General features: G+C 36.4%; 50 protein-coding genes, 1 tRNA gene, 1 other RNA gene, 7 pseudogenes and 1 riboswitch (2 of these 60 running past the window's edge). Of the genes and pseudogenes, 43 read left to right on the top strand and 16 right to left on the bottom strand.

Annotated features, from left to right (window positions below; genetic code table 11):
* On the bottom strand, positions 1-138 hold the beginning of the coding sequence (safA, locus tag OTJ99_RS10620; RefSeq protein WP_045166263.1) for a SafA/ExsA family spore coat assembly protein. Its footprint begins 447 nt before the window's first position; the window shows 138 of its 585 coding nt (coding positions 1-138); its start codon is at positions 136-138; its stop codon lies off the left edge, out of view.
* 235 nt (positions 139-373) lie between these two features.
* Between safA and OTJ99_RS10615 the strand changes: the two genes are divergently transcribed.
* From OTJ99_RS10615 to OTJ99_RS10570, 10 genes are all read left to right on the top strand, one after another.
* Positions 374-619, top strand: coding sequence for an indolepyruvate ferredoxin oxidoreductase subunit alpha (locus OTJ99_RS10615; protein WP_268748537.1), 246 nt, complete (start codon positions 374-376; stop codon positions 617-619).
* Between the two features lie 124 nt (positions 620-743).
* On the top strand, positions 744-1,301 hold the full coding sequence (locus tag OTJ99_RS10610) for a FumA C-terminus/TtdB family hydratase beta subunit (protein WP_045166265.1): 558 nt from the start codon (positions 744-746) through the stop codon (positions 1,299-1,301).
* Positions 1,261-2,646 (top strand): aminotransferase class I/II-fold pyridoxal phosphate-dependent enzyme, encoded by a 1,386-nt coding sequence (locus OTJ99_RS10605; protein WP_456298827.1) that lies wholly within the window; start codon positions 1,261-1,263, stop codon positions 2,644-2,646. Before OTJ99_RS10610 ends, OTJ99_RS10605 begins: the two co-directional genes overlap by 41 nt.
* Positions 2,633-3,250, top strand: coding sequence for a dTMP kinase (tmk, locus tag OTJ99_RS10600; RefSeq protein WP_083943582.1), 618 nt, complete (start codon positions 2,633-2,635; stop codon positions 3,248-3,250). Before OTJ99_RS10605 ends, tmk begins: the two co-directional genes overlap by 14 nt.
* A gap of 37 nt (positions 3,251-3,287) precedes the next feature.
* A complete protein-coding gene (locus tag OTJ99_RS10595; RefSeq protein ID WP_045166419.1) occupies positions 3,288-3,617 on the top strand; it encodes a cyclic-di-AMP receptor in 330 nt (109 codons plus the stop codon).
* Between the two features lie 40 nt (positions 3,618-3,657).
* Positions 3,658-4,104, top strand: coding sequence for a YaaR family protein (locus OTJ99_RS10590; RefSeq protein WP_045166267.1), 447 nt, complete (start codon positions 3,658-3,660; stop codon positions 4,102-4,104).
* Between the two features lie 16 nt (positions 4,105-4,120).
* Positions 4,121-5,083, top strand: a complete 963-nt coding sequence (locus tag OTJ99_RS10585) for a DNA polymerase III subunit (protein ID WP_045166268.1) — start codon at positions 4,121-4,123, stop codon at positions 5,081-5,083.
* Between the two features lie 4 nt (positions 5,084-5,087).
* Positions 5,088-5,975, top strand: a complete 888-nt coding sequence (locus OTJ99_RS10580) for a PSP1 domain-containing protein (protein WP_045166269.1) — start codon at positions 5,088-5,090, stop codon at positions 5,973-5,975.
* A gap of 90 nt (positions 5,976-6,065) precedes the next feature.
* Complete coding sequence (locus tag OTJ99_RS10575) at positions 6,066-7,358, top strand: DNA recombination protein RmuC (RefSeq protein WP_045166270.1); 1,293 nt, start codon at positions 6,066-6,068, stop codon at positions 7,356-7,358.
* A 183-nt stretch (positions 7,359-7,541) separates the two neighbouring features.
* Positions 7,542-8,939 carry a beta/alpha barrel domain-containing protein gene (locus tag OTJ99_RS10570; RefSeq protein ID WP_045166271.1) on the top strand — a complete coding sequence of 466 codons (1,398 nt, stop codon included), beginning with the start codon at positions 7,542-7,544 and terminating at the stop codon, positions 8,937-8,939.
* A gap of 614 nt (positions 8,940-9,553) precedes the next feature.
* On the opposite strand, the pseudogene OTJ99_RS10565 reads toward OTJ99_RS10570, so the two are convergent.
* A pseudogene (locus OTJ99_RS10565) lies at positions 9,554-10,567 on the bottom strand (IS481 family transposase).
* A gap of 234 nt (positions 10,568-10,801) precedes the next feature.
* On the opposite strand from OTJ99_RS10565, the pseudogene OTJ99_RS10555 reads away from it, so the two are divergent.
* The 11 genes and pseudogenes from OTJ99_RS10555 (at position 10,802) to OTJ99_RS10505 (ending at position 23,018) form a co-directional block, all read left to right on the top strand.
* Positions 10,802-11,974, top strand: a pseudogene (locus OTJ99_RS10555) (ABC transporter substrate-binding protein).
* Positions 11,975-12,119: 145 nt separating this feature from the next.
* Positions 12,120-14,051 carry an aconitate hydratase gene (locus OTJ99_RS10550; protein WP_045166272.1) on the top strand — a complete coding sequence of 644 codons (1,932 nt, stop codon included), beginning with the start codon at positions 12,120-12,122 and terminating at the stop codon, positions 14,049-14,051.
* An 80-nt stretch (positions 14,052-14,131) separates the two neighbouring features.
* Positions 14,132-15,139, top strand: coding sequence for an isocitrate/isopropylmalate dehydrogenase family protein (locus OTJ99_RS10545; protein ID WP_045166273.1), 1,008 nt, complete (start codon positions 14,132-14,134; stop codon positions 15,137-15,139).
* 31 nt (positions 15,140-15,170) lie between these two features.
* Positions 15,171-15,866 (top strand): GntR family transcriptional regulator, encoded by a 696-nt coding sequence (locus tag OTJ99_RS10540; RefSeq protein WP_045166274.1) that lies wholly within the window; start codon positions 15,171-15,173, stop codon positions 15,864-15,866.
* Between the two features lie 110 nt (positions 15,867-15,976).
* Entirely contained in the window at positions 15,977-17,119 is a 1,143-nt protein-coding gene (locus OTJ99_RS10535; RefSeq protein ID WP_235374977.1) for a hypothetical protein, read from the top strand.
* Positions 17,049-18,194, top strand: coding sequence for a hypothetical protein (locus tag OTJ99_RS10530; RefSeq protein WP_235374978.1), 1,146 nt, complete (start codon positions 17,049-17,051; stop codon positions 18,192-18,194). The genes OTJ99_RS10535 and OTJ99_RS10530 overlap by 71 nt, the downstream gene beginning before the upstream one ends.
* A gap of 52 nt (positions 18,195-18,246) precedes the next feature.
* Positions 18,247-18,567 (top strand): hypothetical protein, encoded by a 321-nt coding sequence (locus tag OTJ99_RS10525; RefSeq protein ID WP_235374979.1) that lies wholly within the window; start codon positions 18,247-18,249, stop codon positions 18,565-18,567.
* A gap of 85 nt (positions 18,568-18,652) precedes the next feature.
* Positions 18,653-18,925: signal recognition particle sRNA large type (gene ffs / locus OTJ99_RS10520), an RNA gene on the top strand.
* A gap of 127 nt (positions 18,926-19,052) precedes the next feature.
* A complete protein-coding gene (locus OTJ99_RS12575; RefSeq protein WP_307188770.1) occupies positions 19,053-19,289 on the top strand; it encodes a hypothetical protein in 237 nt (78 codons plus the stop codon).
* A gap of 322 nt (positions 19,290-19,611) precedes the next feature.
* Positions 19,612-21,354 (top strand): GGDEF domain-containing protein, encoded by a 1,743-nt coding sequence (locus tag OTJ99_RS10510; RefSeq protein ID WP_083943588.1) that lies wholly within the window; start codon positions 19,612-19,614, stop codon positions 21,352-21,354.
* Positions 21,351-23,018, top strand: a complete 1,668-nt coding sequence (locus tag OTJ99_RS10505; RefSeq protein ID WP_235374980.1) for a nucleoside kinase — start codon at positions 21,351-21,353, stop codon at positions 23,016-23,018. Before OTJ99_RS10510 ends, OTJ99_RS10505 begins: the two co-directional genes overlap by 4 nt.
* A 56-nt stretch (positions 23,019-23,074) precedes the next feature.
* Here the strand turns inward: OTJ99_RS10505 and OTJ99_RS10500 are convergent, their stop codons facing one another.
* Positions 23,075-23,947 carry a hypothetical protein gene (locus OTJ99_RS10500; protein WP_045166275.1) on the bottom strand — a complete coding sequence of 291 codons (873 nt, stop codon included), beginning with the start codon at positions 23,945-23,947 and terminating at the stop codon, positions 23,075-23,077.
* Between the two features lie 196 nt (positions 23,948-24,143).
* On the opposite strand from OTJ99_RS10500, the pseudogene OTJ99_RS12570 reads away from it, so the two are divergent.
* Positions 24,144-25,806 (top strand): annotated as a pseudogene (locus OTJ99_RS12570) (FAD-dependent oxidoreductase).
* 22 nt (positions 25,807-25,828) lie between these two features.
* Here the strand turns inward: OTJ99_RS12570 and OTJ99_RS10485 are convergent.
* Complete coding sequence (locus tag OTJ99_RS10485) at positions 25,829-26,434, bottom strand: DedA family protein (protein WP_045166276.1); 606 nt, start codon at positions 26,432-26,434, stop codon at positions 25,829-25,831.
* A 298-nt stretch (positions 26,435-26,732) separates the two neighbouring features.
* Between OTJ99_RS10485 and OTJ99_RS10480 the strand changes: the two genes are divergently transcribed.
* The 4 genes from OTJ99_RS10480 to OTJ99_RS10465 all read left to right on the top strand — a co-directional run bounded on the left by OTJ99_RS10480 (position 26,733) and on the right by OTJ99_RS10465 (position 30,046).
* Complete coding sequence (locus OTJ99_RS10480) at positions 26,733-27,761, top strand: ubiquitin-like domain-containing protein (protein WP_045166277.1); 1,029 nt, start codon at positions 26,733-26,735, stop codon at positions 27,759-27,761.
* 206 nt (positions 27,762-27,967) lie between these two features.
* A complete protein-coding gene (locus OTJ99_RS10475) occupies positions 27,968-28,861 on the top strand; it encodes a glycoside hydrolase family 130 protein (RefSeq protein ID WP_045166423.1) in 894 nt (297 codons plus the stop codon).
* 70 nt (positions 28,862-28,931) lie between these two features.
* On the top strand, positions 28,932-29,906 hold the full coding sequence (locus OTJ99_RS10470; protein WP_045166424.1) for a zinc-dependent alcohol dehydrogenase family protein: 975 nt from the start codon (positions 28,932-28,934) through the stop codon (positions 29,904-29,906).
* 48 nt (positions 29,907-29,954) lie between these two features.
* Positions 29,955-30,046, top strand: a tRNA-Ser gene (locus tag OTJ99_RS10465).
* 61 nt (positions 30,047-30,107) lie between these two features.
* Here the strand turns inward: OTJ99_RS10465 and OTJ99_RS10460 are convergent.
* On the bottom strand, positions 30,108-30,983 hold the full coding sequence (locus OTJ99_RS10460; RefSeq protein ID WP_045166278.1) for a sensor histidine kinase: 876 nt from the start codon (positions 30,981-30,983) through the stop codon (positions 30,108-30,110).
* Positions 30,970-31,476: a hypothetical protein gene (locus OTJ99_RS10455; RefSeq protein WP_045166279.1), complete on the bottom strand. Its 507-nt coding sequence runs from the start codon at positions 31,474-31,476 to the stop codon at positions 30,970-30,972. Before OTJ99_RS10455 ends, OTJ99_RS10460 begins: the two co-directional genes overlap by 14 nt.
* A gap of 97 nt (positions 31,477-31,573) precedes the next feature.
* On the opposite strand from OTJ99_RS10455, the gene OTJ99_RS10450 reads away from it, so the two are divergent.
* The 7 genes from OTJ99_RS10450 to OTJ99_RS10430 all read left to right on the top strand — a co-directional run bounded on the left by OTJ99_RS10450 (position 31,574) and on the right by OTJ99_RS10430 (position 35,535).
* Positions 31,574-32,470 carry a DUF2156 domain-containing protein gene (locus OTJ99_RS10450; protein WP_045166280.1) on the top strand — a complete coding sequence of 299 codons (897 nt, stop codon included), beginning with the start codon at positions 31,574-31,576 and terminating at the stop codon, positions 32,468-32,470.
* Positions 32,471-32,859: 389 nt separating this feature from the next.
* Positions 32,860-33,099, top strand: coding sequence for a hypothetical protein (locus tag OTJ99_RS12565; protein WP_307188771.1), 240 nt, complete (start codon positions 32,860-32,862; stop codon positions 33,097-33,099).
* On the top strand, positions 33,096-33,365 hold the full coding sequence (locus tag OTJ99_RS12560; RefSeq protein ID WP_307188772.1) for a hypothetical protein: 270 nt from the start codon (positions 33,096-33,098) through the stop codon (positions 33,363-33,365). The genes OTJ99_RS12565 and OTJ99_RS12560 overlap by 4 nt, the downstream gene beginning before the upstream one ends.
* A 6-nt stretch (positions 33,366-33,371) precedes the next feature.
* The gene (locus OTJ99_RS12555) at positions 33,372-33,539 is read left to right on the top strand and encodes a hypothetical protein (protein ID WP_307735182.1); all 168 of its coding nucleotides are present in this window, start codon (positions 33,372-33,374) and stop codon (positions 33,537-33,539) included.
* Positions 33,530-34,258: a protein kinase family protein gene (locus OTJ99_RS10440; protein ID WP_235374981.1), complete on the top strand. Its 729-nt coding sequence runs from the start codon at positions 33,530-33,532 to the stop codon at positions 34,256-34,258. Before OTJ99_RS12555 ends, OTJ99_RS10440 begins: the two co-directional genes overlap by 10 nt.
* A 285-nt stretch (positions 34,259-34,543) precedes the next feature.
* Positions 34,544-34,783 (top strand): protein kinase family protein, encoded by a 240-nt coding sequence (locus OTJ99_RS10435; protein WP_235374982.1) that lies wholly within the window; start codon positions 34,544-34,546, stop codon positions 34,781-34,783.
* Complete coding sequence (locus OTJ99_RS10430) at positions 34,777-35,535, top strand: CotS family spore coat protein (protein WP_307735274.1); 759 nt, start codon at positions 34,777-34,779, stop codon at positions 35,533-35,535. The genes OTJ99_RS10435 and OTJ99_RS10430 overlap by 7 nt, the downstream gene beginning before the upstream one ends.
* 57 nt (positions 35,536-35,592) lie before the next feature.
* Here the strand turns inward: OTJ99_RS10430 and OTJ99_RS10425 are convergent, their stop codons facing one another.
* The 6 genes from OTJ99_RS10425 to OTJ99_RS10400 form a co-directional block, all read right to left on the bottom strand.
* Entirely contained in the window at positions 35,593-36,384 is a 792-nt protein-coding gene (locus tag OTJ99_RS10425) for a type III pantothenate kinase (RefSeq protein WP_045166281.1), read from the bottom strand.
* A gap of 24 nt (positions 36,385-36,408) precedes the next feature.
* Complete coding sequence (locus tag OTJ99_RS10420; RefSeq protein ID WP_045166282.1) at positions 36,409-36,729, bottom strand: heavy metal-binding domain-containing protein; 321 nt, start codon at positions 36,727-36,729, stop codon at positions 36,409-36,411.
* Between the two features lie 12 nt (positions 36,730-36,741).
* Positions 36,742-37,977: an LL-diaminopimelate aminotransferase gene (locus tag OTJ99_RS10415; protein ID WP_045166283.1), complete on the bottom strand. Its 1,236-nt coding sequence runs from the start codon at positions 37,975-37,977 to the stop codon at positions 36,742-36,744.
* Between the two features lie 253 nt (positions 37,978-38,230).
* Entirely contained in the window at positions 38,231-38,875 is a 645-nt protein-coding gene (locus OTJ99_RS10410; protein WP_235374983.1) for an apurinic/apyrimidinic endonuclease family protein, read from the bottom strand.
* 2 nt (positions 38,876-38,877) lie between these two features.
* Entirely contained in the window at positions 38,878-39,372 is a 495-nt protein-coding gene (locus OTJ99_RS10405) for a hypothetical protein (RefSeq protein WP_235374984.1), read from the bottom strand.
* Positions 39,373-39,421: 49 nt separating this feature from the next.
* Positions 39,422-40,219: an alpha/beta hydrolase gene (locus tag OTJ99_RS10400; RefSeq protein WP_045166284.1), complete on the bottom strand. Its 798-nt coding sequence runs from the start codon at positions 40,217-40,219 to the stop codon at positions 39,422-39,424.
* A gap of 312 nt (positions 40,220-40,531) precedes the next feature.
* Between OTJ99_RS10400 and OTJ99_RS10395 the strand changes: the two genes are divergently transcribed.
* The 3 genes and pseudogenes from OTJ99_RS10395 (at position 40,532) to eutH (ending at position 46,830) form a co-directional block, all read left to right on the top strand.
* Positions 40,532-44,854 (top strand): endo-1,4-beta-xylanase, encoded by a 4,323-nt coding sequence (locus tag OTJ99_RS10395; protein ID WP_052671531.1) that lies wholly within the window; start codon positions 40,532-40,534, stop codon positions 44,852-44,854.
* A 182-nt stretch (positions 44,855-45,036) separates the two neighbouring features.
* Positions 45,037-45,699, top strand: a pseudogene (locus tag OTJ99_RS10390) (beta-L-arabinofuranosidase domain-containing protein); the annotation flags it as partial.
* Positions 45,700-45,753: 54 nt separating this feature from the next.
* On the top strand, positions 45,754-46,830 hold the full coding sequence (gene eutH, locus OTJ99_RS10385) for an ethanolamine utilization protein EutH (protein WP_045166287.1): 1,077 nt from the start codon (positions 45,754-45,756) through the stop codon (positions 46,828-46,830).
* A gap of 13 nt (positions 46,831-46,843) precedes the next feature.
* Here eutH and OTJ99_RS10380 read toward each other — a convergent pair whose 3' ends face one another.
* From OTJ99_RS10380 to OTJ99_RS10370, 3 genes are all read right to left on the bottom strand, one after another.
* A complete protein-coding gene (locus OTJ99_RS10380; RefSeq protein ID WP_045166288.1) occupies positions 46,844-47,740 on the bottom strand; it encodes a polysaccharide deacetylase family protein in 897 nt (298 codons plus the stop codon).
* Positions 47,741-47,948: 208 nt separating this feature from the next.
* The gene (locus tag OTJ99_RS10375; RefSeq protein WP_045166289.1) at positions 47,949-49,001 is read right to left on the bottom strand and encodes a DUF2092 domain-containing protein; all 1,053 of its coding nucleotides are present in this window, start codon (positions 48,999-49,001) and stop codon (positions 47,949-47,951) included.
* Positions 49,002-49,072: 71 nt separating this feature from the next.
* Positions 49,073-49,195 carry a hypothetical protein gene (locus OTJ99_RS10370; protein WP_268748529.1) on the bottom strand — a complete coding sequence of 41 codons (123 nt, stop codon included), beginning with the start codon at positions 49,193-49,195 and terminating at the stop codon, positions 49,073-49,075.
* 265 nt (positions 49,196-49,460) lie between these two features.
* On the opposite strand from OTJ99_RS10370, the gene OTJ99_RS10365 reads away from it, so the two are divergent.
* From OTJ99_RS10365 to OTJ99_RS10345, 5 genes and pseudogenes are all read left to right on the top strand, one after another.
* Entirely contained in the window at positions 49,461-49,766 is a 306-nt protein-coding gene (locus tag OTJ99_RS10365) for a hypothetical protein (RefSeq protein ID WP_235374985.1), read from the top strand.
* Positions 49,767-49,817: 51 nt separating this feature from the next.
* Positions 49,818-51,194 (top strand): putative bifunctional diguanylate cyclase/phosphodiesterase, encoded by a 1,377-nt coding sequence (locus OTJ99_RS10360; RefSeq protein WP_235374986.1) that lies wholly within the window; start codon positions 49,818-49,820, stop codon positions 51,192-51,194.
* 157 nt (positions 51,195-51,351) lie between these two features.
* Positions 51,352-53,035, top strand: a pseudogene (locus OTJ99_RS10355) (ribulokinase).
* A gap of 120 nt (positions 53,036-53,155) precedes the next feature.
* Positions 53,156-54,250: a GntR family transcriptional regulator gene (locus tag OTJ99_RS10350; protein WP_045166290.1), complete on the top strand. Its 1,095-nt coding sequence runs from the start codon at positions 53,156-53,158 to the stop codon at positions 54,248-54,250.
* 2 nt (positions 54,251-54,252) lie between these two features.
* Positions 54,253-54,896, top strand: a pseudogene (locus tag OTJ99_RS10345) (L-ribulose-5-phosphate 4-epimerase).
* A gap of 84 nt (positions 54,897-54,980) precedes the next feature.
* On the opposite strand, the gene OTJ99_RS10340 reads toward OTJ99_RS10345, so the two are convergent.
* Positions 54,981-56,339 carry a beta/alpha barrel domain-containing protein gene (locus OTJ99_RS10340; RefSeq protein WP_045166291.1) on the bottom strand — a complete coding sequence of 453 codons (1,359 nt, stop codon included), beginning with the start codon at positions 56,337-56,339 and terminating at the stop codon, positions 54,981-54,983.
* Positions 56,340-56,344: 5 nt separating this feature from the next.
* Positions 56,345-56,496: riboswitch (cyclic di-AMP (ydaO/yuaA leader) on the bottom strand.
* 42 nt (positions 56,497-56,538) lie between these two features.
* Here OTJ99_RS10340 and OTJ99_RS10335 point away from each other — a divergent pair.
* Both OTJ99_RS10335 and OTJ99_RS10330 read left to right on the top strand, forming a co-directional pair.
* On the top strand, positions 56,539-56,739 hold the full coding sequence (locus tag OTJ99_RS10335) for a hypothetical protein (RefSeq protein ID WP_157841376.1): 201 nt from the start codon (positions 56,539-56,541) through the stop codon (positions 56,737-56,739).
* Positions 56,736-57,671: pseudogene (locus OTJ99_RS10330) on the top strand (IS481 family transposase); it runs 268 nt beyond the window's last position. Before OTJ99_RS10335 ends, OTJ99_RS10330 begins: the two are co-directional and overlap by 4 nt.

Here is a 57,671-nt window from a genome sequence, read left to right as displayed (position 1 = left end):
ACTTATTCCAATTTGTTTTTTGATAGCAATGCTCCAAAAAGTATCTCCTGCCTGAACTGTATAAATTTTTGTTTGGGCAAATGCTGTTGAAAAAATCATGAAAAATAATGTGGTTATAACTGCTATTGTCTTTTTCATATTTATTTAAAAAGTTTTAACCAATAATTTATAGAAAGTAAACAACTTTCCATATACTTTTATTTTGACAATTTAAAATTAAAGTTGCATCATAAGCCAACAGTTACAAGAAAAGGCTTAAAAGATCAAATTTTCTGTATACTTTACAACCTTAAAATCAGTTAGAAACCTTCCATAACCGAGTTACTAAGAGTATCTATAAAAATTACAAACTTGGGATTTATTCAAAAAATCTATTTTAAAAACTCCAAAATCGTGGTATTATTATAGAAGTAAATTTAATTTCAAAAAAGGAGGCAAAGATAAGATGGCATATTACATCACAAACGATTGTATTTCATGCGGCGCATGCGAGAGTGAATGCCCTGTTCAGTGTATATCCCCTGGCGAGGGGAAATATGTTATTAATGAAGAGCAGTGCATATCTTGTGGTGCATGCGCAAATGTATGCCCTGTTGATGCTCCAAAGCCAAGAGAGTAGCTCTAAATATTTTTGCAAGATAGCTTAGGACCGGGTAGAAAAATCAAGCACCCGGTCTTTAAATTATAAAATGAACCAAAATTTAGATAGATCTTCGCAGTTGAAAGGAAGTGCGAAAAAGAAATTGAACAGAATTTATGTTCCGGTTCAAAATCCTGAGGAGATACAAAAGCTAAAATGTGGTCAAGAAGTTTTAGTGTGCGGCAAACTTTTTGTTGCAAGAGACGCTGCTCACAAAAGGCTTTTTGAGATGATTCAAAACGGTAGTAAAATTCCAATAGATTTTAAAAACGGTGCGATATATTACATGGGGCCCTGTCCAGAAAAGCCGGGTGAAATAATAGGACCATGTGGACCGACAACAGCAGGCAGGATGGATATATTTACTCCTATGATGCTTGAGTTTGGGATAAAAGTTTTAATTGGGAAGGGTAAAAGAAGTGAGGCTGTAAAAGAGGCAATTAAAAAACACGGTAGCATTTATCTTGCTACTTTTGGCGGTGCTGCAGTTTTGGTTCAAAGCTGTGTCAGATCTCAAAAGATTGTTATGTTTGAAGACCTTGGTGCAGAGGCAGTAAGAGAGATTGAGGTTGAGGATTTGCCATGTATTGTTGCAATAGATTCACTGGGAGAAGATGTATATGAGATTGGACCAAGAAAGTATGCAAGAAATTTTGAATAGCCTGAAGATTTTTAACAGCCTCAAAAATTACAATTATCAGCGTTTTCATATGCCGGGGCATAAAGGTATAGAAAAAATCTTTCCCAATAGTATTAAAAATGCCTATCCATATTTTGATGTGACAGAGACAATCTACACAGATGACCTTTTGAATCCTACAAGTTTTCTTAAAGAGTTTTTAGAAAACATAAATAGCTTTTTTAACTCAAGGTACTCTTTTTTATCTCTTCAGGGTTCAACACACCTTCTACAATCTTGTATAGCAACATTTTCAAAGCCATTTGGAAGTATACTTATAAACAGGGATGCACACAAAAGTATTTACAATATTGCAAGGATTTTGAAGCTTGATATAGAGTATATTTACCCTGAATATGATTCGCTACTTGGAGTTTACACATATATTGACAAGAAAGAATTTGAAAAGACTTTGAAAAAAACAAAATCAGAGGTTGTAATAATAACCTCACCCTCATATTATGGGATAAATCAGGATATAAAAACTATTTCTGCACTCACTAAAAAGTACAACAAAAAACTAATAGTAGACCAAGCGCATGGTGGATATTATAAATTTGTTGGAAAAGAAACAGCTTTAGATGAAGGTGCAGATATATGTATTATGAGTCTTCACAAAACCTTGCCTTGCCCAAATCAGTCAGCTTTGCTTTTGTCGAATTTAAATGACAATAGTAAACTAAATGACATTCTCATAAGCCTTCACACATCAAGCCCGTCATATGTGCTTTTGCTTTGGAGCGAGTATGGTATAGAGTTTTCAAAAAGATTTGGGGAAGATCTATACTATAGCCTTGAAAAGAAGTTAAGAGAACTTTCTTTGCCAGTTTTAGAGTATACAAACTACCACTTCAAAAATATAGATATATTAAAGCTTCTTTTTAACTTTGACAAGTTAGGATTTGAGATTGAAGATATAAAAGTGCTTCTTTCAAAGTATTCCATTGTACCTGAGGCAATTGACAGAAGAAGAATTTTGTTTTATTTTTCCTTCATCGATAGCCTTTCTAACTTTGAAAATTTAAAAAGCTTCTTTTGTGATATAATAAAGAGAAAAGAGAAGATAGAGAGAAAAAGATTTTCTCTGCCGCCAAGACCAAAAAAGATTTTTAGGATTTATGAGGTAGATGATTATAAAAAGACAAAGGTAAAGCTAAAGGACGCAGTTGGGCTTATATCTGCAAAGGCGATCATTCCTTATCCACCAGGCTGTCCTGTGGTGGTTGAGGGTGAGATTATAGATAAAGACACAATAGAATACTTAGCGGAAATCTTGGGTAATCACTTTATAGAAGAAAATGAGGTTGATGTAATTGATGAAAGGTAGGTTTATTGTATTTGAAGGAAACGACGGTTCAGGCAAGAGCACTCAGATTTTGAAAGTGGAAAAATACCTAAAAGAAAAGGGCTATAAGGTTGTCACAACGAGAGAGCCAGGTGGAACAGAGATAGGATACAGAATAAGAAAACTCCTTTTAGACCCTGCGTACAAAATGGATGGTCTGACAGAAGCTTTGCTTCTTGCAGCAGACAGAAACGAACATGTAAAAAATGTTTTGATTCCTGCCATTGAAGAGGGGTATATTGTCCTTTGTGACAGGTACATTCTAAGTAGTGTTGTCTATCAAGGTATTGTCCGAGGAATTGGTATTGATAATATCTTGAAACTTAACTCTATCTTTGAAGAAAAGGTAAAACCTGATTTATACATTGTCTTGACAGTAAGACCGGAGGTTGCAATAAATAGACTCAAAATGGCAGGCAAAACTGATAGGCTTGACATTGAAGATGTAGACTTTCATACGAAAGTCTACAATGGTTTTAAAGAGGTTTCAAAGAGGTTTGAAAGGTGTGTAAACATTGAAACAGAGGGTACAGTTGATGAGGTATTTGAAAAGGTTTGTAAGGTGATAGATGACCTTTTGGAATAAAGGGATAAAATGGTTTGAGAGGAGAGTAAGAAAGAGTATGAAGCTGGTTGTTGCGATAGTCCAGAATGAGGATGTGGGAAGACTTTTGGATAGTCTTCAGAAAGAAGGAATAATGGCAACAAAACTTTCAACGTCAGGGGGATTTTTGCGCTCTGGGAACACCACATTGCTAATTGGTGTTGAAGATGACAGGGTTGGCGAGGTAATTGACATAATATCTCAAAAGTGCAAAACGAGAAAACAGATTGTCTCCTCTCCTGTTACAAATAATCCTTCAATGGGTGCGTACATTCCATATCCGATAGAGATTACAATAGGTGGTGCGACGATTTTTGTCCTCAACATTGAGAGGTTTGAAAAGGTTTAGGAATTTCAAAAATATAGTTTTAAAGAAGTGAGAGAAAAAGATGAGAATAGAGGATGTAAAAAGAAACAATATCTCTAATGTAACGCTTTTTCAAGACTCTAAAAAGGTTGAAAAAAAGCAAGAGTCTTTTTCAGGGTATGTTAAACAACTTGAAAGGCAGCAAATAATCAATAGAATAAAAGAACTTATAGAAAAAATAGATTCACTTGGAAAGTCTCTTGCACAGAAGATGGATTTGTTAACTTTAAAAGAGTACAAAAAATCCATCAAAGAACTTTTGTCATATACAGTCTTTTCTTCTCATGAGTATTTTAAAGAAAGCCTTTTTGCGAGAAAAGGCAGGCACAAGGTATTTGGGATTGTAAAAAAGATTGATGAAAAAATGGATTTGCTGACTCAGGAGATTATCAAAAAAGAAACTGATAATATAAAGGTTTTATCATATATTGGCGAAATAAAAGGACTTTTGATAGATTTATTTATGTAGAAGGTGAAGGCAAAAGATGAACTTGGATACGTTTGTGGGTCAAAAAGAGATTGTATTTACACTTAAAAAAGCACTTAAAAACCCTTTTCATGCTTATATATTTGAAGGTGAAAAAGGTCTTGGCAAAAAGCTTTTGGCAAGGATATTTTCAAAGCACATTCTTTGCGAGAGTAAATCTTCATGTAGGATTTGTAAATCCTGCCATCTTTTTGAGGCTTCTTCACACCCAGATTTCAATATTATAAGAAGACAGGAAGATAAGAAAGAGATTTCGGTTGAGAGCATTCGAGAGATTATAAAGGACTTATCAAGAGGTCCTGTTTTTTCTGATAAGAAGATATTTATAATTGAAGAAGGCGAAGAACTTTCGATAAGTGCTCAGAATGCTCTTTTAAAAACATTAGAAGAACCTCCACCTTATGCGCTTTTTATAATCACATGTAACAATATAGAAAGACTTTTACCAACAGTCCTGTCACGGTCTATTGTGCTTTCTTTTAAAAGATATTCTGCCTCTGAAATAGCAAAGATTTTAGAGCAAAATAATCTTGAGCCAAAGGATTATATACTCAAGCTTTGCAAAGGTAATCCTAAAATTGCTCTTGATTTTTACAACAAAGAAGTTCAAAATAAAAGAGACTATATTTTTGATAAGATCCTTTCGTATGATGGAGCAAGTTTTAATTTGATAAAAGAATTTGAAAGTGACTTTGAAAAGTTTAAAAACGATTTTGAATTTTTATTTGAAAACGTCATATACTTTTTGAGAGATGCACTTTTGTATAAAAAGACAAAGAGCATTGAACTTATTACAAATACAGACAAATTAGAGAAGATCATAGAATTTTCAAATAAACATACAATAACTCATATATACAAACTTTTACAAGATTTCATGATTTTAGATAAATATCCAGATGCAAATGTTATTTCAGACAATGTGCTTGATATGATTTTCTTAAAACTATCAGGGGGCTAAAATAATGGCAGAAGTTGTCGGAGTAAGATTTAAAAAAGCCGGCAAGATATACTGGTTTGACCCAAATGACATAGATTTAAAAGCAGGGGATGATGTGATTGTCGAGACTGTCCGTGGGATTGAGATGGGCAAAGTTATGATTGAGAAAAGAGAAGTGCCTGATGAAGAGATAGTCCAGCCTCTAAAAAAAGTTGTGCGAAAGGCAACTGAAGAGGACTATAAAAAGGCTCAGGAAAATATTGAAAAGGCTGCAAGGGCTCTTGAGATTTGCAAAGAGAAGGTCAAAAAACACGGCCTTCCTATGAAACTACTTCATGCAGAGTATACGTTTGACAACAACAAGCTACTTTTCTATTTCACTGCAGAGGGAAGGGTTGATTTTAGGGAGCTTGTAAAAGACCTTGCAGCAGTTTTTAGGACAAGAATTGAACTGAGGCAGATTGGTGTCAGAGACGACACTAAATTCAGAGGCGGTTTGGGGCCGTGCGGGCGAGAGGTGTGCTGTGCAACGCACCTTTGCGAATTTCAGCCAATTTCAATTAAGATGGCAAAACAGCAGGGACTTGTGTTAAACCCTGCGAAGATTTCTGGACTTTGTGGAAGGCTTATGTGTTGCCTGACATATGAGCAAAAATTCTATGAAGAAGCTATGCTAAAGCTTCCTGGTATTGGTGCGATTGTAAGAACTGCTGATGGCGAGGGTGAGGTTGTTGAGGTAAATGTCTTAAAAGAGAAAATTAAAGTGAAATTTGAGGACAATCAGCAAAATGTTGAGGTAAAAGAGTATTCTGTTGGCGAATTTGAGATTATAAAGGACACCAAAAAGATTCAACAACCGCAGGTTGCGCTTGATGACGATGAACTGAAGGAGCTTTTGGATTTAGAAGAGTAAATTTTTAAGGGTTTGTGCAAAAGAGTGGGCTGCTATGAAGTTTTAAAAAAGCAGCCCGTTTTTTAAATTTGGTTTGAGGGGGATTTTGAAGTGGAAATTGTTCTTTTGGCGTTGGTGGTAATTTTGCTTATTGTCAATATTCTACTTATCCTAAGTCTCAAAAACTCACCTATTCAAACAAAACTTGAAAACAAGTTTGAAAATATAGAAAGAATGCTTGACAGGCTACAAAGCCTTACTTTAGACCAGATTTCTCAAAATAGAAACGATGTGCAAAGCACTATAAGCTCATTTGGAAATCTTTTGATGAGCAGGTTTTCTGACTTTTCAGCATTTCAAAAGTCTCAGTTTGATTCATTCTCAAACCAAATTTTAAACCTTACAACCACAAGCCAGGAAAAACTTGAAGCGATAAGAAAAGAAGTAGATTTTAAACTTTCCCAAATCCAAGAACAAAACGAAAAAAAGCTTGAACAGATTCGCCAAACAGTAGATAATCATCTACAGCAGACGTTGGAAGCAAAGCTTGGTGAATCTTTTAAACTTGTATCAGAGCGACTTGAGCTTGTCCACAGAGGACTTGGCGAGATGCAAGCATTAGCAAATGGTGTTGGAGACCTCAAGAGGATTTTGGGCAATGTAAAGGTACGAGGCGTTTTAGGTGAGATTCAACTTGGAAACATTATAGACCAAATTTTAGATACTTCCCAGTATGAGAGAAATGTTAGAATAAAACCTCATACCCAGGAACAGGTTGAGTTTGCCATAAAAATTCCGTCTAAAAATACAAAAGAAGATGAATTTATATACCTTCCTATAGACTCCAAATTCCCCATTGAAAGTTATGAGCGGCTACTTGAGGCACAGGAGAGAAACAATATTGAGGAGATTTTGAAGTTTTCAAAAGAACTTGAAAACAGCATAAAGCAAAATGCAAAGACAATTAAAGAAAAATACATAGACCCGCCAAAGACAACCGACTTTGCAATCATGTTTTTGCCAACAGAAGGGCTTTATGCAGAGGTTTTGCGAATTCCTGGACTTTTTGAATATGTGCAAAGAGAATACAAAGTGATAATTGCAGGTCCTACAACAATTTCTGCAATTTTGAATAGTCTTGCACTTGGATTCAGGACCCTTGCTATTGAAAAAAGAACAAGTGAGGTATGGGAACTTCTGTCGGCTGTCAAGACCGAGTTTTCAAAGTTTGGAGAGGTCTTGGAAAAGGTCAAAAAGAAACTCATTGAAGCGCAGGATACAATAGACACTGCTGCAAAGAAGACAAGGACCATTGAAAAGAAGCTCAAAAGCGTCGAAAACCTTTCTTCTGATGAGGCTGCTCAGAAAATATTGTATTCTGACGAAGTTGAGGAAGAGATATAAGAAAATAATTCCATTCGTGAAGACTCTAAATTGACGTCTTGCAAAATTCAGATTCATATCTTAAAATATACTCTTGCGTGTAATAAAGTTTTGCAGCATGGTATTGTCAAAGATGCAAAAGTAGAATATAATATATCTCATAAACTGAATTGTATACATATATACAATGTGGAGGGTTAATATATGGCGAAAGTAGAATTTAACCCCAGGACAAATCTGATTGAGCAGGCAGCGTATAAATATACACTCCAGGATGTGTCAGAACCGAACCTTTACAGAGAGATATTCCCGTATACAGAAATTCCCAAAATAGCATTCAACCACAGGCATGTTCCTATGTTTGTGCCTGATGAGATATGGATAACAGATACAACCTTCAGAGATGGTCAGCAGGCAAGATCACCTTATACAGTTGAGCAGATTGTGAGGCTTTATGACTATCTACATGAGCTTGACAATGAGTCTGGTGTCATTAGGCAGACAGAGTTTTTCCTGTACTCTAAAAAAGACAGAGAAGCAGTTGTCAAGTGTATGGAAAGAGGATATCGCTATCCAGAGGTTACTGCATGGATTAGAGCACGCAAAGAGGATTTCCAGCTTGTAAAGGAAATGGGTATCAAAGAAACAGGTATTCTTGTTTCATGCTCTGACTATCACATATTCAAAAAGCTCAACATGACAAGAAAACAGGCAATGGAGATGTATCTTTCAATAGTTGAAACAGCACTTGAACATGGAATTATTCCGCGCTGCCACTTTGAAGATATCACAAGAGCAGACTTTTATGGCTTTGTTGTTCCGTTTGCAAATGAGCTTATGAAACTTGCCAAACAGGCAAACATGCCGGTTAAAATAAGAGCATGCGATACCCTCGGGCTTGGTGTGTCTTACCCGGGAGTTGCTCTGCCAAGAAGTGTTCAAGGAATAATTTACGGGCTAAGACATTACGCAGAGGTACCGTCTGAATGGCTTGAGTGGCATGGTCACAACGATTTTTACAAGGCTGTTGTCAACTCAGGCACTGCATGGCTTTATGGTGCATCTGCGGTCAACTGTTCGCTCTTGGGTATTGGTGAAAGGACTGGCAATACTCCTTTGGAGGCTATGGTAATTGAATATGCTCAGCTTAGAGGTACAACAAAGAATATGAGGCTTGAGGTAATCACTGAGATTGCAGATTACTTTGAAAAAGAGCTTGACTATGAGATTCCACCAAGGACGCCGTTTGTAGGAAGAGCATTTAATGCAACAAGGGCAGGAATTCATGCTGATGGTATCTTGAAGGATGAGGAGATCTACAACATCTTTGATACAAAGAAGATTTTAAACAGGCCAATTGTCATCGCAGTTGATGCACACTCTGGGCTTGCTGGTATTGCAGCATGGATTAACACCTACTTTAGGCTTGAGGGCGACCAGAGGATCGACAAGCGCGACCCAAGAGTTGCTAAAATAAAAGAGTGGGTTGACAAGGAGTACGAAAATGGAAGAACAACTGTTATTGGCGACGATGAGCTTGAAATGATTGTAAGAGAAGTCATGCCAGAGCTTTTCAAGATGCATGAAAGCAGGGTAAAATAGTTTTTCTCAACATAAAAAGAGCCAGTCCTAAAAGGTTGGGCTGGCTTTTGACTTGTGTATCTTTCTTGTCTGTTTCCACTTTTCTACTAAGTTCATCTTACTTCTCATATTTCTATATTCCCAATACTCTTTTTCATCAAGAAATACACTTCCCCAATCTATTTCACCTACTTTTGGTGACTAATGGCTCAATCAAAGGGAAAGGATATGCAATAAAGCTTACCTTTACTCCACATCTAGTAGAAGTCATTTGGTCAACTTGCTTTATAATAATATTTACATCCTTTTTAGAAAACAACTTGGTTAAGATATTGTAAATATATTCAAATTCTATCTTTCGCCAACTTCTTTTTGAAAAAAATCCAGTCATATGATTTTCTGTGCTAAAGTTGTAATACTAATGCAGTGCCACCTGCAAGGTAAAATTTTTTTGCAAATTGCTTTTAGCGATATTTCTACATATTTCATATCCTGCTGAGGCTAATGCTTCTATATCCATCACAGTTAACTCCTTTTTATTTTCCTCCTATTAGCAATTATAACCAACTAAATATAAATAATACAAATTATGTCTTGCTTTTTATATACTAAATCTAAAACAGCTACGAATTACCTTAATATAAAATAAAATACAAATTTTGACACGTGGTAAAGACACATTTACAACCTAGTTCATTACAAAACAGAGAGTAAAAGGTCCCAAACTTTTTCAGTATGTCCTCAAGAAATAAAGTAGGAAACTGAAACACATGGTAGGAGACCAAAGTCTTAGAGTCTGTGAACTTTTCTAATGGTACCCTACCATTCATTCCTTTACCATTATGAGGTCTAAAAAAATTCCATGTGTCCTGCCATTTTTGAGATCTTTGAATGAAATTATCTTTATTTTTGCATGTATCAAGCATAAATCATTAAAAAAATACTCATCATCTGCTTCTTGAGTGAGTTTTCAATTACCCCCATAAGGTGCTTTGCTTTTGGTGGAATAGGATTTAGCTCTACTCCTAAAAGTGTGAAAACATCTCATTCTATTCCTTAAGCTTTTTCTCGCTTCCTCTGCAAAATTCTTCTTCATTGTCTAATCTAACTTTTATTAGATTTCTCACATTATGTGTCCTAAGCCATAAAGCTACTAAGGATATAAGCATGAATCCAAAAGTAGATGAAAGTTCATATGAGTAAGCTGTAAATTTTGTTCTTGTAGCAACATCTATCATATTTCCATTTATAACATGGTAGATTGTATTTTATCATGTGTTCATATACTTCTTTAGGAAGACTATCTTTGTTCTTTTAGATGTTTTGTATCAAGTTGAAACTCGGAAAATTAATACCATATTTTCTAAGCAAATAGAGTAAAAGACGTCCATATTCTCCTCCTGTTTTTTTGGGTCTCCAGAATAATAAGATTTTCGAGCTTATAAAAAAAGTTTTTTAGAACAAGTCTTGGGTCTTCTGGATTTATCCTCAAGAGGACCATGTATTGCTCTTCTGACTGTATGTCTTGATACACCTAACATTTTGGCAGTTTTTGATACGTCTTTGTTATTATTTTTAAATACTTTCCGAATTAATTCTATAGCTTTTTCAGGCAGATTCTTGAGTTCATGATACGATATAATATTCATATTTATGTCAGGATAGAGGCAGCCTCAATTCTTTTTATAAGTTTTTTCCCACTATTTTCGCACATTCTTTCGTTGTGGAAAATATCTCTACACCTATTCGAGTAAGTATTATGCTAAAATATTGAACAACCAAATTAATAAAGGCAAAAAAGGCAAAGGGGCCTTTTAAAAGACTATTCCCTTTGCCTTTTTTGATTATCAAAAAAATATTTTGGACAAGGAGGACGGTAGGACATGAAAAGACTAAGATTTCAAAGGATTCTTGGTATGATGATAGTTTTGGTATTTGTCTTTTTACTTGTGTCATATGCGCAATCGCCCAGCTCAAAAACTATACGAATTGGTGTAAATCTTGAGCTGTCAGGCAGTGTTGCACAGTTTGGACAAAGACACTTAGAATGACTTAAAATAGCAATTGATGAAATCAATAGTAAAGGTGGCGTTTTGGGCAAAAAGATTGAGCTTGTTATATATGATAACAAATCTGACAAGACAGAAGCGCTAAATATTGCCACAAGGCTTGCGACAAAAGAGAAAGTTTTGGCAATGTTAAGCCCTGTGACATCAGGTGCAACAAAATCTGCTTCAATTGCCGCTACAAGATACAGAGTGCCGCTTGTGTCAGCTACTGCTACAGATGATTCGGTTACAATTGATGAAAGAACTGGTAAGACAAAGGCATACGTTTTTAGAATTTGCTTTAATGATTCGTTCCAAGGAGGTGTTATGGCAAACTTTGCACTAAAAACGTTAAAGCTAAAAACAGCAGCAATTATCTATGATGCCTCATCAGACTACAGCAAAAAACTTTACAAGAACTTCAAAGAGACATTTACCAAAGGTGGCGGGAAAGTAGTTGCTGAAGAGGCTTTCGTAAAAGGCGAACAAGACTTCAATGGAATTTTGACAAAGATAGGAGACAAAAAACCACAGGCTATATTTACCCCTGTATACTATGATGAGGCAGGACTTATCATCAAACAGGCGAGAGAACTTGGGATATGGATACCAATTTTAGGTTCTGACGGGTTTGACGATCCGAAGGTTGTAGAGAAAGCAGGAAACAAATATGCAACAAATATCTTTTTCTCAACACATTATTCCTCCCAGGACACCGACAAAAAAGTTCAAGATTTCAGAAAAAAATACAGGCAAAAGTATAAGATTGAACCAAACGCACTTTCGGTACTGGGTTATGATTTGGGTTACTTCATAGCAGATGCAATAAAAAGAGCAAACTCTACAACTGACAGAGAAAAACTTAGAAGGGCTCTTGAAAACACCAAGGACTTTGTGGGAGTTACTGGAATTATCTCAATAGATTCAAAACATAATGCAAAGAAGTCTGCGGTTATAATCGAGATTAAAAATGGTGTTCAGAGATTCAAACAGAAACTAAATCCTTAAAAAGTTTTGTCCCCCTTCTGGCATAAAGCCAGGAAGGGAATTTTTAAATTTGCGCTCTTGTATACAGGTATACCTTAGTGCTATAATATATTAAGGTGTTTTTAACAATAACCATAATCAAAAAGTTTAGGAGGTTATTGGGCTAATGGGTTTAACAGTTGCGCAAAAGATTATAAAAGAGCATCTTGTCAAAGGCGAAATGATACCCGGAAAAGAAATTGCAATCAGGATTGATCAGACACTTACTCAAGATTCAACAGGAACCATGGCATATCTTCAGTTTGAAGCAATGGGTATTGACAGAGTAAAAACTAAAAGGTCTGTTGCATACATTGATCACAACACTCTTCAGACAGGCCCGGAGAATGCAGATGATCATCTGTACATACAGACAGTTGCGAAAAAATATGGGATATACTTTTCCAAGCCTGGAAATGGAATCTGCCATCAGGTTCATTTGGAAAGGTTTGCAGTACCAGGTCAAACTCTTTTGGGATCAGACAGCCACACACCCACAGCAGGCGGAATAGGTATGCTTGCAATTGGTGCGGGTGGTTTGGATGTTGCAGTTGCAATGGGTGGCGGTGAATATTACCTAATTATGCCAAAAATTGTAAAAGTAAACCTCAAAGGAAGACTTCAACCTTGGGTTTCTGCAAAGGACGTCATCTTGGAGCTTTTGAGAAGGCTCACAGTCAAAGGTGGCGTGGGCAAGATTTTTGAATACACTGGTGAAGGTGTAAAAACCTTATCTATACCAGAGAGAGCTACAATTACAAACATGGGGGCAGAACTTGGAGCGACAACTTCTATATTCCCATCTGATGAGGTGACATACGAATTTTTAAAAGCACAGGGAAGAGAGTCTGACTTTGTTGAGATTTTACCAGATCCGGATGCCCAGTATGATGAGGAGATTGAGATAGATTTATCGAGCTTGGTACCGCTTGCAGCATGCCCACACAGCCCTGACAATGTTGTGCCTGTGAGCGAGCTAAAAGGTATAAAAGTTGACCAGGTTGCAATTGGAAGTTGTACAAACTCATCTTACAAAGACCTCATGAAGGTTGCAAAGATTTTGGAAGGGAAAACCATTGCAGAGCATGTATCGCTTGTTATATCTCCAGGTTCAAAACAGGTTCTGAACATGCTTGCTCAAAATGGGGCTTTAGCATCACTGGTTGCAGCTGGAGCAAGAATTTTAGAGTGTGCATGCGGTCCATGTATTGGTATGGGTCAAGCACCAAGGACAAATGGAATTTCACTCAGAACATTTAATAGAAACTTTGAAGGTCGAAGCGGAACACCTTCTGCAAAGGTTTATCTTGTATCACCTGAGACAGCTGCAGCATCAGCTATAACAGGCTACATTACAGACCCAAGAACTTTGGGTGATGAACCACAGGTTGAGATGCCAAAAAGCTTTTTGATAAATGACAATTTGATAATACCACCTGCTGAAAACCCAGATGAGGTTGAAGTAATAAGAGGACCAAATATAAAGCCATTCCCGCAAGGAAAACCACTGCCAGAAGTTGTGACAGGCAAGGTTTTAATAAAACTTGGTGACAATATCACCACTGATCACATAATGCCTTCAAATGCAAAGCTTTTACCATATAGATCTAATATTCCGTATCTGTCTGACTATTGCTTGACACCGTGCGATCCAGACTTTCCAAAGAAGGCGCGCGAAAATGGAGGGGGCTTTATTGTAGGTGGTGTAAATTACGGCCAGGGTTCGTCAAGAGAACATGCAGCGCTTGTACCTCTTTATTTGGGTATAAAAGGTGTTTTGGCAAAGAGTTTTGCAAGAATTCACATGGCGAATTTAATTAACAATGGAATTATCCCAATGGTGTTTGAAAATCCGAACGATTATGATACAATTGAAGAGATGGATGAACTCAAGATTGAAAATGCAAGAGATCAGATTGAGAAGAGTGATGTGCTGATAATAGAAAATGTCACAAAGGGCCTGAAGTATAGAATGGTTTTGAATCTCACGGAAAGACAGCGTCAAATGATTTTACATGGAGGTCTTCTGAACTTGACAAAGGCAAAAGGGATGAACTAAGAAATATAGTAATATTTAGAAAAGAGGGGACACAAAGTCCCCTCTATATAGTTAAAAATTTGCTTTGAGGAGGATGACACATGGGCTATACAATTACTCTTATACCTGGCGATGGAATTGGACCAGAGGTCACAGAAGCTGCAAGGAGAGTTTTGGATGCATCTGGTGTGAAGATTGAATGGGAAATTGTTGAAGCAGGTGAAAAAGTTATAGAAAAGTATGGCACACCACTTCCAGACTATGTCCTTGAGAGCATAAAGAAAAACAAGGTTGCATTAAAAGGACCAATTACAACACCGGTCGGGACAGGTTTTAGAAGTGTAAATGTTGCACTTCGCCAAGCTCTTAACCTCTACGCAAATGTAAGACCAGTAAAATCCTACGAGGGTGTTCCGTCAAGGTATACAAATGTGGATTTAATAATCGTCAGAGAAAACACAGAAGACCTCTATGCAGGGATCGAATACATGGCAGGTGATGATGCAGCAGTTGGGGTAAAAATCATAACAAGAAAGGCAAGTGAGAGAATTGTAAGGTATGCCTTTGAGCTTGCAAGAAGAGAAAAAAGAAGAAAAGTTACAGCTGTCCACAAAGCAAATATTCAAAAGCTGACAGATGGGCTTTTTTTAGAGTGTGCAAGAAAAGTTGCTCAGGATTATCCTGACATAGAGTTTGAAGAAATGATTGTTGATGCAATGAGCATGAAACTTGTCCAGAGCCCAGAAAACTATGATGTTTTAGTTATGCCAAACATGTATGGTGACATTCTTTCTGACTTGGCAGCGGGCTTGGTAGGTGGCTTAGGAATTGCCCCAGGTGCTAACATTGGTGAGGACGGTGCTGTGTTTGAGCCAATCCATGGTTCTGCGCCAAAAAGAGCAGGGCAGAACATGGCAAACCCAACTGCAACAATCCTCTCTGGTGTTATGATGCTGAGGTACTTGGGCGAGCTTGAGGCAGCAGACAGGGTAGAAAAGGCAGTGGCAAAAGTTATAAAAGAGGGCAAAGAAGTTACATATGACCTTGGCGGTTCAACTGGCACAAAAGAGTTTGCTGATGCTGTTATCCGCGAGATGGAAAGACTGTAAAACCTAAAATGTTTTATGAAGGTGATTTTGGATGGTTTACAATCATTCAGACGAAAAGGAAAGAAGTTATTCTCCTCTTTATGAAAAGATATTTGAAATCATTAAAGAAAGGATTTTGATGGGCATTCTAAAACCAGGGGACCCGCTTGTAGAGGTAAAGCTTGCAGAAGAGCTTGGGGTTTCGCGAACACCTATAAGAGAGGCCTTAAGGCAGCTTGAGTTAGAAGGACTTGTGTATTCCATACCTCACAAGGGGGCCTTTGTTGCGGGTGTTACTGCTCAGGACATAGAAGATATATATACAATAAGAATGCTTTTAGATGGACTTGCTGCGCGCTGGGCAGCCCAGAAAATTACAAAAGAAGAGGAAGATGAGCTGACTGAAATAATAACCCTCATGGAGCTTTATACAAGAAAAAAGGATATTCCAAAAGTGATGAAGACAGACTCCCAATTTCATCAGCTAATTTACAAAGCATCTAAAAGTAAACCCTTAGAACATGTTTTGTCAACATTCCACAGCTATATCATAAAAGCAAGAGCAACATCATTTGAAACACCTGGCAGGCTTGAAGAAGCAATGGAAGAGCACAAACTCATATTTGAAGCAATTGTAAACAAGGATCCTGACAAGGCTGAGGAGTATATGAAGCTTCATGTAAAAAACGCTGCAAAAAACCTGATTGAACAAAAAAAGAAGGAAGAGAAGTCTCTAGCAGGGAAGTAAAATAAAGTTCCCTGCTTTTTATTTTTCTTGAGGTTTATCCCCCTTTTTTGCGGGAAGAATACTGAATATAGAAATTGATGCAAAAAAGGGGGATAGAATTTTTAAGGGCTATGAAAATTGAGAATGTAAAGATTTATAACAATAGAAATATTTATTCAGACAAGAAAATAGCAGTAATAGATGCAAAATGTGATGTTGATATAGCAAAGAGGTTTGCAAGCTGCTGTATCCAGATTCAAAATCTAATTGGGTATAACCTCATTGATTACTATGATTGTATAAAGGAGACAGATAAAGTAAGAGTGCTTATTGAACATGACAATCCCAAGATAATCTCTCATGTCATAGAACTTGCTGCTGAGATTGTAGAGAACAATCTAAAGATTGAAGATTGCCAAGATAGAATATTAAGACTCAAAAAGCTTACCATTGAAACTAAGCTTGGTCCTAACACAAGACTTTTGAAAAATGCATGTCAAAAAAGAAGTATAAGGTTTACAAGAGTTAGCTTTACAGATATGTGTATTTTGGGTGAAGGAAAGTGGGCAAAAGTTTTCTCTGGTCTTTTGAGCGATCAGGATTTTGCAAGATTGAATTTGTCTTTTGACAGGGAACTTCAAAAAAGAATCTTACTAACAAATGGTTTTCCCACGCCAAGCTTCAGTATTGTATTCACACAAAGTGAGCTTGTACAAGCTATAAAAGAACTTGGCTTTCCACTTTCAATAAAAGGAGCAAATAAAAACTCACCTAATTTTGTAAATATAAGAACAAACCAGCAGGCAATAGAGGCTTTCAATGCAGTCAAAAATGTTGAAAGCAGGGTAATTGTAGAAAGGTTTGTTCTAGGGAATGCGTATAAAATTTTAGTTGTCAATGGGAAGATGCTTGCAGCTGTAAAAAGAACATCGCCATATATTATAGGTGATGGTAAAAAGAAGATTTTTGAGCTTTTAAGTGAGTCAGAGAGGCAGAATAAGCAGATTCAAAAAAACATACTTAAACAGGGTTTTAATCTCGATAGCATTTTGCCACGTGGAATGAAAGTGTATTTAAAAGAGGCAACAAACTTCAAAAACGGCTGTATTGTGGAGGACGTAACAGAGAAGGTAGCATATCCAAATCAACAACTTTTTTGCAATGCTGTAGAAAAATTTGGATATCAGTTTGCAGTTTTAGATTTTGTCACAGAAGAATATCTCTCTACCGTATACCGCTATCGGAGGCTATATCGTAGATTTAGAGGTAAATAGCGATTTGAGAGTATTTTCTCAAAACTGCAATGTAGATGTGTATGGCGCAATTCTGGATGTATACTTTGAAAAGATGCCAAACCCGAGTGTGCCAATTATTGCTGTATCAGGAACAATCGGTAAATCTACGGTTTTGCAGATTATAAGATACATTTTTCAAAGATGTGGTGTTGAGGTTACAATAGATTCTGAGATAGAAAATTTTTATCTCAAAAGTATCTCAGATAACTCAGATATAAAACTCATTGAATTCAATCCTACATCTGTAATTGAAGAAATAGAAATAGAGCCTTTTGTAGGAATAATTACAAATACATTGGATAATAGCCAAATTGAAAGAAATATACTGTTTTCAAGAAGCATAAAGGAAAATGGATATCTTGTTTTAAATGCAACTGATCCTTTCAAATATCTTTACAGTAACAAAGTAAAGTGTAAAACTATATTTACCTCTGCAAAGTCAGACAATCCAGACCTTTTGGCTCATATTGAGCTAAGAAAGCCTTGTGTGTATTTGGAAGATGATACCATCACAATCTTTGATGGGGATGAAACATTTGGATTTTGCAGCATAAAAGAAATTCCATATTCATATGATGGAAGGCTAAAATTTGCAATTGAGAATATTTTACAGGTTGTGGCAGCACTTTATTTTTACAGTGTTGATCCTGAGATTATATACAGGTACTTAATTGAATACAAAAATGACTCTCATCAAAACCCCGGCAAGTTCAATATTTTTGATATCAATGGTGTTAAGGTTGTAATTGACGATATTCAGAAGAAAGAGCATATTAAAATTTTGGTTGAAAATCTTGAGAAAATAGGTATTAATAAACTGCTATTTGTGTGTGACCAAAGCAAGAAAGGTGTAGTAGATTTTATAGAGGACAGAGAGAGGATTATATACAAAGAGGTAAAAACGTTTAAAGATGTTGTAGAACTGTTTTCAACAGCAATGAATAGGGCTAAAAAAGGTGAAGGGATTTTTATCATTCTTCCAGAGCCGTTGAATAGAGATGTGACATATGAAATACGGGAAAGCTTAGTTAAGCGGAAAAAGAATTTTGTCTAAAATGCTTGAAATAAAGCTTTAAGTTTAGTATCATATCCACTATGGGAGTTTTATGAAAAAACTAAATTTAGGAGATGATTTTGCCATGCATTTGCCTGAGGTTTTTAAATATAGAGGTAGAGAGGTTTATAAGATAAAAAATAACCTAATTCACTATGGACGACCAAACGACAGATTTGTTGCTGTGCTTGTGGTTTTAGGAACGGAAGAGTACAGGGGTTATAAAATCTCATCACCACTTTCTGTTGAGCTTCAGATAAACAACCCAAAGCTTACTGTAAAAGAGAGAGTTGTTAAAAAAGGTGAGGCAGAGAACCTGTACAAAGCGCTTGAGCTTGCACATGTATGGCTGACCCAAGCAAACGGTGAGTAAATTTTTTACGGTTGATTTTGATACATTTTGAGAGTATAATTTACCTTGTAGAGAAACCTTTTAAAAACTCAAAATAAAGATTTGGCTGTGCTATGACGGGGAGGTAGCGGTGCCCTGTAACCCGCAATCCGCTACAGCGGGGTCGAATAGCCAGCATGAGGTATAACCCTGTTGGCATTGAGGGTAAGCCGGGGGCGAGGATGGTTGTGTCCTGCGCAACGCGAAGGCTGTGAACCCCGCCAGGTCCGGAAGGAAGCAACGGTAAGCAGCTTTTTCGCGTGTGCCGCAGGGGTGCATGACAGGAGCCTGTCTGGCTTACTATATCACCAGGAGGGTTATATCGAAGCTGGCCGCACAGCCATTTATTATTTCTCTTTTTCAGGAAGATTAATCTAAAAGTTAATAATTTTATTGACACATACTTATTTATAGAATATAATATAGAAAAATATAGCGAAGGTTTTCACAGGGAAGATAAGTTACAAATGATAGTTGTAGAAGGGCAACAACTCTTGACCTCCCAAATGACAGCAGTTCTGAAGCCTTACATCGGCGAAGCTCATCTTGTCTCAAGTATTTTGGTGTTGCCCCATCTGATGAGACTTGAAGAGTTCTCATTTTTCGGTGACGAAAAAACTTACTTGAAGCTTAAAAAACTTCTTTTTCCAAACGTTTGCATCCATTTTCCGTGGCTGATTACGAAGTTTTGTTCATTGATGTGAGCTCAGTGAAAAAGAATTTCTTGAATTATTTTCTATTCAAAGATTGGGTTGATTCATTGACCTGCTGCAAAAAAAATATTATTGTATGATGTTCTGAAAGAAGGGCACCACATATTTGAAATTTGTAATTATGTATTACTAAATGATGCAATATATGTTTGTGAGAGTGAAAAGAAAATGTAAAGAAGGAGAAAAGAAGAGGGAGATTTTAAAAAGTCTCCCTTTTAAATTTTCGATAAAATGAAGTATAATTAAATCACATGCACCTTGCAAGGGAATAAATAATATAGGGGAAAGTTTTATGTTAACGAGGGTATTTGATATGAAAAGGATTTTTGGCTTTGTTTTTATAATTAGTCTTGTTTTTTCACCTATGTTTGCCTTTGCTAATGTGAGAATTTCAAGAGAAATGGTTAAGTTTTACCTCTACAAATCTTTTGAGATTGTTGGACTTGTTGCAATAACTGGGATATTTATAATCTCACTTACATTAGGCAATGAGCTTAAAAATACTTTACTTTATAACTTTGGTAAGATATTTCTTTCGCTTACTGCTTTAAAGTTTATATATGTCTTGAGTTTGAGTAGAGAGGTTATAGATAATGTAGACTCTCTGCAGGGAATGGCTTTCTTGAACTTATTTATAAAGCTTTTAATTGTATACTCTTTAATCTTCTCTTCTTTGTTTGGAGAAAGAATAAAATATGTATTGGCAAGGTATTCAATTCCTATTAATATTATATTAGTGTTATTTGGACTTTGGGCTTTAGAGAGTATAAACAATTCAAAAGAGCAGCTGTTTTTGACATCTCCAACTGTTGGTATAATTTTGTATAAGTTTTGTAGAATTTTAGTTATAATAGGAATTATAATCTCTGTTGTTTTGTTCATAACAAATGCTAACCTCAGGCAATTAAAAAGTTTAAAAGTTTTTCTCATTTTATTTGCAATTAGTGAAGGGATATTGCCTGCGGCAAAGAGAAGCGGCATTGTATTTGTGGAAGTAGTACAAAATTTGGCGTTTTTGTATCTATTTATTGCAATATTTTTAAACATTACATTGCGCCAGTTTAGATTTTTGCGTCAGCTTTCTATGTTCAGCAGAGAGGTTTTGGAAGAAAAGCTGGACCTAAAAAAGAGTTTTGATCTTCTTGTAGATTTTATATATGAAATATACTCTAAGATTTTTTCCAAAATATGTTTTTATTATTGCCAAGACCAAGACAATTTTATTCTCGTCACCACAAAAGGTGAAGATGACAAGAAAGTTGATAAAAAAGAGAGAAAGTTGAAAGTAAATAGAGAGTATTTTGACATGGCAAAAAACATTCAGGTTTTGAGCATATCAAGATTAAACGAGATTGGTGAATTTGAGAACGATAAAAATTTTTCCTTCTTGCACAGATACAAAAATGCTGTAGTTGTTCCTGTTTATAGGCAAAATCAAATTATTGCTCTTTTAATTTGCTATACAAGCATTAAAAGATTTAAACTAAATACTGAGATTGAAGATGGACTTTTGATTTTTAAGAACTTTTCTCAGGCGCTTTTGGCACAAATAGAGAGGATAGAGAAGATAAAAAACCTATCAGCAGAGGATGAACTTACAGGTCTTTACACCAGGCGGTATTTTATAAAAGAACTAATTATGGAGTCACTTTCATGTGACAGGTATGGTGGCAAGTTTTGTTTGGCTTTCTTTGACATGGACAATTTAAAGCTTCTTAATGACTTTTATGGTCATGCGGTAGGTGACAAGGCAATAAAGATGATAGCAAGGATTATAAAAGACAATATAAGAAAAACTGACGTTCCGGCAAGGTTTGGTGGGGATGAGTTTGCAGTGATATTTAAAAACTGCAGTAAAGAAGCTATAGAAGATAGAATTAAAAATATAAAAAAGCTAATCGAGGAAGAGTCAGAGAATCAACTTCCGATAAAAATAAAGGTTAGCTGTGGTGTTGCAGTTTATCCTGATGATACACAAAGCCTTGATGAGCTATTGAAGATTGCAGATATGCGAATGTATGAGGAAAAATTGAAAAACAAAGGGGAGATTAAATGATGCAGGAAAGAAAAGACACCGCCAAGATATTTTTCGCAGATATAAATGAATATCAGGAAGTTCCAATTGGTACTATGCTTATTAATTTGGTTCCAAAATTTCAAAGACTTTTCAAATCACCGATTGTTGCTGCAAAGGTTGACAATGAGATAAAAGAACTAAAGTATGTAATTTCAAAAGACTGCAAAATAAGGTTTATTGATATGACACAAGAAGACGGAATAAGAATTTACAGAAGAAGCCTCATTTTTGTTTTGATTGTGGCAACAAGAACTCTTTTTAAAGAAGCTGTGAATGTTCAGCATTCACTTTCAAAAGGGTTATATTGTGAAGTTGAAAACAGGAAACTGAGTGATGAGGATGTACTTTTGATAAAGCAAAAGATGCAAGAGATAATTGAAAAAGACATTCCTTTCAGAAGAGAAAAGGTTACAAAAGAAGAGGCAGTAAAGCTTTTTGAAAGCATAGGATATTTAGACAAGGCAAGAACTATAAGATTTTCTGAAAACGAACATGTTTACATCTACTACTGTGGCGACTTTGTTGACTATTTTTATGGACACATGGTGCCATCAACAGGATATTTAAAAATCTTTGATTTGATTCGATACCAAGATGGTATGGTTTTGCTTTATCCTGACAAGTCTGATCCATTTAAATTCCAGGAGTTTGTTGAGAACAAGAAATTATTTGCAATATATAACGAATACAAGAATTGGGGTAGAATACTTAAAGTAACAGATGTCGGTGAACTCAATGAAGTGATTGCAAGCGGGAAAATTAGAGAGTTTATAAGGGTGTCAGAAGCTCTTCATGAAAAGAAGATTGCATACATTGCTGATGAGATTTCTCAAAATCCAGATATTAAAGTGGTTTTGATTGCCGGGCCGTCATCTTCAGGAAAGACGACGTTTGCACAAAGACTGGCAATACAGCTTAAGGTCAATGGTAAGAACCCAGTCTACATTGGACTCGATGATTATTTTTATGAAGACAAAGTGCCACTTGACGAAAATGGCAAGCCTGACTATGAGTCAATTGAAGCAATTGATATTGAACTTTTCAATGCGCAGCTAAAGGACTTAATTTCAGGCAAAGAGGTGATTTTGCCAAAATTTGATTTTATAAACCGGAAACGTACTTTCCAAAGAAGGGTAAGACTTGAGGAAAATGATATCATCATAATTGAAGGAATTCATGGGCTAAATAGCAGGCTTACACCTATGATTGATGATAAAAACAAATTCAGGATATATGTAAGTGCACTTACCCATCTGAACCTTGATAAGCACAACCGAATTCAGACAACTGACTATAGACTGCTTAGGAGAATTGTAAGAGATGCACGAACAAGAGGTGCTTCTGCAAAAAGGACAATTTCAATGTGGCCATCTGTGCGAAATGGTGAGGAGAAAAATATCTTTCCATACCAGGAGATGGCCGATAGCATGTTTAACTCTGCACTAATTTATGAACTTGCAGTTTTAAAGAAATATGCTGTGCCGCTTTTAAAAACAATCACAAAAGAAGATGAAGAGTATTCTGAAGCACAAAGACTTCTACATTTTTTGAGCTTTATACTCTCTGTTGATGATGAGCGTGAGATTCCGCCACAGTCAATCATACGTGAGTTTATTGGTGGTTCTTGTTTTTATGATTTTTAACAAAAAATGGTCTGGGAACAGCAAACTTCCCAGACCATTTATATTTTTTTTATGTTTTAGAAAGTGAGATTTTGTGCTGAGCTATTTGTGTTATTGTTCTGATTATGATTTTGCCAACCTCCAAAGCTTCTAAATTTGCCACCAAAACCGCGCATCTTCCCAAAACCCATGCCTTTAAATCCAAATCCTTTTGACAAATTCCAGTTTGTAATCTTGTTTTTGATAGCCTCTTTCATCTGAGTAGCTTGCTCTTTTGTTATTTTACCATCTGTCACAAGTTTATCTATCTTGGAGCTTTCAAGTGCAATTAGCTTATTTTTGAAATCTTGCTCTGACATATTCTTTGCTTTTAGAATGTCTTGTAATGTCTTTCCATTTTTGAGTTCGTTCAAAAGATTGTCTTTTGTCATACCAAGCACTGATGCAATGTCGCTCATCATATCAAGCCCGAAAAATCCTTTTCCAAATCCTCTGCCAAAAGCTTTGGGTTTAAAGCCGAAGAATGGAGTTGTGCCATTCCAGCTCTCAAGTTTTTGTTTGAAATTTTGCTTGAGCGTGTTTGCTTGTTCACTTGTAATCTTGTTGTTCTTTACAGCCTCATCAATTTTGCTATAGATTGCATCTAAAAGTTTTGATTTGAACTGTTCAAGTGTCAATCCCTTGTCTTTTAGGATGTCCAAGAATGTCTTTCCACTTTGGATTTGCTTTTGAATGTCCTCTTTTTTCATTCCCAAGATATTTTCAATGATGCTGCTGATATTAAGATCCACACCAAAACCTTTGCCTTGCCCTCCAAAACAGAGCTGTGTTAAGGAAGCTTTTAAAGTGGCTGGTTTTATAGCTTTGCTTCCTCCTGCAAATGCAAGGCTTACACTTAAGATTAAGGCTACGATTAGCACAACTCCCACAATGACTTTAAATTTTTTCACACCTATCACCTCTTTCTATTTTGTTTTGATTTAGGTTCTTTCATTTAATATTATCCCACGTAAATTGGTGTTTTCTGTTGCGAAATTGTAAAAATATTTTGAAGGTAAAAATTTACAATCAAAATTGTTTTGGGTTGTAATTCAAAAGGGTATATTAAAGTTGAAATTGAAGTTTTGAAAGGGGCCGTTTTGAAAGATGAGGTATATTGTAATTGGTGCTGTTGCAGGCGGAATGACAGCTGCGATGAAAATAAGACGAAATGACGACAAGGCTGAGATTGTGGTTTATGACAAAGACACAGACATCTCATACTCTGGCTGCTCTTTGGCTTATTATATCTCAGGAGTGATAAAAGATAGAAAAAGTATTGTTCCAAGAAATGTAGAATATTTTAAGAAGTTCAATGTGGATGTGAAGACGAATCATGAAGTCTTGAGAGTGAATACGAAGACAAAGTCAGTATTTGTAAAGGACCTATCATCGGGTATCCTCTTTGAAGACAAGTTTGACAAGCTCATAATTGCAACTGGTGCAAGCCCTGTTTTGCCAGCTGTGGAAGGTGTAAATTTAAATGGAGTGTTTGTGCTCAGAAATGTAAAAGATGCTGACAGGATAAAGGAGTATATTGAAAAAACAAGACCTAGAAAAGCCCTAATTGTCGGTGGGGGATATATAGGACTTGAGATGGCAGAGGCGTTTTCTATCCTGAGTATGGAAGTTTTGATTGTTGAAAAACAAGAAAATATCTTGCCAAATCTTGATAGCGATATGGCAAGGCTTGTTGAGGAGTATCTTTTGCAAAAAGGAGTTCGGATTAAAAAAGGTACTTCTGTGGTTCAATTAGAAGGGAATGACAGGGTAAAAGCAGCCTATTTGAGTGATAATTCAAAAGTTCCTGCTGATTTTGGTTTTAATTTCTGTTGGTGTGCAGCCCAATACAGAGTTTTTAAAGGACTCTGGCATTGAACTTTTGCAAAATGGTGCGATAAAAGTGGATGAATACATGAGAACAAACATAGAGGATATCTTTGCGGCGGGTGACTGTGCAGCAGTGCAATTCAAGCTAAATGGTAAGACCATGTATATGCCTCTTGGTTCAACAGCTAACAAAATGGGAAGAATTGCAGGGGAGAACGCAACAGGCGGAAGTTTAAAGTTCAACGGGATCTTAGCAACTTCTATTTTTAAGGTGTTTGATTTAACAGTTGGCCAGACAGGGTATACAGAAAAAATGGCGCAACAAGAGGAGATTGAATATGAGGTTGGGCACGTTACAAAGCCGCACATCTCAACAGCTTATCCTGGTGCTGAAAAGATGACTATAAAGGCTTTGGCAGAACTAAGTTCACGAAAAATCATAGGTGCCCAGATTGTAGGTACAAAAGGGGTTGACAAGAGGATTGTCGTATTGGCTACTGCAATATACTCTGGTCTTACAGTGGATGACCTATTTCAGCTTGATTTGGCATATGCACCACCGTTTTCGTCCGCAAAAGACCCTGTTCACTATGTGGGGATGGTTATGTCGAATTTTCTTGATAAAAGGAAGTTTAACTGCACACAGGAAAAGCTTCTTCAGAAGATGAAAAACGGTGAGGACTTTGTTGTTCTTGATGTAAGGACACCTGATCAGTATCAGAAGAAGCACATAAAAGGTGCAATTAATATTCCGCTTGAAATGATATATCAAAAGATGAATCGGCTTCCAAAAGATAAACAGATAATTGTTTATTGTAACAGTGGTGTTAGTTCCAACATAGCACAAAATATTTTGCAGCAAAACGGGTTTAGAAAGGTATACAATCTCTCTGGTGGAATCTCAAATGTGACAATTCCAGAACTTCTTGAAGAGAAATAGAAAAGGTGTGAGGTTTTTAGCCTTACACCTTTTTCTTTTTTGCTAAAATTTTTAAAACAATTGTCCACACCAGTACTACAACGGCGACCAAGAAAAAAATTGCAGCCCAGAAAAGGCTTATATCTCTTTCATACAGAAGCTTAAAAAAGCTAAATCCGTACCAGTAAAAATAAACATAAAAGGTAGCCCAGATTGTATCACCAATAAATGAGGAGATGACATATTCATAAAAATTCATTTTGCTAATTCCGGCCAAAAAAATTACGGGTGTGCGCGGCACACCAATTATTCTTGCAATTGGCACAGCAAATATTCCATACTTTACAAAGAAGTTGTTGACAGAGCTCAGAGTTTCTTTTTTTATTCTAAGTAGTTTTTCAAAAAGGTTTACGATGGAGTTTCTGCCGCTTCTTAGAAGCAAATTTATTATGAGATTGCCACAAAGATTTCCCAGAGAAATTACCATAATCAATGTAAAAGGGTTGTATTTTTTAAGGTTTAAAAGTGCAACTGCCCCAAAGTAGGCTATTTGGGTTGGGAAAGGTATTCCAAGCCCTTCAATCAGCAAAATCAAAAATATTCCGATAATGCCATATTTGTCAACAAGGTATTTTAAAAGGCCAATCATAACCTACATCATCTCTTTTGAAAAAACTCTTTTCATATATCTATTTTAATCCTCTTTTCATAGAATAAACAGAGAAAATAAAAAATTGTAGAGGCAGCCAATCAATAGGAAATTTATTGAGTAAAACTTAATAAAATTTGTGTATAATGTGTGGTCAAAAGGTACAAAATTCAAATATGAAAGGTGTGAAAGTTAAGAAAATTTCTTGACTTTTCAGGTCATTTGACAAAAAAATTTTTTTAAATTAAAATAACAAAGAAGTTTAGAACAAAAAACTCCATTTTATAGGAGGTTGGTTATGAGTATAATCAAGTGCCATGTGGCAAAGCCAAGGGACGTAAAGAAGCTTATCCTTGCCTTTGTCATTGTATTTGTCTTGTCCATCCTGCTTGGCGCAATGACAGCCCAGGCACTGATAAAAGAGGTAAGTGTGACAATCGACGGCAAGACCTTTTACTATAAAACAATCAAATCAACAGTAAAAGAAGTTTTAGAAGAAAATGGAATTACTGTAACAAAAGATGACTATGTTAGCCCGGCTTTAGATGCAAAGATTGATGAAAATACTAAGATTGTTATAAAAAGAGCTTTTGAAGTAAAGATTTTGGTAGACGATAGTGAAAAGGTGGTATATATCCCAGCTGGTACAGTTGAAGATGCCATCAAAAAAGCAGGTATAACTATTGGGAAAGCAGACAAGGTAAATCTGCCGCTGTCTCAGGTGCTTGAAAAGCCCGCAGTGATAAAAATTACACGTGTAAGTGAAAAGATAGTAGTTGAAAAGCAAAATATACCATTTCCTACGATAACGAAAACAAATTATAGTATGGACTATGGTAAGCATAGAATTGTCCAACAGGGTCAAAATGGGGTACTTGAAAAAAGGTTCAGGGTTGTTATGGAAGATGGTAAAGAGGTTGAGAGAAAGCTAATTGGACAAAAGATTGTGAAAAGTCCAAAGCCGAGAATTGTTGAAGTTGGAGCAATAAGATGGTTTAAGACCTCAAGAGGCGAAATTGTGAGGTACAAAAAGGTTTACACTATGATTGCAACAGCTTATACTCTTTCGCCAAGTGACACAGGAAAAAGCCCGAAACATCCTGACTATGGCAAAACAGCAACAGGACACAGAGTTCGGCGTGGTGTTGTTGCGGTTGACCCGCGTGTAATTCCGCTTGGCACAAGGCTTTATGTTGAGGGTTATGGATTTGCTACAGCTCTTGATACAGGTTCGGCAATAAAGGGGAACAGAATAGACGTATTTGTAGAGAAAGATGCGTACAAGTTTGGTGTGCGACGTGTAAAAGTTTATGTGCTTGCGGACTAAAAACTCTGTAAAAGATATCCTTGCCTCCTTGACAAACAAGGAGGCTTTTTATTGTTCATCCATGACAAATCAATTTCCAAAAAAAAGTTCATTGAAAGACAGGATTTTTTTTCAATTGCAATTTTCAAGAGTTCAATTAAAATTATGTGAGGATAAATCCAAAAGAAAAATTGATTGAAAGACAAAAGGGGGCGCAAGACACTTTTATGTTCAAACTCCAAAGAGTGACAGACAAACCTGTGCTAAGACCAAAAGAGGAGAATGAATGGGAAAGGGCAGCAGTTTTCAATGCAGCAGCCATCTATCACAGAGGGCTATTTCATCTAATTTACAGGGCAACTAACATTCCACCTCACGAGAATTATGGAGAGTATGTCTCAACAATTGGATATGCAGTGTCAACAGATGGTATTAACTTTTACAGGCTTGACAAGCCAGTGATGGTTGCCGAGAATGAACAAGAAAGAAGAGGGATAGAGGACCCAAGGATTGTGGAGATTGATGGGACATTTTACATGACATACACCGGCTTTGGTGGAAGGTATGATGGCGATTTTAGGATAATGATTGCAAAGTCAAACAACCTAATTAAATGGGAGAGAATGGGAGTTGCACTTGACGAGCCAAACAAGGATGCAGCTCTTTTCCCAGAAAAGATAAATGGCAGGTATGTGATGTTCCACAGAAGATATCCAAATATGTGGCTTGCATTTTCAGATGATTTGATTCACTGGACAGACCATGTGGAAATACTGACAGTACGTGAAAATTCATGGGAGAGCAGCCGAATAGGCGTTGCAGGACCACCAATCAAGGTCAAGTTTGGATGGCTTGTTATATACCATGCAGCTGACAATAAAAATGTTTACAGGCTTGGTGCGGTACTATTGGACGCAAATGACCCAACAAAAGTGCTATCACGACTTTCTGAGCCAATATTAGAGCCAGAACTTTCTTGGGAAGTTGATGGATACATACCAAACGTTGTTTTTAGCTGTGGTCATGCAGAGGTTGGCGATGAGGTTTGGGTCTACTATGGTGGGGCAGACACTGTAATTGGCGTTGCAAAGTTCAATAAGGAAAAGATAAAATTCGATTGAAAAATTAGAGTAAAAAGTGTTAAACTCTAAAATAGAAAAAGTTCTTTACTCAAAAAAGAAGGGTAAAAAAGTGAAGGCAGCGGTATTTTATGGTCAAAAGAATCTGAAAGTAGAAGAGATTGATTTACCACCGTTGAAGCAAGGAGAAATTTTGGTAAAGGTCAAGGCTTGTGGAATATGTGGCACAGATGTGCACATATTTAGTGGTGAAGAAGGTTCTGCAAAAGTCACGCACCCTGTCATTTTAGGGCATGAGTTTTGCGGGGAAGTGGTTGAGACAAAAAGCTCTCTTTTTAAGATAGGCGATAAAGTAAGTATTGACCCAAATATTTACTGTGGGGTATGCAAATTCTGTAGAAGTGGGAAGATTCAGCTTTGTGAAAATTTATTAGCGTTGGGTGTAAACTTAAATGGTGGATTTGCAGAGTATGCTGTTGTTCCTGAAAAGCAAGCAATTGTGTTTGAAGACATAAGCTTTGAGGAGGCAGCATTGGCAGAACCTCTTGCCTGCTGCCTCCATGGAATTGAAAAACTTGAAATAAAGGCAACTGATAAGGTACTGATAATTGGTCTTGGTCCAATTGGTCTTATTATGCTTGAGATTTTGAAACTTTATGGCGTTTACAATTTATATGGATATGAGATAGATGACTTTAGAAAAGAGGTTGCAAAAGGGCAGGGTATAAAGGATATAATTGAAGAAAGTACTGACGAAAGATTTGACATTGTAATTGAATGTGCAGGAACAAAAGAGAGTATTGAGATGGCATTTGAAAAGCTTGAAAAAGGAGGACAGTTACTTGTATTTTCTGTGCCATCACCAAAGACAAATGTCTTAATAAACCCCTTTGAGATGTTCAAAAAAGAGGCAAAGGTTTATTGGTCGTTTGTAAATCCGTTTACGCAAAAGTTAGCAATTGAACTTCTTGAAAGCAAAAAAATTAATCTAAAGCATCTAATAACTCATAAAATTTCCTTAAAAGAGCTTTCTCAGGCTCTTAACAAGAGGTATGAAAAACAGCTAAAAGTGATTGTTCAGCCTTGACGAGAGAAAATATTTAGGCTATAATAAAAGATGTCTATTGAGCCACGCGGAGAAGTACTCAAGTGGTGAAGAGGCGCCCCTGCTAAGGGCGTAGGTCGGGTAAAACCGACGCGAGGGTTCGAGTCCCTCCTTCTCCGCCAGTTGAAAACAATAAAAGTTTAAAGATAAAAAAATATAACCTCTTCAAATGAGTAGAAGAGGTTATATTTTTTTTGGCAAAATTACTTTGAATGTTGTGTATCCTTCTCTTTCATGTTTATCGTAGTTTTTATACTCTGAGAAGACCTCGATCTGGCCACCATATTTTTCAACAGTAGACTTTACAATAAAAAGTCCTAATCCAGTTGAATTTTTTGTTGAATATCCAAACTCAAATATCTTTTCTTTTTTGCAATCATCAATGTATGAACCAGAGTTTGTAATAAGAATTTCAATTTGACTTCCTGTATCATTTATCTCAAGAAGCACATATTTTGAAAATGAGCACTTGGCATAATAAAAAGCATTGTCAATGAGGTTACCACAGATATTTATGAGGTCCATTGAGTCAAACTTTTGATTGCTAAAATCTACATTGTAATGAAACTCAAAATTTATATCGTATTTTTGAGCCAAAGAACTTTTTGCGAATATCAAAGCCGAAAGCTCTGCACACCCAAGCCCATAAAACTTTGATGTACTTTTGAGATTTTCGCTAATTTGCTCAATATAGCGCACAGCGTCATCGTATTTTCCAACACAAATAAGTCCCCAGATTATCTGAAGATGGTTGTTAAATTCATGCCGCTGAGCTCTTAAGATGTTTATAAAGTTGTCCAATGATTTTATATTGTCTCTATAAATGTGGGTTGCCTTAAGTGTGCTCAGTGCCGAAAAAAGAATTTTGACGGTGAATAAGTTCAAGATTGCAAGCAAAGTAAATGAGTATATAACAAGTATTCTCTGCCATAGAGGGATTCTAAGGTGTTTTATAAGTTCTGTGTTGACAAAATAGATTGAGTATATAAGCAGGAATATAATTAGAAATAGCAGAAAGAGAATTGCAAGTAAAAATTTTGTCTGCTCATTTTTCTTCATAGCCAGCTTCATTCCCTTTTTCGGATGTAATTGGAAGTAGTTTGCAGATGTCGAATAAGAAATATTTCTTACTCTTAACTACTGCTAACATAATACTCATGATAATTATTTCTATTACCAATGTGACAATATCACAAATAAGAACAGATGGTGTGAGCGATAGATTATAAGCAATGGTGCTAATTATTGAATATCCTCCAAACTTTAATGCAAGACATAATGATTGCGAAAGTAGACCTAAAATGATACCATATAAGGGTAGAAGTTTTAGATATATGATATATAAAAGTATCAAGCAAACTGTCATGAGGATTAAACCCAGCATTAGATTGATTCCGTTGTTAAACACAATGGTATCCCACAGTGCCTGTATAAAACTTACAACTAATATCTTTTTGGGGTTGTAACATACGCCAAACAGACTTAGTATCAAACTTACAAGGAAAAACACCTTTAAAAAATAAAGTGGATACAGCACTATGTAAGTAACCATTTTTTGAATCCTCTGTTTTACAAAAGTATTCTATATGATATTATATATTCTCTTTGAATTTTATTCAAAATTTTTGTATCGATATGGGGGTAAAAGTATGAAATTTTATAAAATAGATATCTCCCACAAAAAAATTTTTGACGAATATTTTAAAATTTTTCAACCTGAAATTGCTGACCTAACATTTACAAACCTTTTTATGTGGGACCCTTTTTACGATATTCACTTTACAGAAGAAGATGAGTTTTTACTAATCATGGCAAAACCCTACAACCAGCCACCATTTTTACATGGCCCTGTTGGAAATAGCATTGATAAACTTCCAAATGTGATTGAAAAAGTAAAGAGATATTTTGAGGAGCAAGGTTATAAGTTCATGTTGAAAAGAGCATCTAAAAAGACCATTGATATGCTGACTCAGTGTGGTATGAAGTTTGAGAGTATATTCGAAAGAGACCTTTCAGACTATGTCTACAGAGTCCAGGATTTGGTACAACTTAAAGGTAAAAAGTATCATGCAAAAAAGAATCATATAAACAAGTTTTTACGTCTTTACGGCAATAATTATGAGTGGAAAAGGATTGATGATGAGATTGTTAAGCTTTGCTGGGATTTTGAATGTGAATGGTATGAGAAGAAAAACGGGCAAAATGATATTGGTCTTACATTCGAGAAGCTGGCAATTGAAAGAGCAATCAGGAACTTTGATAGGCTTTCGTATCAAGGTATGGTAATTTTTATTGATGGAAGAATAAAGGCGTTTACATTTGGTGAGCCTTTAAATCAAAATACAGTTGTGATTCACATCGAAAAAGCTGACCCAGACATAGAAGGACTTTATGCTTTTATTAACAATAAATTCTTAGTAGAATTCTGGCAAGACTTTGAATTTGTCAACAGAGAAGAGGACTTGGGGAAAGAAGGAATAAGAAAAGCGAAGATGTCTTATCATCCATATAGATTTGCTGAAAAGTATACAGTGCTTTTTGATTAACAAAAATAAAAAGCCAGCCATATAATGAAATTGAAACTATATAATTTTAAAAAGCTAAAGTTTCATGGAGGGTATAAATTTTAAGCTAGTTGAGAAAAATTATTCTATCAGGATAAAGAAAGTGGAGCCAATTAAAACCCATGCATATTTTGTTCAAACAAGGGATAAAAAAGAATATTTTTTGAAACTGAGTAAAGTGGACAAATGGCATGTGGATTTTATCTTAAGTTTATATTCACACCTGAAAAAGGACATCATTTAAAGGCCACCTGATTGAATTTGAAAAGACAGTAGACGGTGGCTTTTATTTTTTAGATGAATTTGGGATAGTTTATCTTCTGTGTAAATGGATTGATGGAAGGGCTGCTGCTTACAAACTATTTTCTGATTTGAAAGTAGTTGTAGCAATCTTGCACCATCTTCATGAAGTGACAAAGTCTTTGGCAGAGAGGGAAAGCAGGATGCATCTTCCTTGTTATGAGGAGATTTTTCAAAATAAATATTCACAAATAAAGGCAATTAAGAATATTATACATCAAAAAGAAGGACGTAGTACATTTGATAAGTATTTCTTAAAAGCTTGTGAAAAATTTGAAGACAGGTTTGCTCAGTGCATATGCTATATATGAAAAAGATAGGCTCTTATTTTAGTATGCTCAACAAAAAAGTGCTTGTCCACCACGACCCTGCTCATCATAATTTTATTTTCGCTTGCGGCAATGTTTATCTTATAGACTTTGATTATGCTGTTTTTGATTACGATGTTCACGATTTTGTGAACTTGGGTATTAGGATTTTAAAAACGAATGACAGGGATATTAATATTTTTAAATTTTATCTGAAACTTTTAAAAGAAATGAATATTCCTCAAAAATTTTGGTTTGAAGTATTTTAGATTTTGATGCTTTTCCCACAAGAAGTATGGCAGGTTGGATTCCAGTACTACTTTGAGAAATGGCCATGGAGTGAGAAATACTATCTCAAAAGACTAAAAGGTGCAATTGAAACACAGACAAGAAAGGAGATGATAATAAGTAAGATCGTGGAAGGGAAGATGATTTGGCACTGAAAAATATTATCTCAATTCAATATGGGATGAATATAAAGAATATGAAACAACTGAAAAATGAATTTTTGATAAAAACTACAAAAGCAGAGTATATTGCTAAAAAGATAAAACTTTCTCCTGCAGAGATTGTTTTTATTTATCATTGCCAAGAGCATTTGAAAGAAAATAAATTTGTTAGTTTTGAAAAGATTGTCTCAACAAAAGATGGTTGCCCTTACCTGAGGTTTGACAAATCACTTTATGTGTTAATTGAACACTTCAAAAAAGAACCTGTAGAAATCAATGAGAAAAAAATCTCAAATTGTATAGAGTTTATAAACACTTTCCATGCAGCTTCCACTAATATTTTATCTACAATTGGTGCAAGGTATAAAGCCTCTTACGCCAAAGACAGAATTGCCGCAAGGAATATGTATTCAGTTTTTACAAAGATAAAGCAAAATCCAGATCTTATCAAAAATGAGAAGGTAAGAAACTCCATTTTGAGGACAATTGATAAGAATATCGAGCATGTTGAAAAAGCAATGAAGATATTGGAAGACGACAAATACCTCAGCCTCATTAGACGTTCTATGCAGGAAAATAGATTTGTTCATGGAAAGCTTACCATACACAATATAGTAAAAAGCTATAATAAATTGAGGCTGATAAATTTGTTTGATGTTGAGCTGAACATTCGCGAAAAAGACATTGCAACATTTGTAAAGAGCTTACTATAATAAGAAATAAGGATTTAGACTTTGACAAAATTATCAGGGGTTTTTACATCACCTCTTTTGATGAGTACAGACAAAAACTTATATTAGCAATTATGATCCTTCCTTATGAGTATTTTAGTGCAGTTAAAAAAGTGTTAAAGCTTGGAAATCTGGATTGGGCATCTGAAGGATTTGAAGAGAAGATAAACAGAATTTGCGAAAAGTATAAGTACAAGGATAAAATTCTCACCTCCCTGCATTAAATATCATAACTTTTCTTATAGTTTTTAGTGGAAGGTGTTTTTTATGATTTTGCTAAGAGATAAGATAACTCAATTTTTTAATATAGAGGTTTTTTATTTTATGTCTATTTGTGACATCCTTGTGCTCTCAACAGACAGTGGTTTAAAGTGTTTTAAAAAAGTTGACTACTCAGTTGAAACGCTTCTTTTTATCCACGGAGGTAAGGAACATCTTGTTTCAAGAGGGTTTTTGGATATAGACAGGTTTAACTTAAGTAAAAGAGGTAGCCTTATGTTATATTAAACGACGATATTTATGTTCTCACCGACTGGATTGATGCAAGAGAATGTGAGCTTGAAAATCCCATTGAACTAAAAGCTGCAACAGAAAAGCTTACACTTATGCACGAAGCTTCATATGGTTATACAAATGTTCCGCAAGGGGCAAGGATAAGAGATAATGTAGGAAAGCTAATGACACGCTTTGAGAAAAGGTGTAACAAGTTTTTGCTTATGAGAAAGATGGCAGAGAAAAGAAAAAGCATGTTTGATTATGAGTACTTGTTTACATATTCATATTACCATGAACTTGCCAAAGAAGCTTTTGAGAAGCTCAAAAACTCTAACTACAGTAGTCTTTGCGAAGAGGCAAGACAAAAAAGAGGTTTTATCCACCGCGACTATTCATACCATAACATCCTCTATACACAAGATGGAGATGTTTATATAATTGACTTTGACAATCTTACATATGATTTGAGAGTAATTGACATCACAAGCTTTATGCAAAAGGTATTAAAAAGAATTCATTGGGATATAAAAACAGGAGAGAGTATCTTAAACTGGTATTCAAATATTTCACCTCTGAGCAAAGATGAACTTGAACTGATTTACATTATACTTCTCTTTCCATACAGGTACTGGAAGACATGCAACAGATACTACAATGGCAAAAAGAGCTGGTCTGAAAAGGTGTTTACAGCAAAGCTCAACGAGGTGATATCAGAAAGAGAATTTTACCTTGACTTTATAAAATGGTTAGAAAAACAGATTTAAAGAGAAAGGGCAAATAAACCATTTGTAGTACTTTGGTTTATCTGCCCTTTTTAGTTTTTATATGTTCAGCTGTTTATTTTTATAGTATATTATCCTCAACCCCTCCAAGGTCAAGGTGGGATTTACAATCTGGATTGTTTTTGACTCCTGAGCAATAAGCCTTGCAAGCCCACCTGTTGCAACTACTTTTGCATCCTTTTCGTTCATCTCTTCCTTGATTTTATTCACCATATAGTCAACAAGTCCGACATAACCATAGATAATGCCTGATTGCATTGCATGGACTGTATTTTTTCCGATTACTGTTGGCGGTTTTTGAAGTTCTATCCTGTGAAGACGGCTTGCATGTGAAAAAAGCGCCTCAGCTGAGATTTTTATCCCCGGTGCAATTGCACCGCCAAGATACTCTGATTTTGAAGAAAGAGCACAAAATGTTGTTGCTGTGCCAAAATCAATTATCACAGCAGGCCCACCATAAAGCTCATTTACAGCAACAGCATTAACGATTCTGTCCGATCCAACCTCTTTGGGGTTTTCAGTTTTGATATTAAGTCCGGTTTTTATTCCCGGTCCAACAACTATTGGTGTGCAGCCAAAATACTTTTGTATAGCTCTTTCGAATGAATACATTATAGGTGGTACAACAGATGAGATTATCACATCCATTATATCTTGTGGCGAAATTCCATTGTAACTTAGCATCTGAGTCATCAAGATTCCAAACTCATCTGCAGCCTTTTCTTTATCTGTCTTCATCCTATAGCTTGCAAGGAGGTCCTTTCCTTTATAAACTCCAAAAACAATGTTTGTATTGCCTATGTCTACTACTAAAAGTTTGTCTTTCACCATGGTTTTCACCTTAAGTTTAAATTTTTATTCTACAACAACAGCGGTACCTGTTACAGAGACCATAAGCATACTGCCATTAGCACCCAGAACCTCATAGTCGATGTCAATTCCAACAACTGCGTTTGCGCCGAGCATAGCAGCTCTGTTTTGAAGCTCCTGCAAAGCTTCTTCTCTTGCACGTATAAGTTCATTTTCATAAGTGCCAGACCTTCCGCCAAATAAATCTGTGATGGATGCAATAAAATCCTTTACAAGATTTACTCCCACAATCACTTCGCTGCTTACAATTCCTCTGTACTCAACAATTCTTTTCCCTTCTACTGAAGGAGTTGTTGTGATTATCATTTTCCAAACCTCCTAAAATTCAAATTCAACGTCAGATAGCCTTCTTTTTAGCTCTTCCATGACTCTAATTTCATCCTCTGGTGTCTTTGCCTCAAATGTGACTGAGAATCTTACAAAATGGCCTGCATCGTCCCATGGTACGGTGGAGATACACTTTTCTGTAATCAAATATTCAGAAAACTCCTCAGCAGTTTCAAATCTTCTTCCACCTTTTATTCCCTTTGGAATCTCAACATACAGGTAAAATGACCCTTTTGGCTTTTGTGCATCAAAACCAAGCTCTCTTAGTGTTTTTACTAAAAGGTCATGGCGGCGGGAGTATTTTTCATTTATTCTCTCAGTAATCTCAGGATGCTCTAAAGCGTATATTCCTGCTTTTTGGATTGCCTTGAACTGACCAGAGTCGTTGTTGTCTTTGACAGCTGCAAATGCCTTTACAACAAGCTCATTTCCAGCAACAAATGCAAGTCTCCAACCTGTCATGTTGTATGCTTTGGAAAGAGAGTGAATCTCAACTCCAACCTCTTTTGCACCATCAACTGATAAGAAAGACAAAGGTTTATAGCCATCAAACACCAAAGCTGCATATGCGGCGTCATGTACTACTATGATGTTATTCTTTGCGGCAAATTCAACAACCTCTTCAAAAAACTCCTTTGTTGCAACAGCCCCGCACGGGTTGTTTGGATAGTTCAAATACATTAGCTTTGCTCTTTTTCTGATATCCTCTGGAATTGAAGACAAGTCTGGCAAGAAGTTGTTTTCTTTCAAAAGCGGGACGTTGTAAACCTCACCACCGAGCCACTTTGTGATTGTGCCAAGAACAGGATAGCCCGGCACAGTCATGATTGTTACATCACCGGGATTTATAAATGCATATGGCAAAAGTGCCAAAGCTGACTTTGAACCAATTGCATGGTTTACTTCCGTATCTGGATTTATACCTTTTACTCCGAATACTCTTTCTAAATACTTTGCAGCTGCCACTTTGAATTCATAAATACCATTGTCAGCATATCCTCTGTTTTCATCCTTCCCAGCTTCATAAGCCAAAGTTCCGATTATACCCATATCGGCCTTCTCATCAGGCTCACCAACGCCCATATCAATTAACTCCATGTCAGGATGAAGTTCTCTTGCTTTTGCCTTTGCTCTTTTGATTTTTTCAAACTTGTAAAGGACAGTCTCTTTGCCAAAATTGCTTCCGCCAATTCGCTCAGCAAACATGTTTTGAATAAAACTCTCCATACCGTCTTTCGCCTCCTCTATAAAATCTCAGGTTTTTTAGATTTCCTTTTCATTTTAAAATTTTCTACTTATTTTTATGTTAATGGTTATGTGAATAAAAATCAAGAAAAAGTTCTTGAGAATTTTTGGCGCAAAGGGTATGTATATTATTCAAAAATGGCTTGAATGAATACATTGAAATAAATAAAAAGAGCTGCAAGAGAAATTTTTTCCCTTGCAGCTGGGGTTTCACCAATTCCATAATCGGTAAAAATTACCTTTCAACCTTTGGCATAGGCGATAGAATTGAAGGATTGTTTGCCCTTGCTCTTATTAAGATTGCCTCTAAAATACCTCTGTTCTTGTGTGGCTTTTCTGTGCATGCGATTATATCCTCATGTGGCAGGTTATTAATTCTGTCATTCATTGCCTTTATTGCATCGATACAATTTATAACAGCTCTCTCAACTGGCATTCTCTCAGGATTTATGTCAATTCCAAAATATCCTCTGTATCCATACATCTTCATAACATAGAGCGCTGCTTCAGCCTGCTCAGGTGAGACAACACCCACGTTTAAGTCTTGGTCATAGTTTCCAAGTGGTTGGCTGTTCCAGTGTGTATGATAGAGCTTTCCATACTCAAGAGCAAGCGAAAATGCATATGCCAAATCTTCAAATCCCATCAGAACATGCCCAACCTCAGGATTAAGACCAACAAGTGAGTCGTTTTCTAAAATCTTCCTGTTTTCTGGATTCTGAAGGAGTTTTTCGACTTTTTGTGCAAGAAGTATACCTTCGCCAGTAAGACCGTAAATAATTCTTCCTCTTGGCTCATATGGCTTTGGCTCAATTGCAACCTTTACCCCAGGTACTGCGTCCATTGCCTCGGCAATACCTTCAGCAAATCTATCTCTCATTCTTATAAAGTCAATTCCAAATTGTTTTCATATCCGTCTCCACCAGGCCAGATGATACAGAATTCACAGTCAAGCTCCTTGTTTAGCATCAGAGATGTTTTGAGCCTCTCAATTGCCTTTTTTCTTACCTCTTCAATAGGGGATGCGAGCGATGAAAATTCGAAATCGCTTTCGTAGAAGAGGTTTGGAATTACTGACAAAACTTTTATTCCTGTGTCCTTTGAAAACTTTTTGTAAAGGTCCAAGTTGTCTTCGTTTATTTCATTTGGATAGTGAGCCTCTAAAGCACAAACTCCATAGTCTTTTAGCTTTGCAATAACTTCTAATCGTTCTTCAATAGACCTTTTCTCTCCAAGTGGTGCATGGAATCTACTTGGATGGTCAGAAAAATACCAGATTCCAACAGAGAATTTGAGGTCAAGCTCAAATGTCTTAAGGTGCTGAATTAACTCATCAATACTTCTTCTCTTCATCTGATAACTTGTGTTCTCAAGCATGCTTAAAACCTCCCTTAATCTATATGAATTTTTAAATTACTGCCAAATTTCAACTTGTTTTCTCAATAAATCCAATACTCTCAAGCCACTTTTCACAAAGCTTTGTCCAAGTCTCTACATAAGGTGTATCCTGAGCAAGCCCCAGACCATGTCTTCCATAGGGGAAAATGTGAAGCTCAAAAGGTACATTATGTTTACTCAATGCCATTGCAAACAAAAGAGAGTTTTCAACTCTGACTGAACTGTCGTCACTTGTGTGCCATATAAAAGTTGGTGGTGTGTATTCTGTTACCATGTTGTGTGTGGAAAGTGTCCAAACTACAACTGTGTCAGGGTTGCTTCCCAGCAAAGCATTTTTTGAACCCTCATGAGTAAATTCTGCCATACTAATGACAGGATAGCACAAAATCATACAGTCTGGTCGAGAAGACGTCCTTTCAACAGGGTCTTTGCTTTTTTTGTCTCCGTCATCAAAATGAGTTCCCACTGTAGATGCCAAGTGTCCCCCTGCTGAAAATCCCAAAACACCAATCTTTTTTGGATTTATATTCCACTTCTTTGCATTATACCTCACAAGCCTTACAGCCCTTTTTGCATCAAGAAGAGGTGCTGGATGCTTATAAGGAGCTACCCTATAATGTAGCACAAGGGCTGAAATTCCAATGCTATTGAGCCACATTGCAACAGGAGCGCCTTCATGTTCTGCCCTGTGTGTATATCCTCCGCCCGGGAAGACAATTATACATGAATTTTGTTTGCCGTTTTCAAGCAGGTACGGTTCTAAATATGGTACGAATTCATTTTGAGGGTCAGAAAGTGGAACATCCTTTTCCCACAGTAATATCATGAACCCGCTTTCACCCTTTTGCAATCGAAAATCTACTACAGCATTATAATACCATTAAAATAAAAATTTGAAAAGCACAATTTTAAAATAGAAGTTTTTTGTATGATGTGATATAGGCATAATCTTAGTGATTTTCCTTAAAAAATAAAACAGTTTAAGGTGGCTCTGCGTACCTTTTCTGTCAGTTGGGTTTTTTTTTAAGAGATTTCGTAGCAAAAAACGCTCAAATGACAACGGGGTGTTTATATTTGGATTTTTTATTTCATTTAAAACTGCTTTCAAAATTTGAAATCGAGGAGGGAAAGGAAAAGAATGCGAAGAAAAACTCTCGCATTACTTGTGCTTTTGGTATTTTTGGTAAGCATCATAGCACCTGCTTTGAGCCCATCTTTTGGTCAAAAGGTTTCTGCCCAGACACAGAATCCTTTAGATTACTACGCTAAATACGATTTTGAAAATGGAACTCAAGGCTGGATGGCAAGAGGGGCTTCAACTACTGTTGAGACCGTATACAAAGTTGTTTATGAGGGGGATTATTCACTAAAAGTCTCTGGTAGAACTTCTGCATGGGATGGTGCAATTGTTGACCTGACCAGTGAGCTTGCTCCATCTGTTACTTACACAGTTTCCATGTATGTATATCACAATGATGCAAAACCTCAAAGATTTTCAGTTTACGCATATCTCAAAGACTCTGCTGGAGAAAAGTACATTCAGGTCATTGACAAGGTAGCAGTTCCAAACTTCTGGAAGAAAATCAATGGTAAATTCACAATAACCACATCAAATCAAATTGAAAAGATTCAGCTCCTGGTATGTGTTCCAACAAGCAAGACAGTCGAGTTTTACGTTGACAATATTGAGATAGCAGGTCCAAACAGAGCAGGTATAAACCCTGTTGTCAAGAGCACAACATTTGAGTCAGGTATATTTGAAGGATGGCAGCCAAGAGGAAGCAGTGTATCGATTTCTGTAGTGGACACAGTAACGCATACAGGTTCGAAAAGCTTGTATGTAACAGGAAGAACTCAAAATTGGAATGGTGCGCAGATTGATGTGACATCACTTTTAGAGAAAGGAAAGAGTTATGAGATATCTGTATGGGTATATCAGGACACGGGAAGTACCCAGAAATTGACTTTGACGATGGAGAGAAAAAATGCGGATGGTAGCACCGACTATGATTCGATTGTACACCAGAAGGATGTAGGGACAAATACATGGGTAGAGCTCAAAGGCACGTATTCAGTACCAACAACAGCAATTCAGCTGCTTTTGTATGTAGAATCTCCGAATGCAACTCTCAGCTTCTATATTGATGACCTGAAAATAGTTGATCCAAATCCTGGAACAGCTGGAGTGAGACAGCCTGAATGGGAGATACCATCTTTGTTTGAACAGTACAAAAACTACTTTAGCATTGGTGTTGCGATTCCTTATAGGGTTCTTACAAATCCTGTTGAGGTTCAAATGGTTTTGAAGCATTTTAATAGTATAACCGCAGAAAATGAAATGAAACCAGATGCTATTCAGAAGACAGAAGGTAACTTTACTTTCAATGTTGCTGACGAGTATGTAAATTTTGCTCAGCAAAATGGTATTGGAATAAGAGGTCATACTCTTGTATGGCATCAACAAACTCCAGATTGGTTCTTCAAACGTTCAGATGGGACGGCACTTGATCCTAATAAGCCAGAGGATAAGCAGCTTTTGAGAGATAGATTAAAAACACATATTCAAACACTTGTTGGAAGATATGCTGGAAAGATTTATGCATGGGACGTTGTCAACGAAGCAATTGACGAAAATCAACCAGATGGATACAGAAGAAGTGAATGGTACAGGATTTTAGGACCAACTCCAGAAACCGGCGGAATACCTGAATATATCATCCTGGCATTCCAATATGCACGACAAGCTGATCCAAATGCAAAGCTTTTCTACAACGACTACAACACTGAAAATCCAAAGAAGAGACAGTTTATTTACAACCTGGTTAAAGCTCTGCATGAAAGAGGCTTGATAGACGGGGTAGGTTTGCAGGGTCACATAAATGTTGAGTCTCCAACAGTGAAAGAGATTGAGGATACAATAAAACTTTTCAGCACAATTCCGGGTCTTGAAGTTCAAATTACAGAGCTTGATATCAGCGTTTATACAAGCAGCAGCCAAAGCTATAATTCTCTACCACAGGATATAGCCATCAAGCAGGCACAGAAGTTCAGAGATATTTTCGAGATGTTGAAAAAATACAAGGGCATTGTCACAAATGTAACATTCTGGGGTTTGAAAGATGATTATTCTTGGCTATCAAAAAATGGACCTAACTGGCCGCTGCTGTTTGACAGCAACTACCAGGCAAAGTATGCATACTGGGCAATTGTTGAACCGTCAGTGCTACCACTCGCTATAAACAAGGCTTATGCGAACAATGCACAGCCAAGAATTGATGGTCTTATGGATAAAGAATACAAAGGAACTATCCCAGTTACCATTCAAAATGATGCAGGGCAGGATATTGCTCAAGTAAGGTCATTGTGGAATGGCAATGAGCTTAGCCTTTATATCACAGTAAACGATACAAGTGTAGATGTTAACAATGACAAGGTTATGATTTTCGTTGACCGAGACAATGGAAAGTTGCCAGAACTAAAAGATGATGACCACTGGGTTTCAATTTCAAGAACAGGTGCAAAGACTGAGTCAAAGATTGGCTATGTGAAAGATTATGTAGTACTGCAACAGCTAAGTGGGTATGTAGTAGAAGTAAAACTTCTTTTGAATAATAGCTTAGCAGTAAATTCAAGCATAGGATTTGACATTGCAGTTGTTGACAATGGAGTACAATATAGCTGGAACGATAAGACAAATTCACAGCTTATCGGAACAGACACCTATGGTATTTTAACAATGGCAGATAGCGTAAAATTTGCTTCAGCACCGAAGGGAACGCCAAAGATTGATGCAGAATTAGATGATGCATGGCAAAATGCACAGGAGATAACAACTGACACAAAGGTGACAGTTACAGGCACAGTATATGACTCAGCATATGCAAAAGCAAGAATGATGTGGGATGAAAATTGCATCTATGTATATGCAGTTGTGTACGATCCACTTTTGAACAAGGCAAACACAAATCCTTGGGAACAGGATTCTATCGAAATATTTATTGATGAAAACAATCATAAGACGCCTTACTATGAAAACGATGATGTTCAGTACAGGGTAAACTATGAGAATACCCAAACATTTGGAACAAATGGGGAGGCTAAAAACTTTATTACAGCAACAAAGATAATCCCAAATGGATATATTGTAGAAGCACAGGTCTATATGAGAACAACTAAGCTCTCTGAAGGAATGGTTATAGGATTTGATATCCAAGTAAATGATGCAGATAATACGGGCAAAAGAGTTGGCGTTCTGACATGGAACGATAAGATTGGTAACAATTGGAGAGATACGACTAAGTTCGGTTGCTTAGAGCTTATTGCTGCACCTGTACAACAACCAACTGTACAGCAGCCATCAACATCGCCTTCAACATCAACCACAATAACATATATTATAACCTCGACAACACCTTCCCAGCAAACACAGACGCAGCAGCAAACTCAACAAACTCAGCAGCAAACACAGCAGCAACAAACAACCCAGCAACCTGCTCAGCAACAGCAACAACAGCAGACAACTCAGCAGACACAACAACAGGAGGGTGTTGTTACAACAAAGATAAATCCAACATCAGCAACAACTGTTAATGTAGGAAACGACATAAAGGTTGTTGTACCACAGGGTGCTGTTTTGGGCGCAAATGCAACAATCAAAGTTGAAAAGATTGAGAAGTTAGATAAAGAAATTGGGCTTGGGACACTTGTTGAAAAACCAATCAAGGTTACGATAGAGAACGGTAATGTTGTAAAGCCAGTTAAGTTAGAGGTAAAGGTTGAGCCGCAAGTATTCAAAGATGATAATATCCCAGTTGCATTTGCATACGACGAACAAAAAGGCAAATGGCTGCCTGTTGCAACAAAGAAAGATGTCTCTTCAGTAACCATTACAACAAACAAAGTAGGTACGGTAGCAGTAGTTGTTGCAAGACTTGATGAGATTTATAAGGATATATCAAAAGATAATTGGGCATATGACACATTCAAGAAAGCTGTTACAAGTGGACTCATAGTAGGATATGAAGATATGACACTCAAACCGACAAAGCAAGTTTCATTTGCAGAGGCGGCAGTAGTTGCACAAAGAGCATTTGAAATTGCGCCGAAGCAAGAAGGCACAGTTAAGAATACACCACAATGGGCAGCCCAAGCAATCAAGGCATTGCTTGACAACGAAGTTATTACAGAGGTTGATGATGCAAATAGACCGCTTACAAGAATTGAGGCTGTAGCAATTATAATGAAGTTATTAGAACAAAGTGGTGTAGATATAGAACCCAAAGAGCTTGAATTTACAGACCTTCTTGAACAATCTTCAATCGATGTAGAATACTTAGCAAAAGCATATAGTTTAGGAATAGTAAAAGGTTATCCAGATAAGACTTTCAGACCACAAAACACAATAACAAGAGCAGAATTTATTGCACTAATTATGAGAGCATTGGATGTCTTAAGAAAATAAGATAACTTCTTGAAAAATTTACAAAAAAGTTGAGGTGGGGTAAAAGAGAGCCTCACCTCAACTTTTATTTTTTACCTAAAATCTCTCTACCCAAATTACTACTTTTTCAACTTGAAAAATCAAGAAAGATGTCAGAAAATAAAAGTAAAGCAAAAAACTAAGGATTTAGGTGGTGAAAAAATATGATCGAAAATCATTTCACAAATTCCCTTAAATCGTCAGAAATAGAAATAAAAGATGTCACTATTAAAGACTTGTTCTGAGGAAGATATGTAGAACTTATTCCTGATGTAGTTGTGTCATATCAGTGGGAGATATTAAATGATTTAGTTGATATTCCGGTCAAAAGCCATGCAATAAAGAATTTCAGAATAGCAGCAGGACTTGAAGATGGGGAATTTGAGGGATTTGTTTTTCAAGACAGTGATGTTGCAAAGTGGCTTGAGGCAGCTTCATATGTCCTTGAAAAATATCCAAATCCTGATTTGGAAGAGAAGGTTGACGAGGTTATAGAGCTTATTGGCAAGGCTCAGTGGGAAGAAGAATACCTCAATACATATTTTACCATCAAAGGAAAGGGTAAAAGGTGGACAAATTTAAAAGAGTGTCACGAACTCTACACTGCAGGGCACATGATAGAGCCTGGTGTTGCACATTTTCTGGCAACTGGCAAAACAAGCCTTTTGGAGATTGTAAAAAAGCTTGCAGACCACATATACAGCATTTTTGGCAAAGAAGAAGGTAAAATCCCTGGGTATGATGGTCATCCGGAGATTGAACTTGCGCTTGTAAAGCTCTATGAAGTGACTCAGGACGTGGCGATTGTTGTTTTAAGCAAAACTTTTGATCTTGTGGTAAAATAACTCTAAACAAATGAAGTTTGAGAAGTGAGTTTAAAGATGCAACTGAGCAAAATCTTGTTTATGATATTTTCAATAGCCTTTGCAACAGGTGTTATTGATAAAATCTTTGGTGACAAGCTCAAACTTGGGTTAAAAATTGAAGAAGGCTTTGTAATCATGGCAAAAGCCGTTTTTTCGATGCTGGGCATTCTTTACTTATATCCATTTTTGGGTATGTTGCTGGTAAAACCTTCAAAGTTTTTAGCGCAGTTTTTTCATACCGACAGTGCAATATTAATTTCTTGTTTTTTACCCATAGATATGGGCGGGTATCACATATCCCAACAAGTATCAAAAGATGAAATGGCTAAGATAATAGGCGGTATTCTACTTAGCTCAAATTTGGGAGCGACCATTGGTTTTACATACCCTGTTGCATTTGGAATTTTGAAAGATGAGTCAAAAGAGGATTTTATAAAAGGAAGTCTTATTGGAATTGGATGCATTTCCGTTGCAGTTGTATTTACAAACCTGCTTTGGGGATATAATGTACTGAGGACATTAAAACTGGTAGCTATTGTTGTGATCGTTACTTTTATGCTTGCCATTGGGGTTTCAAGAGAATGGCGTTTTTTGATAACTGCAATGAAATTTTTGGGTAGTACAATGACCTTTGTTAACCTTGTAGGACTTGCGTTATTGGGATACCATATATTAACAAGCAAAGCTTTATTTCCTATAAAAACAGCTTTGCAAGACTGTATAGTCCTTCCGCTTAAAATGGCTGTTTTGATTGGTGGCAGCTATGTATTCTTTACAGTTATATACAATTTTCTAATAAATAGATTCAGGCTTTTGAAAGGTTCATATACTTTAAATCAAGCAGGGCTGGAAGGAATGTTGATGCTGCTTGTGAACTGTGTTCCTACACTTTACCTTTTTGATAAGATGGACAAAAGGTCAAAAATTTTAGCATCTGCCCTGTGCACGACGGCAGCTTCGGCTTTGGGTCCTCAGCTTGCATTTGTGGCAATATTTGCTACACCTTATGTTTCGCTTTTTCTTCTGAACAAGTTCATAAGCGCAGCTGCTGCGGTTGCAGCAACCCTAGTATATTTAAAATTTGGCACATAAAAAAGAGGCTTTTTTAGCCTCTTTTTTGCAATAAGGTTTGTTTTGTCTTTTTTTCGGTCAACGTTTTTACATGCTGCTTTTCCTTGGAAGTTTTGTGACCGGGATTGTGAACATAGATATCAGGATATTCACCATTTACAATTTTTATAAACTGGTCAAAAGTAGTTTTTTGTGAGATAGTAAACCGTGGAATTTCATACAGGTCAGTAGAAGATGTCACATATCCTTTTTTGGTAGTAAAAGCCAATTTGTAGTTGAAAGACTTTAAAACTTCTATTACTCTTTCATCATATGCACCAAACGGATAAGCAAAATAAGGAGAATTTATTAGCACTTGATTGTTTACAAAATCAAAAATTATGTCCAGCATGTTAGCCTGAAGGAGAATGGGCATTCCATTCAGCAGCCTGTGCATATCGTATGTGTGAGAACCAAACTCAAAGACGTCGGTGTATTTAAGAGTATCTTCCAGTGACAGATATTCAAATTCGTTTGAGGTATTCTTGGATATCAAGAATTTTCCGATTACAAATATGCATGCTTTAAAACCATATTTTTTTAGTACTGGATATGCCAATGTAATATTATTTTTGTATCCATCATCCATTGTTATTACAATGGCTTTTTTGGGTGGAATATATTCACCTTTTAAAAATTTGTACAGCTCTTCCATTGTTAAAGTCTTGAAGTTGTTTTTATAAAGATATTCCATCTGTTTTTCAAAATTCTGAATATCCACAACCGCAAAGGAATTACACTCTTGTGCTTCTTTTGAGCCTTTTGCAAAATAGTGATATACAAGCACAGGAATCTTAATCTGATCCTTTTGTGCAAGAGTTTGTATAGGAAAGACTGCTATGACTGCAAATATTATTAAAGTTAGGGCTAAAATATAGAATCCCTTTTTCATTGTCGTATCACCTTCTTTTGAGCACACTTAAAAGACGTCGCAATAACAGAATTATAAGTGTAGTTTATGTGAATTTGTTAAAATAAGTGTTACAAAAGTTAGGGAAGACATATTAAGAGGTGAAAGGGATAAAAAAAAGACTGCCGCACTTTTTCTCAAATATCAATTATGCGGCAGCCCAAGATATTCATTTACATAATTATGATGTTTATTTTATTTGCTGCATTTTAGCAACAAAATTCTCAATCAATTTCAAAAGACCGACTATGTCTACCTGACTGGACTGTTGTTTTATCATGTTTTGAGAAATTTGTGGGAACTTAACATCATTTCCTGTTGCAATATTTGTCATTTCAATTCTTGTCAAAACGCTATTAGTAGTTGCAGGTGCATTTTTAATTATTATCTTTACTATTTTTCCTGTCTTTTCATCAACGTAAAAGTTTATCTTGTAATCATCCAATTTTATTGACCTAATAAGCTTAGAAAGATTATTTTCAAGCTGTTTTGAGATCTCAGCTGAAGAAAGTTTATTTACATCGATATTTAAAGAGCTCAAAGCCTTCTTTTCATCGTCTGTCAAAGATTTTAAATAAACATCGAGCATAATCCGTAACTGAGAAAGTACAGATTTTGAAGATGTAGATAAAAATTCTTTAAATGCAGGTTCTAAAACCTTGCTTGGCAGAACGCTATTTAATGCCCAGCAGCTTATCTTCTTTGAACCAACAGATATTGTTGTCTTGTACGCGCTTTTTACAATTGAAGATGCTTGAGAGTTTAAGTAGTTCAATATGGTCTGGTAAAACTTGCTCATAGGCTGAGAAAGCGAGCTGTCAAGCATATTGATGCTCATCCAGAGAGTAGTTGGTATGGTGCTAAGCACGTACTTGTTATCTTTTGGATCTAAGGTGTAAATATTTTGCCCGTTTAAGAAGACGGTATGATTTACATTATCTTTCTTGGTTTGGATAAAAAACTTTCTATTTTTTCTGTCAAAAGCAACTTTGTAAGTCTTTGTATCATTGACAATAAGATTTAAACCATATCCCACTGACTTTTGCCCGGTTGACGTGGTGATTATGCCACACGAAAGAGGAGTGTCAGGATTTAGAATTTTTGAAAGCTCTGCTTTGAAAGTTTTTACTAACAAAGAAGCTTGGATTTGCTGACTTGATGCAGCAAGAACTGAAGATGATAGCAAGAAGGTTATAAAACAAATTGTCACAATCACCGAAATTACCCTTGCAGCTCTTTTCATTATTTCACCTCCAAGAGTTTTGAATATATGTTCCAACTAATTATTATATCACTCTTCGAAAAAAATGACTATCAGTTTTGTTTTTTATCATCATTCTTTTTACCCTTTGAAATTTTGTTTTTAGCTGTTTGCACACTAATTTGAGCAGTGCCTGGTGCTTTGGCAATTTGTTTTAAAATACCTATATTTTGCATCTTGCAACCACGTTTGTGACAGCTTAAGGGGTGCATAAAATGAGCCAAGGAACATTTTTAACTTATACTAAGTAAACGTACATAAACATACATTAGTAAATATTATAGTCAACTAATGTTTTAAATCGAAGAACATTAATTGGATTTCCAAATAAATTGCATGTCTTTCTTAAAAACCATTGAATTGGAAAGGTAAAAAGGGTAAAATTAGACTAACGAAAGGGGCAGTAGATAAATTCTCATTTAGAAAGGTGGAAAAGGATGTATGAAAGAAACTACGGTTGATTTATGGATAAAGGATTTTATAGAGCTTACCGATACCCAGTTTGAAAGGTTTGAGCAGGCAATAAAATCAGAAAGAGGATTTTGGCTATATGATATCAAAGAAAAGAAGATTTATCTGTCAGACGGCGTTGTGTATCTTACAATACAAAGTGAGAATATTGAGGACTATGTCCAAAAGCTGTTGGCTGAAAATGAATTTATCCACCTTTTAAATCTTGCAAAAGAAAGTATAGAGAATAAACAAAATGGTTTTTCCATCAGAGTAAAGCTAAAGGAAGGCAGATAGATTTTTGTTTGTGCTACCATCCTCTATAAAAAGGGAATACCATTTAGGATAGTGGGGACATTTGAAGATGTAACACCACATGTTTCATGTGATTTGAGACTGAACAGGTATATTGAACTTATTGCATATTACGATGATGTGACGGGACTTCCAAATAGAAACTTTTTAAACGAAAAGATTAGAGAGAGAATAGAGGAGAGCAAGAAAGAAAATACAAAATTTTGGATGATATTTATTGAAGTTAGTAATTTTGGTTATATCAATAAAATATTTGGACATGCAGTAGGAGATGAATTTTTAAAGTCGATAGCAATGGAGATAAAAAAGTTTTTGCCAAAAGAATGGATTTTCAGCAGATTTGGTGGGGATGAATTTGTAGTAGTGACAACAGATGTAGAGAAAGCTTCGGTTGTACAAATTGTAGAAAATCTTGTAGAAAGATTTTCAAGAAGTTGGAGTGTAATGGGAAAATGGTTATATACAAACATCAACATAGGGATTGCTGGATACCCGCAGGATGGCACAGAAGCTGATACAATTTTACAAAATGCAGAAATTGCCCTCACAATGGCCAAAAAGCGTGGAAAGGATATGGGCAAAAGTCTTTATGAGTTTTATGAAAGGTCTATGACAGAAGAGATTTTGAGAAGAGTTGAAATTGAGTCTGAAATCTTAAAAGGAATTCAAAATAAACAGTTCTTTTTAGTATATCAGCCAAAAGTATCCCGTGATGGTAGGACGGTTGTTGGGTTTGAGGCACTTCTGAGGTGGAACTCCCAGAAAGGGATCTTGACCCCAGACAAGTTTATCCAGATTGCAGAAGAGAGCGGCCTTGTGTATGAGTTAAACAGGCTCATATTGGATATTGTTTGCAGAGATGTAAAATATATAAAAGAAAATGGTTTCAAGAAAATACCGGTTGCCATAAATTTGTCAGGAAAAGAGTTTGCTATGTATAATATGGTGGGTATTTTAAGCAAATATCTGGAAAAACACAACGTGACTTCGGAAGATATTGAGATAGAAGTAACTGAGAGGGTAATTTTAAATAATTTAGAACTTTCAAAAGAAATTTTTAATAAACTTTATGAAAAAGGCATCAAGATTTCAATAGATGATTTTGGCACAGGTTATTCGTCCCTTGAGCTACTTTTGACACTTCCTATTCATGCCCTCAAGATTGACAAAAAGTTTATAAGCAGAATAGAGTTTTTTGGTAATGAATATGTTATTGTTAAAAATATCATTTATATGGCAAAAGAAATGAATTTGAAAACAATTGCTGAAGGTGTTGAAAGAAAAGAGCAATATGAGATATTAAAGGAATTAGGCTGCGATGAATTTCAAGGCTATTATTTTTCAAAGCCAATGAGAATAGAAGAGATAGCTGAGCTTAAAAAGCAAGATGAGACACCTAAAATACGATAAAGATAGTACCATAGTATTTTAGCATCTAAAACAGAAGGATGTGAAATTGTTCACGTACAACTTTTTTCACTCCTTCTCTTTTGTTCTTTTTGCATATATGCTACTATATTTTTAAAGAAACATGTATGCACAAGCAAAGGGGAAAAGGGGGATTTTTATGGCAAAGTTCAGTATAGGAATTGATTTTGGGACACAGTCAGGAAGAGCAGTGCTTGTAAATGTTGAGACAGGTGAAGAGGTTGCAACAAGTGTGAAAGAGTACACTCATGGAGTTATGGACGAGAGCTTGCCAGATGGTACAAAACTTCCTTATGACTGGGCACTTCAACATCCACAGGATTATATAGAGGTTTTAGCAACAACTGTTCCAGATGTCTTGAAAAAAGCAGGTGTTTCAAAAGATGATGTGATTGGAATAGGAATTGACTTTACAGCCTGCACAATGCTTCCTATCAAAAAGGATGGGACACCGCTTTGTGAGCTTCCCAAGTTCAAATCAAATCCTCATGCCTATGTTAAGCTGTGGAAACACCATGCTGCTCAAAAATATGCAAATAGGCTAAACCAGATAGCTCAAGAAAGAGGCGAGAAGTTTTTACAAAGATATGGCGGAAAGATTTCATCCGAGTGGCTATTCCCCAAAATCATGCAGATTTTAGAAGAAGCACCAGAGGTGTATGAAGAGGCAGATAGATTTATCGAGGCTGCTGACTGGATTGTAATGAAAATGACAGGGGTTGAGAAGAGGAACTCATGCACAGCAGGATATAAAGCTATCTGGAGCAAGAGGGAAGGATATCCTTCAAAAGAGTTTTTCAAGAGAGTTTTTCAAGGCACTTCATCCAAGGCTTAAAAATGTTGTTGATGAAAAGCTATCCCGCGATATATACCCTATCGGTCAAAAAGCTGGAGAGCTCACAGAGGAGATGGCAAAGCTAATGGGACTCAATCCTGGGACAGCTGTTGCAGTTGCAAATGTGGATGCGCATGTTTCAGTTCCTGCTGTTGTGATTACTGATATTGGTAAGATGCTGATGATAATCGGAACATCTACATGCCACATGCTTTTGTGGAATGAAGAAAAGATGGTGCCTGGTATCTGTGGTTGTGTTGAGGATGGAATTTTACCTGGCTTTTATGGGTATGAGGCAGGCCAGAGCTGTGTTGGTGACCATTTTGAGTGGTTTGTTGAAAACTGCGTGCCAGCGCATTACTTTGAAGAAGCAAAGCAAAAAGGATTAAATATCTACCAGCTTCTAAAAGAAAAAGCAAAGACTTTAAAGCCTGGCCAAAGTGGGCTTTTGGCGCTTGACTGGTGGAATGGTAACAGGTCAATTCTGGTTGATGCAGACCTCACTGGCATGATGCTTGGCATGACCCTAACCACAAAGCCAGAGGAGATGTATAGAGCCTTGATTGAGGCAACGGCGTATGGCACAAAGATAATAATTGACAATTTCAATGAGCATGGCATAGAGATAAGAGAGCTTTATGCGTGTGGTGGGATTGCTGAGAAAGACGAGCTTTTGATGCAGATTTATGCTGATGTAACAGGGCTTGAAATAAAAGTGTCAGCTTCACCTCAAACACCGGCACTTGGTTCTGCTATGTTTGGTGCAGTTGCTGCTGGAAAAGAAAAAGGCGGATATGACAGCATATTCGAGGCTGCAAAGAAGATGGCAAAACTAAAAGACTATTCTTACAAACCACATCCACAAAACCATGAGATTTACAAGAAACTCTACAGAGAATACAGAATTCTTCACGACTTCTTTGGCCGTGGAGCAAATGATGTGATGAAGAGGCTTAAAGAGATAAAAGAAAAAGTTTCAAGGATGTAAAACTTTTAGGTCTTTTAACTTTTCAAAAACAGGCTACCCATTTTTAAAAAGCTTTTCGGACTTTTTGAAGGGTAGCCTGCAAGTTAAATAATGGTATTGATTTAAAAATTTTTAAGTGGTATGATAAAAATAAACTCGTATGGACAAGATGATGATAAAATGAGCAAAACCAAATATGAGATTATAAAAGATTTTATTATTGAAGGAATTAACTCTGGCAAGTTCAAAGAGGGCGAAAAGATTTATTCAGAAAATATGCTTGCAAGAAAGTTCAAAGTTTCTCGTCACACTGTAAGAAGAGCTATAATGGAACTTGAGTTTGAAGGACTCCTTGTGTCTCAAAAGGGGAGAGGTACGTTTGTTGCAAAGAAAAGTGCCGACAGCTCTAAATGCATTGCTGTTCTGACAACATTTATATCCGACTACATCTTTCCCCTGATTATAAGGGGAATTGAAAAGGTGATAGCACATGAAGGGTATGGTCTTTTGCTGTTTTCGACTGACAACAGCTATGAATTTGAAAGATATCACTTGGAGAGCATAATAAACAACCCCAACATAGACGCTGTCATAATAGAGCCGACAAAAAGTGCCTTGCCTTCTAAAAATCAAGAGCTTTACAGAAAACTTATACAAAAAGAGATTCCTGTAATTTTCATCAACACTATTTTACAAGAGATAGCACAAAACTACATAATAACCAAAGACAAGTCGGCAGTTTATAAGCTTACTCAGAGTCTTATAAAAAGTGGGTGCAAAAAGCTTCTTGGCATTTTCAAAGGCGACGATTTGCAGGGGATAAAAAGGTATAGTGGGTTTGAAAAAGCATGCAAGGAGGCACAAGCAGAGTTTAATGCAATCTTTTTTACAAGTGAGGAATACAATTTTGTTCATACCAGAGCAGCTGAAATCATCTCAAGAGAAAGATTTGATGCTGCTGTTTGTTACAATGACAAGATTGCTCTTCCTCTTTGTGTAAAGCTAAAAGAAATGGGATTTAGAATTCCTCAAGATATATCAGTTACAGGGTATGACAACTCACTCCTTTCTACACTGACAGAAATAAAGCTCACAACAGTTGAACACCCAAAAGAAAAGCTTGGCGAGATGGCAGCAAAAGCAGCACTATCTATGATAAGGAAGAGCAGAACTGGCGTCAAGGAAGAGGTTGAATGTGAGATAATCTTCAGAAATTCAACAAAAGGAGGATTTTAAAAATGCTTGAAAGCTTAAAAGAGCTTGTTTGCAAATACAATTTATATCTTCCAAAATATGGTCTTGTTACATGGACATCCGGAAATGTGTCAGCTCGCGACCCTGAGACAAATTTTGTTGTTATAAAGCCCTCAGGTGTGATGTACGATGATTTGACCCCTGATAAGATGGTAGCTGTTGACATGGACGGAAATGTTGTTGAAGGAAATTTAAAACCATCTACAGACACCCTCATGCATCTTTATGTATACAAGCACATGCCACATATAAATGCAGTGGTGCACACACATTCTAACTATGCAACGGCATTTGCAGCACTGGGCCAGCCAATAAAAGTATATTTGACAGCAATTGCCAATGAGTTTGGCTGTGAGATTCCACGCGGACCGTATGCTCAGATTGGTGGTGAAGACATAGGCAAGGTAATAGTTGAGTATATAGGAGAAAGCCCGGCAATTCTTCTTCAAAACCATGGAGTATTTACAATAGGAAGGACTGTTGATGAGGCAGTAAAAGCGGCTGTTATGGTAGAAGATGTTGCAAAACAGTATTTATTGCAAAGATGATGGGCGAGCCTATCGAGATTCCACCTGATGAGGTAAAAAGAGCTCATGAGAGGTACATGACAAAATATGGGCAAAAATAAAAAATTACTTTTCCCCCAGCACAAGAAAGGGTTGTTAATATAACATAAGGCTGCCGTTTTCAAGTGGCAGCCTTGCTTGTTTTTTTACAGTCCAAATATTTTGCTTACAACCTCTTTTAACTCTTCATCACTTATTGATGTATTTCTTCCATTTTCATATTGACTGTCTACCCACTCTTTGACCTTCTGAACCCTTGGGTCTTTTTTGTCAACCTGAATGTCAATACCGCTGTCTTTAAAATACCTGTTTATCCAGATTACAATTCCTGCAATGCCTGAGTATGCATCTATAATAACCTTTGGTGGTCTTCCCAAGATTTTACCTGTATCAAATATATTGTAGATTTCCTCATCCTTCATAAGCCCGTCTGCGTGAATTCCAGCCCGTGTTGCGTTAAAGTTGTCACCAACAAAGGGCGTCATTGGCGGAATTTCATAGCCTATTTCTCTTTTAAAATAGTCGGCAATCTCAGATATCACAGCAACATTCATACCGTCTGCAGACCCTCTTATCTGAATATATTCCATCACCATTGCCTCTAATGGAGTGTTGCCGGTTCGCTCACCTATTCCTAAAAGTGATGTGTTTACCATTGAAGCACCATAAAGCCATGCCATTGTAGAGTTTATCACAGCCTTGTAAAAATCATTGTGCCCATGCCATTCAAGCCACTCAGATGGCACTTCACCATAGTTGACAATACCATAGATTATTTGAGGAACGCTTCTTGGAAGAGCCACCCCCGGTATTGGTGAGCCAAGTCCTAAGGTATCACAGGCTCTGATTTTTACAGGCATATTTGCCTCTTTCGAAAGCTTCATAAGCTCATTTATAAACGGCAGGACAAACCCGTAAAAGTCTGCGCGTGTAATGTCTTCAAAATGGCACCTTGGAATAATTCCTGCCTCTAAAGCTGCCGACACAATCTCTAAGTATTGCTTCATTGCCTGGCTTCGTGTCATCTTGAGCTTCTTAAAAATGTGATAGTCCGAGCATGAAACCAGAATTCCTGTTTCCTTGATACCAAGACTTTTTACAATCTCAAAATCCTCTTTTTTTGCGCGAATCCAAGCAGTTACCTTTGGGAAATCATAACCTTTTTCCAAACATTTTAAAACTGCTTCCTTGTCCTGCTTTGAGTACACAAAAAATTCTGTGTGAAGAATAATGCCACTTCCATTGTCAAGCTCATGCAAATAGTCATAAATTCTACAGATTTGTTCAACAGTGTAAGGTGAGCGTGATTGCTGGCCGTCTCTGAAAGTTGTGTCGGTAATATAAAGTTTTTCTGGGACGTTCATGGGCACAATCCTGTGGTTGAAAACAAGCCTTGGTACTTCATTATAAGGATAGATGTTCCTAAAAAGATTTGGTTCATCAACGTCTCTGAACTGATACTCAATCTCAAGAATGTGAGTCTTTGGATTAAATTTGACATTCATAAAAACAAACCTCCCTTTCAAAGCTTCGGGGGTTAGCTGACGGGTTCGGGCAGAAAGGGATATTTGCCCTACAAGGCAAGATGCCTTGATTCACCCCAAAAAAGTGGGTCCCCCCTATCCTGTGGATTTTGCCACAGGAATTCAGCTTTTTTGATTTTATTTTTTATTATGATTTTTATCATACCAGAAAAGCGGCAGTTTGGCAAGGAAGAATATTCTCTATACCTCGAATAGGTGTAAAGATATTTACCACAGCGAAAGAATGTGCGAAGATACTAAGGAGAAGGTTATAAAAAGAATTGAGGCTGCCTCCCTCCTGCTTGATATAATTAAGAAGTGTAACCTACCATTCAAAAGAAATATTCAAAAACTACCAGGATGGGAGGACAGCCTGCTATGAATATTATACCATATCACGAAATAAGAAAAATATCTCCCGAAAAAGCAAGAGAATTAGTTCGAAAAGTATTTGAGGCAAATAACAAAAACGTATAAAAAACTGCTAAAATATTAGGTGTATCAAGAGCTACTATAAGAAGAGCAATATATGGTCCCCTTGAGGATAAATCAAGAAAACCTAAAACTTGCCCTAAAAAACTTTCTTCTGAACTTGAAAAGCCTATTTCCCAAGAGGCTAAAAGAACAGGATTCAAGAATACAGACGTCTTTCCCTTTATTTGTTCAGAAAATACGGTGTTAAAATAAGTGAAAACACGATAAAATCAATTCTCAAAAGAAATGCTGCTACCTGGGAAAAACAAGGAAGACAAAAAAGGGAGAAAGAAGTTTGTATGATTACGAAGCTCTTATTCCCTTTTCTGAATTCCAGCTTGATACAAAATATCTTTTAGACAAAGATAGTCTTCCCAAAGAAGTATATGAGCACATTAAAAAATACAATCTACCATGTTATGAATGGAACATTATAGATGTTGCAACAAGGACAAGATTTACAGCTTATTCATACGAGCTTTCATCTACTTTTGGTTTTATGTTTGTCCTATTGGTAGCTTTATGGCTTAGGACACATAATGTGAGAAACCAAATAAGGATAAGATTAGACAATGGAGCAGAGTTTTGTGGTGGGAGCGAAAAAAAGCTTAAGGAGTGGAATGAGATGTTGTCATTTTTAAGAGTAGAGCTAAATCCTATTCCACCAAAAGCAAAACACTTGATGGGTATAATTGAAAATTCACATAGAGCGGATGATGAGTATTTTTTGATGATTCATGCTGAAAGATGCAAAACAAAAGATGAATTTATTCAAAGAGCCCAAAGATGGCAGGATACATGGAATTTCTTCAGACCTCATAATGGCAAAGGGATGAATGG

Source organism: Caldicellulosiruptor naganoensis (assembly GCF_026914285.1).
Classification (GTDB): domain Bacteria; phylum Bacillota; class Thermoanaerobacteria; order Caldicellulosiruptorales; family Caldicellulosiruptoraceae; genus Caldicellulosiruptor; species Caldicellulosiruptor naganoensis.
The sequence above is the reverse complement of the archived record's forward strand: the minus strand, read 5'-3'. Positions and strand labels throughout refer to the sequence as shown.

Coding starts and splice junctions, on each gene's coding strand:
- OTJ99_RS10605 (WP_456298827.1), top strand. CDS start 1,261: ATGAGATTGGACCAAGAAAGTATGCAAGAAATTTTGAATAGCCTGAAG.
- OTJ99_RS10595 (WP_045166419.1), top strand. CDS start 3,288: ATGAAGCTGGTTGTTGCGATAGTCCAGAATGAGGATGTGGGAAGACTT.
- OTJ99_RS10590 (WP_045166267.1), top strand. CDS start 3,658: ATGAGAATAGAGGATGTAAAAAGAAACAATATCTCTAATGTAACGCTT.
- OTJ99_RS10585 (WP_045166268.1), top strand. CDS start 4,121: ATGAACTTGGATACGTTTGTGGGTCAAAAAGAGATTGTATTTACACTT.
- OTJ99_RS10580 (WP_045166269.1), top strand. CDS start 5,088: ATGGCAGAAGTTGTCGGAGTAAGATTTAAAAAAGCCGGCAAGATATAC.
- OTJ99_RS10570 (WP_045166271.1), top strand. CDS start 7,542: ATGGCGAAAGTAGAATTTAACCCCAGGACAAATCTGATTGAGCAGGCA.
- OTJ99_RS10550 (WP_045166272.1), top strand. CDS start 12,120: ATGGGTTTAACAGTTGCGCAAAAGATTATAAAAGAGCATCTTGTCAAA.
- OTJ99_RS10545 (WP_045166273.1), top strand. CDS start 14,132: ATGGGCTATACAATTACTCTTATACCTGGCGATGGAATTGGACCAGAG.
- OTJ99_RS10540 (WP_045166274.1), top strand. CDS start 15,171: ATGGTTTACAATCATTCAGACGAAAAGGAAAGAAGTTATTCTCCTCTT.
- OTJ99_RS10535 (WP_235374977.1), top strand. CDS start 15,977: ATGAAAATTGAGAATGTAAAGATTTATAACAATAGAAATATTTATTCA.
- OTJ99_RS10525 (WP_235374979.1), top strand. CDS start 18,247: ATGAAAAAACTAAATTTAGGAGATGATTTTGCCATGCATTTGCCTGAG.
- OTJ99_RS12575 (WP_307188770.1), top strand. CDS start 19,053: ATGATAGTTGTAGAAGGGCAACAACTCTTGACCTCCCAAATGACAGCA.
- OTJ99_RS10510 (WP_083943588.1), top strand. CDS start 19,612: ATGAAAAGGATTTTTGGCTTTGTTTTTATAATTAGTCTTGTTTTTTCA.
- OTJ99_RS10505 (WP_235374980.1), top strand. CDS start 21,351: ATGATGCAGGAAAGAAAAGACACCGCCAAGATATTTTTCGCAGATATA.
- OTJ99_RS10485 (WP_045166276.1), bottom strand. CDS start 26,434: ATGATTGGCCTTTTAAAATACCTTGTTGACAAATATGGCATTATCGGA.
- OTJ99_RS10480 (WP_045166277.1), top strand. CDS start 26,733: ATGAGTATAATCAAGTGCCATGTGGCAAAGCCAAGGGACGTAAAGAAG.
- OTJ99_RS10475 (WP_045166423.1), top strand. CDS start 27,968: ATGTTCAAACTCCAAAGAGTGACAGACAAACCTGTGCTAAGACCAAAA.
- OTJ99_RS10460 (WP_045166278.1), bottom strand. CDS start 30,983: ATGAAGAAAAATGAGCAGACAAAATTTTTACTTGCAATTCTCTTTCTG.
- OTJ99_RS10455 (WP_045166279.1), bottom strand. CDS start 31,476: ATGGTTACTTACATAGTGCTGTATCCACTTTATTTTTTAAAGGTGTTT.
- OTJ99_RS10450 (WP_045166280.1), top strand. CDS start 31,574: ATGAAATTTTATAAAATAGATATCTCCCACAAAAAAATTTTTGACGAA.
- OTJ99_RS12560 (WP_307188772.1), top strand. CDS start 33,096: ATGAAAAAGATAGGCTCTTATTTTAGTATGCTCAACAAAAAAGTGCTT.
- OTJ99_RS12555 (WP_307735182.1), top strand. CDS start 33,372: ATGCTTTTCCCACAAGAAGTATGGCAGGTTGGATTCCAGTACTACTTT.
- OTJ99_RS10435 (WP_235374982.1), top strand. CDS start 34,544: ATGATTTTGCTAAGAGATAAGATAACTCAATTTTTTAATATAGAGGTT.
- OTJ99_RS10425 (WP_045166281.1), bottom strand. CDS start 36,384: ATGGTGAAAGACAAACTTTTAGTAGTAGACATAGGCAATACAAACATT.
- OTJ99_RS10420 (WP_045166282.1), bottom strand. CDS start 36,729: ATGATAATCACAACAACTCCTTCAGTAGAAGGGAAAAGAATTGTTGAG.
- OTJ99_RS10415 (WP_045166283.1), bottom strand. CDS start 37,977: ATGGAGAGTTTTATTCAAAACATGTTTGCTGAGCGAATTGGCGGAAGC.
- OTJ99_RS10410 (WP_235374983.1), bottom strand. CDS start 38,875: ATGAGAGATAGATTTGCTGAAGGTATTGCCGAGGCAATGGACGCAGTA.
- OTJ99_RS10405 (WP_235374984.1), bottom strand. CDS start 39,372: ATGCTTGAGAACACAAGTTATCAGATGAAGAGAAGAAGTATTGATGAG.
- OTJ99_RS10400 (WP_045166284.1), bottom strand. CDS start 40,219: ATGATATTACTGTGGGAAAAGGATGTTCCACTTTCTGACCCTCAAAAT.
- OTJ99_RS10395 (WP_052671531.1), top strand. CDS start 40,532: ATGCGAAGAAAAACTCTCGCATTACTTGTGCTTTTGGTATTTTTGGTA.
- eutH (WP_045166287.1), top strand. CDS start 45,754: ATGCAACTGAGCAAAATCTTGTTTATGATATTTTCAATAGCCTTTGCA.
- OTJ99_RS10380 (WP_045166288.1), bottom strand. CDS start 47,740: ATGAAAAAGGGATTCTATATTTTAGCCCTAACTTTAATAATATTTGCA.
- OTJ99_RS10375 (WP_045166289.1), bottom strand. CDS start 49,001: ATGAAAAGAGCTGCAAGGGTAATTTCGGTGATTGTGACAATTTGTTTT.
- OTJ99_RS10370 (WP_268748529.1), bottom strand. CDS start 49,195: ATGCAAAATATAGGTATTTTAAAACAAATTGCCAAAGCACCAGGCACT.
- OTJ99_RS10365 (WP_235374985.1), top strand. CDS start 49,461: ATGAAAGAAACTACGGTTGATTTATGGATAAAGGATTTTATAGAGCTT.
- OTJ99_RS10350 (WP_045166290.1), top strand. CDS start 53,156: ATGATAAAAATAAACTCGTATGGACAAGATGATGATAAAATGAGCAAA.
- OTJ99_RS10340 (WP_045166291.1), bottom strand. CDS start 56,339: ATGAATGTCAAATTTAATCCAAAGACTCACATTCTTGAGATTGAGTAT.